The 57350-nt window shown below is 55.4% G+C and carries 53 protein-coding genes and 1 tRNA gene (1 of these 54 running past the window's edge); 37 read left to right on the top strand and 17 right to left on the bottom strand.

From position 1 onward, the window contains the following. Positions 1-51: 51 nt before the first annotated feature. Positions 52-348: an HTH-type transcriptional regulator gene (locus tag PMI17_RS22870; protein ID WP_007893362.1), complete on the bottom strand. Its 297-nt coding sequence runs from the start codon at positions 346-348 to the stop codon at positions 52-54. Positions 349-843: 495 nt separating this feature from the next. On the opposite strand from PMI17_RS22870, the gene PMI17_RS22875 reads away from it, so the two are divergent. From PMI17_RS22875 to PMI17_RS22900, 6 genes are all read left to right on the top strand, one after another. Beyond that, entirely contained in the window at positions 844-2442 is a 1599-nt protein-coding gene (locus tag PMI17_RS22875; protein ID WP_007893364.1) for a gamma-glutamyltransferase family protein, read from the top strand. Positions 2443-2581: 139 nt separating this feature from the next. Then, positions 2582-3295 (top strand): DUF3053 domain-containing protein, encoded by a 714-nt coding sequence (locus PMI17_RS22880; RefSeq protein WP_007893367.1) that lies wholly within the window; start codon positions 2582-2584, stop codon positions 3293-3295. A gap of 484 nt (positions 3296-3779) precedes the next feature. Beyond that, a complete protein-coding gene (locus tag PMI17_RS22885; protein ID WP_007893370.1) occupies positions 3780-5714 on the top strand; it encodes a PTS mannitol transporter subunit IICBA in 1935 nt (644 codons plus the stop codon). A gap of 93 nt (positions 5715-5807) precedes the next feature. Continuing rightward, positions 5808-6956, top strand: a complete 1149-nt coding sequence (gene mtlD, locus PMI17_RS22890; protein ID WP_007893372.1) for a mannitol-1-phosphate 5-dehydrogenase — start codon at positions 5808-5810, stop codon at positions 6954-6956. Between the two features lie 60 nt (positions 6957-7016). Then, positions 7017-7562, top strand: coding sequence for a mannitol operon repressor MtlR (gene mtlR, locus PMI17_RS22895; protein WP_180822790.1), 546 nt, complete (start codon positions 7017-7019; stop codon positions 7560-7562). Between the two features lie 138 nt (positions 7563-7700). Further along, entirely contained in the window at positions 7701-8063 is a 363-nt protein-coding gene (locus PMI17_RS22900) for a YibL family ribosome-associated protein (protein ID WP_007893377.1), read from the top strand. A gap of 6 nt (positions 8064-8069) precedes the next feature. Here PMI17_RS22900 and PMI17_RS22905 read toward each other — a convergent pair whose 3' ends face one another. From PMI17_RS22905 to PMI17_RS22915, 3 genes are all read right to left on the bottom strand, one after another. Beyond that, the gene (locus tag PMI17_RS22905) at positions 8070-9032 is read right to left on the bottom strand and encodes a VirK/YbjX family protein (protein WP_007893379.1); all 963 of its coding nucleotides are present in this window, start codon (positions 9030-9032) and stop codon (positions 8070-8072) included. Between the two features lie 189 nt (positions 9033-9221). Beyond that, positions 9222-9839: a superoxide dismutase [Mn] gene (sodA, locus tag PMI17_RS22910; RefSeq protein ID WP_007893384.1), complete on the bottom strand. Its 618-nt coding sequence runs from the start codon at positions 9837-9839 to the stop codon at positions 9222-9224. 159 nt (positions 9840-9998) lie between these two features. Beyond that, on the bottom strand, positions 9999-11024 hold the full coding sequence (locus PMI17_RS22915) for a LacI family DNA-binding transcriptional regulator (RefSeq protein WP_007893387.1): 1026 nt from the start codon (positions 11022-11024) through the stop codon (positions 9999-10001). 359 nt (positions 11025-11383) lie between these two features. Here PMI17_RS22915 and PMI17_RS22920 point away from each other — a divergent pair, with 359 nt between their 5' ends. The 4 genes from PMI17_RS22920 to alsE all read left to right on the top strand — a co-directional run bounded on the left by PMI17_RS22920 (position 11384) and on the right by alsE (position 14237). Continuing rightward, entirely contained in the window at positions 11384-11824 is a 441-nt protein-coding gene (locus PMI17_RS22920) for a PTS sugar transporter subunit IIA (protein ID WP_007893389.1), read from the top strand. An 18-nt stretch (positions 11825-11842) separates the two neighbouring features. Then, complete coding sequence (locus PMI17_RS22925) at positions 11843-12109, top strand: PTS sugar transporter subunit IIB (protein ID WP_007893392.1); 267 nt, start codon at positions 11843-11845, stop codon at positions 12107-12109. Positions 12110-12251: 142 nt separating this feature from the next. Further along, entirely contained in the window at positions 12252-13511 is a 1260-nt protein-coding gene (locus PMI17_RS22930; protein WP_007893395.1) for a PTS ascorbate transporter subunit IIC, read from the top strand. 48 nt (positions 13512-13559) lie between these two features. Next, entirely contained in the window at positions 13560-14237 is a 678-nt protein-coding gene (gene alsE / locus PMI17_RS22935; protein ID WP_007893398.1) for a D-allulose 6-phosphate 3-epimerase, read from the top strand. A gap of 80 nt (positions 14238-14317) precedes the next feature. Here alsE and PMI17_RS22940 read toward each other — a convergent pair whose 3' ends face one another. Next, the gene (locus PMI17_RS22940) at positions 14318-15658 is read right to left on the bottom strand and encodes an aspartate aminotransferase family protein (RefSeq protein ID WP_007893400.1); all 1341 of its coding nucleotides are present in this window, start codon (positions 15656-15658) and stop codon (positions 14318-14320) included. A gap of 174 nt (positions 15659-15832) precedes the next feature. Between PMI17_RS22940 and PMI17_RS22945 the strand changes: the two genes are divergently transcribed. Further along, positions 15833-16609 (top strand): DeoR/GlpR family DNA-binding transcription regulator, encoded by a 777-nt coding sequence (locus PMI17_RS22945; protein ID WP_007893403.1) that lies wholly within the window; start codon positions 15833-15835, stop codon positions 16607-16609. Here the strand turns inward: PMI17_RS22945 and fdhD are convergent. Then, positions 16606-17430 (bottom strand): formate dehydrogenase accessory sulfurtransferase FdhD, encoded by an 825-nt coding sequence (fdhD, locus tag PMI17_RS22950; RefSeq protein WP_036622157.1) that lies wholly within the window; start codon positions 17428-17430, stop codon positions 16606-16608. The two genes, PMI17_RS22945 and fdhD, sit on opposite strands and share 4 nt — an antisense overlap. Positions 17431-17550: 120 nt before the next feature. Here fdhD and fdnG point away from each other — a divergent pair, with 120 nt between their 5' ends. The 9 genes from fdnG (at position 17551) to PMI17_RS23000 (ending at position 27665) form a co-directional block, all read left to right on the top strand. Next, positions 17551-20598, top strand: a complete 3048-nt coding sequence (fdnG, locus tag PMI17_RS22960; protein WP_152929137.1) for a formate dehydrogenase-N subunit alpha — start codon at positions 17551-17553, stop codon at positions 20596-20598. An 11-nt stretch (positions 20599-20609) separates the two neighbouring features. After that, positions 20610-21509, top strand: coding sequence for a formate dehydrogenase subunit beta (gene fdxH, locus PMI17_RS22965; RefSeq protein WP_007893414.1), 900 nt, complete (start codon positions 20610-20612; stop codon positions 21507-21509). Continuing rightward, positions 21509-22150 carry a formate dehydrogenase cytochrome b556 subunit gene (gene fdoI, locus PMI17_RS22970; RefSeq protein WP_007893417.1) on the top strand — a complete coding sequence of 214 codons (642 nt, stop codon included), beginning with the start codon at positions 21509-21511 and terminating at the stop codon, positions 22148-22150. Before fdxH ends, fdoI begins: the two co-directional genes overlap by 1 nt. After that, a complete protein-coding gene (gene fdhE, locus PMI17_RS22975; protein WP_007893419.1) occupies positions 22150-23076 on the top strand; it encodes a formate dehydrogenase accessory protein FdhE in 927 nt (308 codons plus the stop codon). The genes fdoI and fdhE overlap by 1 nt, the downstream gene beginning before the upstream one ends. A gap of 69 nt (positions 23077-23145) precedes the next feature. Beyond that, a complete protein-coding gene (locus PMI17_RS22980; RefSeq protein WP_007893420.1) occupies positions 23146-23757 on the top strand; it encodes a glutathione S-transferase in 612 nt (203 codons plus the stop codon). Between the two features lie 8 nt (positions 23758-23765). After that, entirely contained in the window at positions 23766-25145 is a 1380-nt protein-coding gene (selA, locus tag PMI17_RS22985; RefSeq protein ID WP_007893421.1) for an L-seryl-tRNA(Sec) selenium transferase, read from the top strand. Next, the gene (gene selB / locus PMI17_RS22990) at positions 25142-26995 is read left to right on the top strand and encodes a selenocysteine-specific translation elongation factor (RefSeq protein WP_007893422.1); all 1854 of its coding nucleotides are present in this window, start codon (positions 25142-25144) and stop codon (positions 26993-26995) included. Before selA ends, selB begins: the two co-directional genes overlap by 4 nt. Before the next feature lie 111 nt (positions 26996-27106). Then, the gene (locus PMI17_RS22995; protein ID WP_007893423.1) at positions 27107-27391 is read left to right on the top strand and encodes a type II toxin-antitoxin system ParD family antitoxin; all 285 of its coding nucleotides are present in this window, start codon (positions 27107-27109) and stop codon (positions 27389-27391) included. Next, on the top strand, positions 27378-27665 hold the full coding sequence (locus PMI17_RS23000; protein WP_235440742.1) for a type II toxin-antitoxin system RelE/ParE family toxin: 288 nt from the start codon (positions 27378-27380) through the stop codon (positions 27663-27665). Before PMI17_RS22995 ends, PMI17_RS23000 begins: the two co-directional genes overlap by 14 nt. A gap of 85 nt (positions 27666-27750) precedes the next feature. Here the strand turns inward: PMI17_RS23000 and glyS are convergent, their stop codons facing one another. Both glyS and glyQ read right to left on the bottom strand, forming a co-directional pair. After that, entirely contained in the window at positions 27751-29820 is a 2070-nt protein-coding gene (glyS, locus tag PMI17_RS23005) for a glycine--tRNA ligase subunit beta (protein WP_007893428.1), read from the bottom strand. A 9-nt stretch (positions 29821-29829) separates the two neighbouring features. Further along, positions 29830-30741, bottom strand: coding sequence for a glycine--tRNA ligase subunit alpha (gene glyQ, locus PMI17_RS23010; RefSeq protein ID WP_007893431.1), 912 nt, complete (start codon positions 30739-30741; stop codon positions 29830-29832). Positions 30742-31078: 337 nt separating this feature from the next. Here glyQ and PMI17_RS23015 point away from each other — a divergent pair, with 337 nt between their 5' ends. The 10 genes from PMI17_RS23015 (at position 31079) to PMI17_RS23060 (ending at position 41581) form a co-directional block, all read left to right on the top strand. Further along, positions 31079-31471, top strand: a complete 393-nt coding sequence (locus PMI17_RS23015) for a RidA family protein (RefSeq protein ID WP_007893433.1) — start codon at positions 31079-31081, stop codon at positions 31469-31471. Next, positions 31471-32442: a D-2-hydroxyacid dehydrogenase gene (locus PMI17_RS23020; RefSeq protein ID WP_007893436.1), complete on the top strand. Its 972-nt coding sequence runs from the start codon at positions 31471-31473 to the stop codon at positions 32440-32442. The genes PMI17_RS23015 and PMI17_RS23020 overlap by 1 nt, the downstream gene beginning before the upstream one ends. Positions 32443-32644: 202 nt before the next feature. Continuing rightward, positions 32645-33541: a transporter substrate-binding domain-containing protein gene (locus PMI17_RS23025; protein WP_007893438.1), complete on the top strand. Its 897-nt coding sequence runs from the start codon at positions 32645-32647 to the stop codon at positions 33539-33541. Positions 33542-33605: 64 nt separating this feature from the next. Beyond that, positions 33606-35132: an amino acid ABC transporter permease/ATP-binding protein gene (locus PMI17_RS23030; RefSeq protein WP_007893440.1), complete on the top strand. Its 1527-nt coding sequence runs from the start codon at positions 33606-33608 to the stop codon at positions 35130-35132. Further along, the gene (locus PMI17_RS23035; RefSeq protein ID WP_007893442.1) at positions 35119-36171 is read left to right on the top strand and encodes an alpha-hydroxy acid oxidase; all 1053 of its coding nucleotides are present in this window, start codon (positions 35119-35121) and stop codon (positions 36169-36171) included. The genes PMI17_RS23030 and PMI17_RS23035 overlap by 14 nt, the downstream gene beginning before the upstream one ends. Next, positions 36171-37097 (top strand): ABC transporter substrate-binding protein, encoded by a 927-nt coding sequence (locus PMI17_RS23040; protein WP_007893444.1) that lies wholly within the window; start codon positions 36171-36173, stop codon positions 37095-37097. The genes PMI17_RS23035 and PMI17_RS23040 overlap by 1 nt, the downstream gene beginning before the upstream one ends. Beyond that, on the top strand, positions 37094-38482 hold the full coding sequence (locus tag PMI17_RS23045; RefSeq protein WP_007893445.1) for a dihydroorotase family protein: 1389 nt from the start codon (positions 37094-37096) through the stop codon (positions 38480-38482). Before PMI17_RS23040 ends, PMI17_RS23045 begins: the two co-directional genes overlap by 4 nt. 1 nt (position 38483) lies before the next feature. Further along, entirely contained in the window at positions 38484-39245 is a 762-nt protein-coding gene (locus tag PMI17_RS23050) for a GntR family transcriptional regulator (RefSeq protein WP_007893447.1), read from the top strand. 32 nt (positions 39246-39277) lie between these two features. Further along, entirely contained in the window at positions 39278-40393 is a 1116-nt protein-coding gene (locus PMI17_RS23055) for a mandelate racemase/muconate lactonizing enzyme family protein (RefSeq protein WP_007893449.1), read from the top strand. A gap of 192 nt (positions 40394-40585) precedes the next feature. Beyond that, positions 40586-41581: an acyltransferase gene (locus tag PMI17_RS23060; RefSeq protein ID WP_007893451.1), complete on the top strand. Its 996-nt coding sequence runs from the start codon at positions 40586-40588 to the stop codon at positions 41579-41581. On the opposite strand, the gene PMI17_RS23065 is transcribed toward PMI17_RS23060, so the two are convergent. Together PMI17_RS23065 and xylB are read right to left on the bottom strand one after the other, a co-directional pair. Next, positions 41566-42498 (bottom strand): GlxA family transcriptional regulator, encoded by a 933-nt coding sequence (locus PMI17_RS23065; RefSeq protein ID WP_007893454.1) that lies wholly within the window; start codon positions 42496-42498, stop codon positions 41566-41568. The two genes, PMI17_RS23060 and PMI17_RS23065, sit on opposite strands and share 16 nt — an antisense overlap. Before the next feature lie 163 nt (positions 42499-42661). After that, the gene (gene xylB / locus PMI17_RS23070; RefSeq protein ID WP_007893456.1) at positions 42662-44104 is read right to left on the bottom strand and encodes a xylulokinase; all 1443 of its coding nucleotides are present in this window, start codon (positions 44102-44104) and stop codon (positions 42662-42664) included. A gap of 167 nt (positions 44105-44271) precedes the next feature. On the opposite strand from xylB, the gene PMI17_RS23075 reads away from it, so the two are divergent. The 3 genes from PMI17_RS23075 (at position 44272) to PMI17_RS23085 (ending at position 46313) form a co-directional block, all read left to right on the top strand. Then, a tRNA-Sec gene (locus tag PMI17_RS23075) sits at positions 44272-44366 on the top strand. A 124-nt stretch (positions 44367-44490) separates the two neighbouring features. Beyond that, positions 44491-45513 carry a virulence RhuM family protein gene (locus tag PMI17_RS23080; protein ID WP_007893458.1) on the top strand — a complete coding sequence of 341 codons (1023 nt, stop codon included), beginning with the start codon at positions 44491-44493 and terminating at the stop codon, positions 45511-45513. A gap of 359 nt (positions 45514-45872) precedes the next feature. After that, positions 45873-46313 (top strand): GNAT family N-acetyltransferase, encoded by a 441-nt coding sequence (locus PMI17_RS23085; protein WP_007893459.1) that lies wholly within the window; start codon positions 45873-45875, stop codon positions 46311-46313. A 3-nt stretch (positions 46314-46316) separates the two neighbouring features. Here the strand turns inward: PMI17_RS23085 and PMI17_RS23090 are convergent, their stop codons facing one another. After that, positions 46317-47285 (bottom strand): alpha/beta hydrolase, encoded by a 969-nt coding sequence (locus PMI17_RS23090; RefSeq protein WP_238541565.1) that lies wholly within the window; start codon positions 47283-47285, stop codon positions 46317-46319. 209 nt (positions 47286-47494) lie between these two features. Between PMI17_RS23090 and PMI17_RS23095 the strand changes: the two genes are divergently transcribed. Both PMI17_RS23095 and PMI17_RS23100 read left to right on the top strand, forming a co-directional pair. Next, positions 47495-48628 (top strand): EpsG family protein, encoded by a 1134-nt coding sequence (locus PMI17_RS23095; protein WP_007893462.1) that lies wholly within the window; start codon positions 47495-47497, stop codon positions 48626-48628. 239 nt (positions 48629-48867) lie between these two features. Then, positions 48868-49905, top strand: coding sequence for an acyltransferase (locus tag PMI17_RS23100; RefSeq protein WP_007893464.1), 1038 nt, complete (start codon positions 48868-48870; stop codon positions 49903-49905). Positions 49906-49963: 58 nt separating this feature from the next. Here the strand turns inward: PMI17_RS23100 and PMI17_RS23105 are convergent, their stop codons facing one another. Further along, the gene (locus PMI17_RS23105) at positions 49964-50956 is read right to left on the bottom strand and encodes a LacI family DNA-binding transcriptional regulator (protein ID WP_007893465.1); all 993 of its coding nucleotides are present in this window, start codon (positions 50954-50956) and stop codon (positions 49964-49966) included. A 401-nt stretch (positions 50957-51357) separates the two neighbouring features. On the opposite strand from PMI17_RS23105, the gene PMI17_RS23110 reads away from it, so the two are divergent. Then, positions 51358-52821 (top strand): sugar porter family MFS transporter, encoded by a 1464-nt coding sequence (locus PMI17_RS23110; protein ID WP_007893467.1) that lies wholly within the window; start codon positions 51358-51360, stop codon positions 52819-52821. 52 nt (positions 52822-52873) lie between these two features. Here PMI17_RS23110 and PMI17_RS23115 read toward each other — a convergent pair whose 3' ends face one another. From PMI17_RS23115 to PMI17_RS23135, 5 genes are all read right to left on the bottom strand, one after another. After that, complete coding sequence (locus tag PMI17_RS23115) at positions 52874-54004, bottom strand: ROK family protein (protein WP_007893469.1); 1131 nt, start codon at positions 54002-54004, stop codon at positions 52874-52876. Positions 54005-54012: 8 nt separating this feature from the next. Next, a complete protein-coding gene (gene dnaC, locus PMI17_RS23120) occupies positions 54013-54753 on the bottom strand; it encodes a DNA replication protein DnaC (protein WP_007893471.1) in 741 nt (246 codons plus the stop codon). After that, the gene (dnaT, locus tag PMI17_RS23125; protein WP_007893473.1) at positions 54753-55289 is read right to left on the bottom strand and encodes a primosomal protein DnaT; all 537 of its coding nucleotides are present in this window, start codon (positions 55287-55289) and stop codon (positions 54753-54755) included. Before dnaT ends, dnaC begins: the two co-directional genes overlap by 1 nt. A 111-nt stretch (positions 55290-55400) precedes the next feature. Further along, positions 55401-56078 carry a hypothetical protein gene (locus PMI17_RS23130; RefSeq protein ID WP_007893476.1) on the bottom strand — a complete coding sequence of 226 codons (678 nt, stop codon included), beginning with the start codon at positions 56076-56078 and terminating at the stop codon, positions 55401-55403. Positions 56079-56151: 73 nt separating this feature from the next. Next, on the bottom strand, positions 56152-56847 hold the full coding sequence (locus PMI17_RS23135) for a hypothetical protein (protein ID WP_007893478.1): 696 nt from the start codon (positions 56845-56847) through the stop codon (positions 56152-56154). 141 nt (positions 56848-56988) lie between these two features. On the opposite strand from PMI17_RS23135, the gene PMI17_RS23140 reads away from it, so the two are divergent. Next, positions 56989-57350, top strand: the 5' portion of a protein-coding gene (locus tag PMI17_RS23140; RefSeq protein ID WP_007893480.1) for a DNA-3-methyladenine glycosylase I. It continues 199 nt past the right edge of the window; the window shows 362 of its 561 coding nt (coding positions 1-362); its start codon is at positions 56989-56991; its stop codon lies off the right edge, out of view.

Here is a 57350-nt window from a genome sequence, read left to right on the forward strand (position 1 = left end):
AAAACCCCCGCCATAGAGGCGGGTTGGAGTACCCAAATCAAAAAATGGGTATCACTCCAGCAGTTGACGCCCTAAATAGGGGTTGGCCTGCAACAGCTTCATCAGTTTGCGCGCCGTAGCGGAAGGACGTGTACGTTGCGCCTCCCAACTTTTCACTGACGAGACGCTCACCCCCATCACGCGGGCGAATTCATCCACCTGCATGCCGGTCATCTCGCGTAAACGCTGCGGCTCGGGAACTGAAGCCTGATTGAGTGTAATTTCTGATACGGAAGGCTGAGCATCACGTGTCAAAACAATCTGCTCAAGGCTGCTGAGCAACTCGACCATTGGATCTTTAAATTCCATAGAGAACTCCTTAAAAACTCACTATGAAGCACGTGAAAGTAGAGAGGTAAGCGCCACCAGGCGCTGAAACCGGACGATCAGGCTGTATCCCGAAGCGGTTTAGCATAGTTATTATCAAACCGATGCGGGACACAGCCTGTTGTGCACTGCAAAAGATGTCCGTGCGATGCAACAATAGTTCGGGTTTCTAAGTATGGGTCAGATCCCCGACTTTGCTGCCTGATTCCTAATTATTTTTTATTCTTACTTATGCCGTAAAAAGATCGATTACTCTAAGCAATTGACCCGCCTGCACTTGCTGCCCAGCCTGACGAAAAAGACGATGAATCACTCTGTCGACGCGTCTGGGTTGACTATTCTCTATTCAAAAAAAGTGCCAATTCGTTATCAGTATGAAATATCTGGCTTAATATTAAATTCTTCCCTTCAGCAACGCGGATACTGCCCAATGCAGCAGCACTCACGCACCAGCATGACGCAAAGAGAGAAACAGTAATGAGCGATTTGGATTTCACGGTCAGCTATGCCTCGCACCGCGTCCCGATGATGGGACGTAATGCCATCGCCACTTCACAGCCGCTGGCAGCGCAAGCGGGAATGCGCATGTTGCAACAAGGTGGCAATGCGGTAGATGCCGCGATTGCCAGCGCAATGGCGCTCACGGTAATGGAGCCGACGGGCAATGGGCTGGGCAGTGATGCCTTCGCCATTGTCTGGGATGGCAAGCAGCTGCACGGATTGAATGCTTCAGGACGTTCGCCTGCCGCATGGAGTCTGGATCGCTTTGCCGGGCACAGTGCGATGCCGGAAATCGGCTGGGAAGCGGTCACCGTGCCGGGCGCGGTATCAGCGTGGGTGACGCTGGCCGAGCGCTTTGCCACCCTGCCGCTCACCACGCTGGCACAACCGGCGATTGAGTATGCACGTGATGGTTTCCCGGTTTCACCGCTGATTGGTCATCTATGGCAGCGCGGCTATAACAAGCTGAAACAGCAACCGGGGTTCGTCGAGTGCTTTGCGCCCAATGGCCGACCGCCGCGTGCCGGTGAGCTGTTCCGCAACCCGGCGCAGGCCGCTACCTTGCAAAAAATCGCAGAAACGCGCGGTGAAGCCTTCTATCGTGGTGAGCTTGCCGAAAAGATGGTGGCGTTTGCCGAACAGCATGGCGCCGCGCTCAGTATGGCGGATCTCAACAACCATCGCGCTGATTGGGTTGATCTGCTGTCGTGCCCGTTTGCGGGCGGATCGGTGCAGGAGCTACCGCCGAACGGCCAGGGTATCGCCACCTTGATTGCGCTGGGGATTCTGGAGCGGTGGGACATTGGTCGCTACACGCCGGATTCGGTGCCGTGGCTGCATCTTTCGATTGAAGCGATGAAGCTAGCGCTGGTCGATCTGGATCGCTACGTCAGCGATTACGATCACCTCGAATTCCCAGCAGAGCTGTTGTTGAGCGATAGTTATCTTAACCAACGTGCACAGTTAATCGATGCCGATAAAGCCGGCGATTTTACCTTTGGCGCACCGCAGCAAAGTGGCACGGTATATCTCTCCACCGCCGATGCCAGCGGCATGATGGTTTCCTTTATACAGTCCAATTTTATGGGCTTCGGTTCTGGCGTCGTGGTGCCCGAAACGGGTATCAGCCTGCAAAACCGCGGCTGCGGATTCTCACTCGACCCGCAACACCCCAACGTGGTGGCGGGCGGCAAACGGCCCTTTCACACTATTATCCCGGCATTTGCCCTCGACGGCGTCGGCCAGCCGCTGATGTCGTTCGGCGTGATGGGCGGCCCGATGCAGGCACAAGGTCATTTGCAACTGGCGCTGCGCATCATGCAGCACAAACAAAACCCGCAGGCAGCGATCGATGCGCCGCGCTGGCGCGTTGAACAAGGCCGTGCGGTGGTGGTTGAGCCGGGCATCGATCGGAATGTGCTGGCGAAACTGCGCGAGATGGGGCATCAGATTACGCTTGAGGATCCGCTGCTCGGCTATAACTTCGGCGGTGCGCAGGCGATTGTGCGCGATCCGCAGGGTTTCTACATCGCCGCAACCGAAAGCCGCAAAGATGGGCAGGCGCTGGTGTTTTAATTTGCCCGGTGCGCCCGTTGTACACGCCAGACCATTGCACTATTCTTTAGGACCATTTTCGCAAAAATTTTTATCCCGAATATTTCGAGCAGTGGCCTGGAATAGGCTGGGAGAGAGCCATTATCACAGGAGTTGAATTATGGCGTCAGGATTATCCCGCATCTGGATGCGTACCGGCATGCTGATGGTCAGCGCATTGGTTGTGATGCAACTTACGGCCTGTGGCGACAAAGAAGGCGATCAGCGTAAAGCGTTCACCGATTTTCTTCAGAACACCGTGATGCGTAGCGGCGAACATCTGCCTAGCCTGAGTGAAAACCAGAAGCAGACATTCGGCAACTATGCCAGCGACTACGCCATTCTTTACGGCTTCTCGCAGCAGACTAATCAGGCGATTGAGCAAGGCATGCGTCCTGTGGTTGATGAGCTGGCGGCGATTCGTGTCCCGCAGGATTATCTGACCCGCCGCGACAGCTTGCGTCAGGCCAGCGGCAATCTGAGTGTGCTGACGCAGCAAATCCAGAGCGCCAAAATGCAAGCGGATAGCAGCAAAGCCACCCTGAAGCAGCCGGACGATCTGAAGAAAGTCTACGATGCTGCCTTTACCAAAGTGGTCACGCAGCCAGCCAGTACGCTGATTCCGTTGCTGCCGCAACTGCAGGCGTTGAGCCAGGCCGCGGTACAAACCGGTGATTATCTGCAATCACAAGGCGCACGCGTGAGCTTTAATGATAACGGCGTGCAGTTCCCCACTCAGGAACAGGCAACACAGTACAATACGCTGATGAGCAATCTTTCCAGTAACGCGCAGGCGCTGACGCAAGCGCAAAATGCGGTGCAAGGCGGCTTGTAATACAACTGAGTCATTTGCTAGTGGTCGCCATCAAGGCGACCCTACTATACCGCCCTTCTTAGCGTCCTCTTCCGTTCATCCTCTTTTCAGAATTTCGTCACTTCCTTACAGCTGAGCTTTCTGCTGCAGCATTGTGTGATCTGGCGCATTTTTGACCATAAATAGTTTGTGATCTTCATCACACTTACACAACAAAGCGCTCACGCTAAAAGGTGATTTGAGTCACATTCAACCGCTTGTTTTGTCTAAAATTTCATCAGCGTTGTTTTCTTACAACCCTTTTTTGTGATCAGGGTCACCTTATTGCCCCCCTAACCCCCCAAGTAAGCGTGATCTGAATCACACTTAGTGGGTGCTCTACGCAGCGTAATAAACTAGTGCTAGAGTCCGCGTGCATACAGTAATGCCACGGCCCCCGCCGTAACGTTCAAACAAAAACAAACGCGCTCTCTTATTGCAGCGCGTCTCAATAAGGGGTGGGTTTATGTCCTCATCAGTAAAGGTCAAGGTTCAGAGCTTTGGTCGCTTTCTGAGTAATATGGTGATGCCTAACATCGGTGCGTTTATCGCCTGGGGTATCATCACTGCGCTGTTCATCCCAACCGGATGGATTCCAAACGAAACGCTGGCGAAACTCGTCGGCCCAATGATCACTTACCTGCTGCCGCTGCTGATTGGTTTCACCGGTGGACGCCTGGTAGGCGGCGATCGCGGTGGCGTGGTGGGTGCAATCACCACCATGGGCGTGATCGTCGGTGCTGATATGCCGATGTTCCTCGGCTCAATGATTGCCGGTCCGCTGGGCGGCTGGGCGATCAAATCCTTTGACCGCGTGGTAGACGGCAAGATCAAAAGCGGCTTCGAGATGCTGGTTAACAACTTCTCTGCCGGTATCATCGGTATGCTGTTGGCGCTGCTGGCGTTCCTGGCGATCGGTCCACTGGTTGAAGGTTTGTCACACATTCTCGCCGCTGGCGTGAATCTGATGGTGCAGAACAACCTGCTGCCGCTGACCTCCATCTTTGTTGAACCGGCGAAAATCCTGTTCCTCAATAACGCCATCAACCACGGTATCTTCTCACCGCTGGGCATTCAGCAGGCGAGCGAGGCTGGCAAGTCAATCTTCTTCCTGATTGAAGCTAACCCAGGTCCGGGTATGGGCGTGCTGGTTGCCTATATGATTTTTGGTCGCGGTAGCGCCAAACAATCTGCAGGCGGTGCAGCGATCATCCACTTCCTTGGTGGTATCCACGAAATCTACTTCCCATATGTGCTGATGGCGCCGCGTCTGCTGCTGGCGGTCATTCTTGGTGGTATGACTGGCGTGTTCACCCTGACGCTGCTGAACGGCGGTCTGGTTTCGCCTGCTTCTCCAGGTTCCATCCTGGCAGTGCTGGCGATGACGCCAAAAGGTGCCTACTTCGCTAACATCGCGGCAATCATCGCGGCATTTGCGGTCTCCTTCGTGGTCTCTTCAATTCTGCTGAAAACCAGCAAAGTAAAAGAAGATGACGATATCGAAGCCGCAACCCAGCGCATGAAAGATATGAAAGCGCAGTCAAAAGGTCAGGCCGTTGCCGGTTCACCGGTGGCTGGCGATGCAATGAGCGTTGATCTGAACCACGTGCGTAAAATCATCGTTGCCTGTGACGCCGGTATGGGTTCAAGCGCAATGGGTGCTGGCGTGCTGCGTAAGAAAGTGCAGGACGCAGGTCTGAGCAATATCTCCGTCACCAACAGCGCGATTAACTCGCTGCCGGGCGATGTCGATTTGGTGATTACCCACCGCGATCTGACGGAACGTGCCATGCGCCAGGCACCGCAGGCACAGCATATTTCGCTGAACAACTTCCTCGATAGCGCGCTGTACAGCAACCTGACGGAACGCCTGGTCGCCGCCAATCGCAGTGAAGCACATCGTGAAACTGTGCAGACCACGCTGGCGGACAGCTACGATGAAGGCAACGCGCACCTGTTCAAACTGGGCGCAGATAACGTGTTCCTCGGCCTGAGCGCCACGCACAAAGAGCAGGCGATTCGTTTTGCCGGTGAGCAGTTAGTGAAAGGCGGCTACGTCCAGCCGGAATATGTTGAAGCGATGCTGGAACGCGAGAAGCTGACCCCAACTTACCTGGGTGAATCGATCGCTGTGCCGCACGGTACCGTGGAAGCGAAAGACCGCGTGCTGAAAACCGGCGTGGTGTTCTGTCAGTATCCGGCAGGCGTGCAGTTTGGTGATGAGCCAGAAGATGTAGCGCGTCTGGTGATCGGTATCGCCGCTCGTAACAATGAGCACATTCAGGTGATTACCAGCCTGACCAACGCACTGGACGATGACAGCGTGATTGAGAAGTTGGCAAACACCACCAGCGTGCAGGACGTGTTGGATCTGCTTTCCGGCAGTACCGTCAAAGCGTAATACAGGTTTTACCTTCCCTGGGGCGGGTAAGCCCGTCCCACACTTCCGGGGCGGACTTGCCCGCCCTTTCGTCATTTGATATGGGTCAAATTTATGAAAGCGTTACATTTTGGAGCAGGTAACATCGGTCGCGGTTTTATCGGTAAGTTACTGGCGGATGCCGGCATCGAGCTGGTGTTTGCTGACGTCAATCAGGTGGTACTTGATGCCCTTAACGCCCGTCATGAGTATCCGGTTCATGTAGTTGGCGAGCAGGCGAAAGTTGAAATCGTAACAGGCGTAAGTGCCGTTAACAGCACCAGCGATGACATCGTTACGCTGATCGCTGAGGTGGATATCGTGACTACCGCGGTAGGCCCGCAAATTCTGGAGCGCATCGCGGGTGGCGTGGCTAAAGGCCTGGCCAAACGCAGCGACAGTGGTAATGTTCGTCCACTGAATATCATCGCCTGTGAAAATATGGTGCGCGGCACCAGCCAACTGAAGCAGCATGTACTTAACGCGCTGCCTGAGCAATATCACGCGTGGGTTGAAGCACACGTTGGTTTCGTCGATTCTGCGGTAGACCGCATCGTACCGCCATCAGAAGCCGGCACTACCGATCCGCTGGAAGTCACCGTTGAAACGTTCAGCGAGTGGATTGTCGATAAAACCCAGTTCAAAGGCGAATTGCCGAATATCCCAGGCATGGAGCTGACCGACAACCTAATGGCTTTTGTTGAGCGCAAGCTGTTTACCCTTAACACCGGCCACGCGATCACCGCTTATCTTGGCCAACTCGCCGGTCACGCGACCATTCGTGACGCGATTCTGGATGAGAACGTCCGTGCTGTCGTGCAAGGCGCCATGCAGGAGAGCGGCGCAGTGCTGATCAAGCGCTATGGTTTTGAAGCCGATAAACATGCGGCTTATATCCAGAAGATCCTTAGCCGTTTCGAAAACCCATACCTGAAAGATGATGTCGAGCGCGTTGGCCGTCAGCCGCTGCGTAAGCTGAGCGCGGGCGATCGCCTGATCAAACCTACGCTGGGCACGCTGGAATATCAGCTGCCTCACGACAATCTGGTACAGGGCATTGCCGCCGCGATGCACTATCGCAGCGAAGCCGATCCGCAAGCGCAGGAGCTGGTTACTTTACTGGCAGAAAAAGGTCCGCAGGCGACACTGGCCGAGATTTCCGGTCTGGATGCCAATAGCGAAGTGGTCACCTCAGTGGTGAGCGCTTACAACGCTATGGCATAATGCGCGCCCTTTAGTGGTTAACTCGGGCACGCTTTTGTGCCCGTTGGCGGTAGCTGAACGATGCAGGCAATAATGGAAGAGAAGCAGGCTTTTGAAAACCGGGTGCTTGAGCGCCTGAACGCCGGTCGTTCGGTGAGAAGCTTCCTGATCGCCGCCGTTGAATTGCTGACCGAAGCGGTTAACCTGCTGGTGCTGCAAGTGTTTCGCAAGGACGATTACGCGGTCAAATACGCGGTCGAACCGCTGCTGCTTGGTGATGGCCCGCTGGGCGAACTCTCCGTACGCCTCAAGCTGATTTACGGCCTTGGCGTCATTAATCGGCACGAGTATGAAGATTGTGAACTGCTACTGGCGCTACGCGAGGAGCTGAATCATGACGTCAGCGACTATCGTTTTACCGACGATGAAATTCTCGGGCCTTTTGGCGAACTGCACTGTGTGGTTGCCTGGCCGCCGCAGCCAGATTTCAACCGCGATGACGAACAACTCAGATCAATGCAGCAGCAGCGTTATCTGCAGATGGTGCGCTCAACCATGGTGCTGTCACTCACCGAACTGATTTCCCGCATTGCGCACAAGCAGGTGTTTAAAAAACCGGCGGTGTAGTTTCTCCGTCCTGGTAGCCAGGTGCGCATCAATGCGCACCCTACGATTGCCTAAGCGGGTTTTGTTGGACGCGCTACGCTGCAAAACGGCGTAGATTTGTGTATCCTTTGCCTGTTTTCCTTAACGAGTTTTCCCCCAATGAAAGAACAAGAAAAAGCCGAGATTAAACTTCTCAGCGATCAGCTGGATGCACTCAACCGCAAAGAAGCGCCGTTATTAGCGTCTGGCGATGCCGAAAAGCTCGGTGAACTGCTGCGTGAAAAAGAGAAGCTGGAGCTGGAAATTGAGCGCCTGCGCGGTGTGCGCACCGAAAAGCTGAGCAAAGAAGCGCAACAGTTACAAAAGCTGGGCTTTAGCCGCGAAATTACCAAGAAAGAGCAGGCCAACATGGGCGCATTCAAGAAAAGCGTGCGCGGCCTGGTTGTGGTGCACCCAATGACCGCACTCGGACGTGAGATGGGACTGAAAGTGATGACCGGCTACGCGAAGCAGCCGTTCTGATCCTGGTTACGCGGCGTGTGAGACGTCGCGTATGATGCCCGCCGCCTGATGAACTTGTTCATTCAGACTGTCCAGCAAGGCATAGCGACGGCGATATTCGGCGCGCTTCTTGCTGGCAATCTCTTCCAAATCTTTACGCTCCGCGCGTAACGGCAACGCAAACAGCTCATCAGCACGCGCCATGCCCCCTAACGACAACCAGAATTCGCTGTAGCTGGCAAAGAACTTGTCACTTTTGCTGTGACGATAGCGCAGGCTGCGGAATACGTGCGTGGTATCGCCAACGGCGGTTATCGCCTCCACGCCACACAGTTGCGCCAGATTAAATACCGCTTCCATTAACAGACGTTTCGGGAATATGCCGTGTGCGGCTTTCGTGGCATCGCGAATCACATCGTTGGAAATATGTTTACGCGGCCCCTGCAATCCACCAATTAATAACGTGCGTTTCTGCTGTTCCTGAATAATCGAAAAGGAAAGTGAAGCAATTAACTGCGCTTCATAATGAAATTCCAGAGTAATTTCGCCTTCACGGTCAAAACGGCCTGGACAGCAGTGAATGACAAAAGACTCATCATTTTTGCCGCTCAAAATAGCCAGCAGATTATCGCCCGGACTCTGCAATAAGTGGCGCAAAGCCGCACTATCCAGCCGGTCCATCAAGGTGTAGTGATCGATGATCGCCTGCGCGCGCTGTGCCACGCTGAAGCCTGCACGCAGGTAGGGCCGATGCGGTTTTGCTGGCAGCAAACCCTGAATGGTTAACAGCTGCGGCAGCGCAGACAATTGCGCTAACTGCTGCAGATAATTAAAGGTTGTAACCGGAAATACCAGCGACCTTAAGGCAAATTTCGCGCGAAATCTCCCGCTATTCCATAACTTATTTGGCCTGAACTTTCCGCTTATTAATGGCAAAAACAGTGGCGCAGACGAATCATTATTCGTCACAGAAGTCGTGATAGTAGACATGGTTATTTAGGCTATGCGAGACAAATTAGCGCTACTATATGCCCCAAATTATCAACGGAAAGTTAATAGCTTTCGCTGCGTAATCATCATGCCTAAAAATATTCTGGTCGTTTAGCCAGGGTTTATAAAGGCGAAAAAAAACCGGTGAGCAAGTCACCGGTTAGCCAGGTTGTGGACTTTTGCCTGAGCTTACTTAGCAGAAGCGAAACGCGCTGCTGCTTCGTCCCAGTTCACCACGTTCCAGAAAGCTTTGATGTAATCAGGGCGTTTGTTCTGATACTTCAGGTAGTAAGCGTGTTCCCAAACGTCCAGACCGATAATCGGGAAGCCTGAAACGCCTGCAACAGCTTCACCCATCAGCGGGCTGTCCTGGTTTGCGGTTGAAACCACAGCCAGTTTGTCGCCTTTTTTCACCAGCCACGCCCAGCCTGAGCCGAAACGAGTGGTGGCAGCTTTCTCAAACTCAGCCTGGAAAGCTTCAACGCTACCGAAATCTTTTTCGATGGCGGCTTTCAGGTCGCCCTGCAGCGAGGTGCCCAGCTTCAGGCCTTTCCAGAAGAAGCTGTGGTTGGCGTGGCCGCCTGCGTTGTTACGCAGTGGACCTTTTTTGTCTGCTGGCAGCTGATCCAGTTTGGTGATCAGCTCTTCTACCGGCAGGTTTGCGAATTCGGTACCTTCCAGCGCGGCGTTAGCGTTGTTAACGTAGGTCTGGTGGTGTTTAGTGTGATGGATTTCCATCGTCTGCTTGTCGAAGTGCGGTTCCAGTGCGTCGTATGCATACGGCAGGGATGGCAGTGAATAACTCATGTTCATCTTCTCCATTTAGTGTTTTGCAGCACCACCTCACTGGGTGTGCCGCGTAAGCAGTTGGATCATTATAGTTAAAAACATGATCCGTAAAAGGGTTATCAATGCCTTAGAATTGATAAGGATTTGATGAATCTGGGAAAAGGTGCGCACATCGCGCTACACCTTGTGGGTGCTGGCGCGCAGTTTGAGCTGCACCGGTAGCTCATTGATGGCCGGCGGTTCATCACCCCTGAGCGCAGCCAGCAGACGTTTGCCCGCCATGCGCCCCATCTCTTCATACGGCAGCACAATGCTGGTCAGCGGCGGTGAACACACTGCGGCTAATGGGCCGCCACCGATGCTGGCAATCGCCAACTGGCTAGGAATGGCGATCCCCGCCGCATGGCACGCCATGATCGCGCCGCAGGCCACTTCATCGCTGGTGCAAATCAGCACATCCAGTTCCGGCCAGGTCAGGCGAATCTCCGCCAGCAGATTATGCCCTGCGGCAAAAGTCGGCATCCTCGGTGACGTCACCACGCGGTGCGGCGCCTGATTCATTGCCAACATGCCGCTGTGCCAACCATTCAGCAGCTGACGAAAGATGGTGTTGTTACTTTGGGTGCACAGCAAACCAGGATTACGATAGCCGCGCTCTACCAGGCTTTGCACCAGCTGGCGGATCGCTTTGGCGTAATCGACTCCAATGCTAATGCCTGCCGAATCCTGATGTACGCCGCCAATATCCATCACCGGCAGGCCGGAATTGCTCAGCAGACGATGCGCTTCCGCCGCGTTATCGAAATTGAAATGCACCATCGCCGCCGGATTATAAGAAAGCAGCATTTCGATCAGCTGGCTCTCTTCGGCGGCCGAATGATTGGCTTCCGCCAGCATCATGTTGTAACCCTGCGGTCGCAGTACCTCTTGCAGCGCCTCCGACACAATCGCACTGCCCGGCGTGGCAAATGAAGGCACCACCATGGTGATCAGGCGTGATGTCGCCGACGCCAGATTACTGGCCTGCACGTTTGGCACATACGACAACTCAATAACCGCAGCATCAATTTTGGCGCGAATTTCAGGCGAAACCTTCTCCGGCATGCGCAGCGCGCGCGACGCGGTCATGGTGCTGACGCCCACCAAACGGGCAACATCGGCCAGGGTACTTTTGCCGGTACTGCGCCGTCGCTTCTCTGCCATTCCTGCTCCTATGTCTGCCCTTCATCATTCAAACTGCAGGTGCGTTGGCTGCGTCTCGAAGTATGAACGGCATTATTTATTACTTATGCTTTTTGCCAGGACGCAGCTTAAAACCAAATCTGTTAACGCGCCATGTGTAAAACCACAGATTCGGGCATCCCTTACCCATAGATCTTTTCAGAATGGTTGAGCATGTCAGTTGCTTGCAACCAAGACAAACGCACAGCAAGGAAATGTTAGCGATAACACGTTTTTTAACAATAACCGTGTTAGCGCTAACTTTTGCGACAATCATCACAGAATACGGGCGATAAAATAACCTACATTGCACTCCATCGACGTATAAACAGGAATTTCTGATGCTCACCCAATGGCTAACCCCACAACATATTCGTGTAGTCGAGCAAGTCAGTGACTGGCAGGAAGCAGTGCGTTTATCGGCAGAGCCCTTGCTGGCCGAAGGGGCGATTGGCCCGGCTTACCTCGATGCCATCTTCACCTCGCACGCAGAGCTTGGTCCTTATTACGTGCTGGCACCGGGTCTGGCAATGCCGCATGCCCGCCCGGAGCAGGGTGCGCGCAAAAACGGCCTGTCGCTGCTGCACGTTAAAAATGGCGTGAGTTTTCAGGCTGATGAAAACGACCCGGTTTATGTCGTCATCATGCTGTGTGCGGTATCTGGCGACGATCATATTCAGATGATCACCGCATTAGCGGACGTATTCAGTGACGAATCCCGCCTGCAGCAACTGCTGTCGGCTTCTACCCTGCCAGCGATTGAAGCTGTCATTCAAAGTTAATCACCAGAGAACCCTACGATGAAAAAAGTCCTGATTGTGTGTGGCAATGGTTTAGGTAGCAGCTTCATTGTTGAAATGAATGTGAAGAAGATTGTGGCGGAATTAGGTAAAGAAGCTGAAGTTGGCCATACTGATTTAACCTCAGCTAAATCTGAACATGCTGATTTAATTATTGCCGCGAAAGATATTGCCGATCAATTATCCGGGCACAGTGCGAAAGTGGTTGGCCTGACTAATTTGCTGGATAACGCAAAAATCAAAGAAATTCTGGCTGACAATATTTAAAACCCAAAGTCATTCGAGGCGCAGAAAGTGGCAAGGCTGTAAATCCTCGGGAGCTTACTTAAGTAAGTGACTGAGGTGAAAATATGCAGCCAACGCATCTGTAGCTGGAAGTATCAAGGGTATGCTCACCATGGAGTAAGTTATGCTGCAATTTATAATTAAGGATGTTCTTGGAACACCCGCTATACTTGTCGGCCTTTTTTCCCTGTTTGGTTTATTACTGCAAAAGAAACCGGTCTCTGATGTTATTTCCGGCACGCTTAAAACCATCATGGGTTTTGTTATTCTCATCGCCGGGGCCAATTTAATTGCGGCCACGCTGACCATCTTCAGCCAGCTGTTTGAGCACTCGTTTAATATTCAGGGTGTCGTGCCCAATACCGATGCGATGGCGGCGCTGGCGCAGAAAAGCTACGGCACCGAAACTGCGATGATCATGGTGTTCGGCATGCTGGTGAATATTCTGCTGGCGCGTATCACGCCGCTGAAATACATCTTCCTCACCGGCCACCACACGCTGTATATGTCGGCAATGCTGGCGGTGATTCTGTCGGTAGGCGGCGTGCACGGCTTCTGGCTGGTGGTAATCGGTTCACTGATTCTCGGCACCATGATGGTGGTGTGCCCGGCGATTCTGCAGCCGTTCACCCGCAAAATCACCAACTCTGACGATCTGGCGCTTGGCCACTTCGGCTCCACCGGTTATCTGCTCTCCGCGCTGGTGGGTAAAGTGGTCGGTAAAGGCAGCCCGTCGATTGAAGAGCTGAAGGTGCCGAAAACCCTCAACTTCCTGCGCGACTCCTCGGTAGCGATTTCGCTGACCATGATGATTCTGTTCATCGCGCTGGTGTTGGTGGCGGGTAAAGCGTTTACCGAAAGCATCAGTGGCGGCCAGAACTACATTGTATTCGCCATTATCCAGTCAATTACCTTTGCGGCGGGCGTTTACATTATCCTGGCCGGTGTACGCATGGTGATTGCGGAAATCGTGCCGGCCTTTAAAGGCATCGCCGATAAGCTGGTGCCCAACGCCAAACCGGCGCTGGATTGCCCAACCGTGTTCCCGTTCGCACCGAACGCGGTGATCATCGGATTCCTGTCGAGCTTCTCTGCCGGTTTGATCAGCATGTTCCTGTGCCCGCTGTTTGGTCTGAGCGTGATCGTTCCCGGCCTGGTGCCGCACTTCTTCTGCGGTGCTACCGCTGGCGTCTACGGCAACATTACCGGCGGACGTCGTGGTGCGGTGATCGGCGCCTTTGTGCAAGGCCTGCTGATCTCCTTCCTGCCAGCGATTCTGCTGCCGCTGATGGGCGACCTCGGCTTCGCCTCTACCACCTTCGGTGATGCGGACTTCGGCATTGTCGGTATCGTGCTCGGCCACATTATTTCGTTCTTCCATTGATGTCATCAACAGCGCCTGCGGGCGCTGTTTTTGTAATGAGGAAAAGTTATGAGAGCAAAGTTTTCGCCGTCATTAATGTGTATGGATCTCACCCGCTTCCGCGAACAGGTTGAAGCGATGAATAGCACCGCTGCGTTTTATCATGTCGATATTATGGATGGCAGCTACGTCAAGAATATTACCCTGTCGCCCTTCTTCATTGAGAACCTGCGTAAAATTACCGATGTGCCGATTGACGTACATTTAATGGTGAATCATCCGGAAGATATTATTCCGATGTGCATTGAGGCGGGCGCAGACATTATCAGCTTCCACCCAGAAACCGCCAACAATAAAATATTTCGCCTGCTAACGCAGATTAAAGAAGCCGGTCGTCGCTGCGGCGTAGTTTTAAATCCGGCCACGCCGGCGGAAAGTATTCGTGAATATGCCCATCTGCTGGATAAAGTGACGGTGATGTCGGTGGACCCCGGATTTGCCGGGCAGAAATTTATTCCAGAAACCTTAAATAAGATTCGCCAGCTGATCGCGATGCGTGCAGAGCATGGTTATCACTATCTGACCGAAATTGATGGTTCATGCAATGCGCGCACCTTCAGGCAGATTGCGGCATCAGGCGTAGATGTGTTTATCGTGGGAACATCTGGATTATTTAATCTGGATGACGATGTCGCGCAGGCATGGCAGAAGATGGAGAGCATTTTCGCCGCAGAAACCGCTGCTTAAATACAAGCACATAACGTAGCGGCGCAATTTATTGCGCGATAAATCGCGCCGCTACAAAAATGTGCGCAATCTATGCTCAGCTATCGCCCCAGCTCACTCAGCGACTTATCCAGCGCACCCACCAGCCAATCGATATCGGCTTCCTGGAACGCCAATGGCGGACGCAGCTTCAGCACGTTGCCGTAAGGGCCTGCAACTGACGTCAGCACGCGGTGCTCACGCAGTTTCTCAATCAAATCCAGCGCCAGCGCTTTATCCGGCGTTTTGCTGGCGCGGTCTTGCACCAGTTCGAAACCAATAAACAGCCCGGCGCCGCGCACGTCGCCAATTGATTCATGACGATCCATCAGTTTCTGCAATTCGCTCAGCAACTTAGCCCCGACTACGCGGCTGTGCTCCTGCAAGCCCTCTTCTTTAATCACCGTTAACACCGCCTGCGCTGCGGCCATCGCTACCGGATTACCGCCAAAGGTGTTGAAGTAAGGAATTTCATCGCTAAACGCGGCCAGCACATTACTTTTCGCCAGCAGGCCCGACACCGGAATGCCGTTGCCCATTGGTTTGCCGGTGGTGATCACATCGGGCACCACGCCGTGACGCGCAAAGCCCCAGAACGCATCGCCAGTACGACCAAAACCGGGCTGCACTTCATCGGCGATGAAAATCCCGCCATTGGCATGTACCACATCGACGGCTTTCTGCAGGAAACCGCGCGGATTCGGCAGCACGCCATCGGAAGAGAAGATGGAATCTGCGAGGAAGCCGGCAAACTTGATGCCGTGCGCTTTCATATCGTCGATCTGCTGCTGGATTTCATTGGCAAACCATTCGCCGAGATCCGGTGCATTAACGCGATAAGCATCCGGCGGCGACACCAGGCGCGTGGTCGCAGCTAATGGCTGTCCGCTGCCCAGCGCGGGCGAAACGCCCGACGTGAGATCGCTGGTGCCGTGATAAGCCTCTTGCGACACAATAATGCCGGTACCGCCGCTGAAGGCGCGCGCCACGCGGATCGCCAAATCGTTGGCTTCCGAACCGGTACACATGTACATCGCGCGGTCGATAGCCTCTGGCGTGGTGGCCAGCAGCTCTTCGGAGTAATCGAGAATGCGTTCGTGCAGATAGCGCGTATGGGTATTCAGCATCTTCATCTGCTGATTCACCGCCTCAATCACCGCCGGATGGCAGTGACCAATGCTGGCCACGTTGTTGTACACATCAAGGTATTTGTCGCCCGCGGCATCCCACAGATATTGCCCTTCGCCACGCACTAAATGCACCGGCTTGCGATAAAACAGGCGATACGACTCGCCCAACACTTTACTGCGCTTATCGGTTAGCTTGCGGGTCGCCGCATCCAGACCGTCGGCGTGCTCAGCACGAAAACTGTTGGTGTCCATGATGGTAGAACGTGTAGCCATGGTAACTCCCGTTGCGAAGGTGAAAGGGGTGCATGCGAAATCGCCGTTTGGCCCTATCATGCCTGCTTTAATAACAAATGCAACCAAATACACAAATACAACCAAATACACATGACGGCGTAATGACACTCAGGTAAGCTTAGGCCCAGGTTGAACACGCCACAGGGAAAAGTCATGCTGCAGGAAACTCGCTTACACCGCATTCGCGCGCTGCTGACCACGCAACATCAGGTCAGTACTGAACGCATCATCAAAGAGCTCGGTATTTCGCGAGAAACCGCACGGCGCGACATGATTGAACTGGAAGCGCAAGGATTTGCCCGCCGTGTGCATGGCGGTTTGGTGGCGGTCGATAGCCAGCCTGAGCCACCGCTGCAGGTACGTCGCAACGCGCAGGCGAAAGAGAAACGCGCGATTGCCGCCGCCGCGGCGCAACATCTGCAACCGGGCCAAACGCTGTTCCTGGATGCCGGCACCACTACCACCATGCTGGCGGAAGCACTGCGTAGCATGTCGGGTTTAACCATCATCACCAACAGCCTGCAGGCTGCACTGGCGCTCAGCGCAGCTGATGAGCATGAAACGTTGAATAATCAGGTTATTTTGCTGGGTGGCATGATGACGGCGGGCGCACAGCAAACGCGCGGAGAAATGACCATCGGCGAGATTTATCGCTATCGCGCCGATATAGCGCTGCTTTCGCCGGTCGGCATCGATGCCAAAAACGGTGCCAGTAGTTTTCATCCCCATGAAGCAGCGATTGCCCGCGCCATGGTGCATCAGGCGAACCGCACCTTTTTACTGGCGGATCACAGCAAGCTCGGTGTGATTAGCCGTTCGGTGTACGCACCGGTTGCAGAGGTCGATCTGCTGATTTGCGACGGCGGCCCGGCAAAACCCGGCGCGCTGGCAGCGCTGCAACAGGTATTGCCGCAGGTGCAGGTGGTTTAACGCAGACGCTGCGGATGGCTATACACCGTGGCGCGTCCCGGTTTACTGAAGCCAACCAAGGTTAAATTGCAACGCTCAGCCACCTCAACGGCGAGCTGGGTCGCAGCCGAAACCGCAAACAGAATCTCCACGCCGCACATGGCGGATTTCTGCACCATCTCATAGCTAGCGCGGCTGGAAACCAGCACCGCGCCCTGCTGCCACGGCTGTTGGCTACGATTGCCGAGCAGTTTATCCAGCGCCACGTGGCGGCCAACATCTTCGTAGCCGCCCTGCAGCTCACCCTGCAGCGACATCCACGCCGCCGCGTGCGTACAGCCGGTGAGGTTGCCGATCGGTTGATAGTCGCGCAGCTGCGCCAGGCCCTTATCAAGATTGCCCAAATCAAAAGTTTGCGTGAACGGCAGCGGCTGCAGCGGCTTGCCGATTTGATCGAGTTGCTCCACGCCACACACGCCGCAGCCGGTACGACCGGCCATCGCACGGCGCTGCTCTTTCAGCGCCATAAAGCGGCGGCTGGAGAGCTCAATCTGCACTTCAATGCCATCGCAACCTGGCACCACATCCATGCCGAAAATCTCGTTGGGCTTATCGATTATCCCTTCAGATAAAGAAAACCCCAGCGCAAACGCTTCGAGATCGTTGGGCGTCGCCATCATCACCACGTGCGAGATACCGTTATACACCAGCGCGATCGGCACTTCCTGCGCCAGCCAGTCACTTTCCGCGTCGTCGATAGTACGGCGTTGCCACACCTGCGATTGCACCGCACCTGAGATCTTATTCACACTCTCGTTACATTCTGGCTGATTAGCTTTCACTTTTTTCGTCTCGCGCAACAACCACATTAAAGCTGTGGTAATATTTGGCCGCTATTGTCACAAGTTTAGTCGGGTCATTCTTGCCCCATACATCGCAAGAATATAGAGGGATGATAATCCATGAATGTCAGCCGAAGAAAATTCTTCAAAGTATGTGCTGGCGGTATGGCAGGGACAACGGCAGCACTGCTCGGCTTTGCGCCGGAAGTGGCATTGGCGGAAACACGACAGTACAAACTGCTGCGTGCCCGCGAAACCCGTAATACCTGCACTTACTGTTCAGTCGGCTGTGGCTTGTTAATGTACAGCCTTGGTGACGGCGCGAAAAACGCCAAAGAGACCATTTTCCATATTGAAGGGGATCCGGACCATCCGGTGAGTCGCGGCGCATTGTGCCCAAAAGGCGCTGGCCTGCTCGACTTTGTCCACAGCGACAGCCGTCTGCAATTCCCGGAATATCGCGCGCCAGGCTCAAATAAATGGCAGCGCATTAGCTGGGACGATGCGTTTGATCGCATCGCAAAACTGATGAAAGCCGACCGCGATGCAAACTTTGTCGCGCAGAACGCCGCAGGCGTGACGGTAAACCGTTGGCTCTCAACCGGTATGTTGTGTGCTTCGGCATCCAGCAATGAAACCGGCTATTTAACCCAGAAATTTACCCGATCGCTCGGCATGTTAGCGGTCGACAACCAGGCACGCGTTTGACACGGACCAACGGTAGCAAGTCTTGCTCCAACATTTGGTCGCGGTGCGATGACCAATCACTGGGTCGACATCCGTAATGCCAATCTGATCGTTGTGATGGGCGGGAACGCGGCTGAAGCGCATCCTGTCGGTTTCCGCTGGGCAATGGAAGCCAAGATTCACAACAAAGCCAAACTGATCGTTATCGATCCGCGCTTTACGCGTACGGCATCGGTCGCTGATTTCTATACCCCGATTCGCTCGGGCACCGACATCACCTTCCTGTCGGGCGTACTGCTTTGGCTGCTGCAAAATGACAAAATCCAGCATGAATATGTGCAGGCGTACACTAATGCCAGCCTGATCGTGCGTGAGGATTATCATTTTGAAGATGGCTTGTTCAGCGGCTACGACGAAGAGAATCGCAAATACGACAAAACCAGCTGGAACTACGAGTTGGGCGATGACGGCTTCGCTAAGCGCGATACCACGCTCACCCATCCACGCTGCGTGTGGAACCTGCTCAAGCAGCATGTCAGCCGCTATACGCCGGAGATCGTCGAACGTATCTGCGGTACGCCAAAAGCCGACTTCCTGCACGTTTGCGAACTGATTGGCGAAACCAGCGCGCGCGACCGCACCACCTCGTTCCTGTATGCGCTCGGCTGGACGCAACACTCGGTAGGTGCGCAGAACATCCGCACCATGGCGATGATTCAGCTGCTGCTCGGCAACATGGGCATGATTGGCGGCGGCATCAATGCGCTGCGCGGCCACTCCAACATTCAGGGACTGACCGATCTTGGCCTGCTGTCGCAAAGCCTGCCGGGTTATATGACCTTGCCGTCGGAGAAACAAGCCGACCTACAAACCTATCTGGCTGCCAATACGCCAAAAGCGCTGCTGCCGGATCAGGTGAACTACTGGAGCAACTACCCGAAATTCTTTGTCAGCCAGATGAAAGCCTTCTTCGGCGATAAAGCCCAGGCGGAAAACAGCTGGGGCTTTGACTGGTTGCCGAAGTGGGATAAAGGTTACGACGTGCTGCAGTACTTCGAGATGATGTCGCAAGGCAAGGTCAACGGCTATCTGTGTCAGGGCTTTAACCCGGTGGCGTCGTTCCCGAACAAGCGTAAAGTGATCGCTTCGCTATCGAAGCTGAAGTTCCTGGTCACCATCGACCCGCTCAACACCGAAACCGCCACCTTCTGGGAGAATCACGACGAGTTCAACGATGTCGATCCGTCGCAGATTCAAACTGAAGTGTTCCGCCTGCCGTCCACCTGCTTCGCCGAAGAGAACGGGTCGATCGTTAACTCCGGCCGCTGGTTGCAGTGGCACTGGAAAGGCCAGGATGCGCCGGGCGAAGCGCTGAATGATGGCGAAATCCTCTCGGGGATCTACCTGCGTCTGCGTGAAATGTATGCGCGCGAAGGCGGTGCGCTGCCAGAGCAGGTGCTGAACATGAGCTGGAACTACAAAACGCCGGACAATCCTGCGCCGGAAGAAGTGGCGATGGAGAACAACGGTAAAGCGCTGGCCGACGTGTTCGATGACAAAGGCACGCTGCTGGTGAAGAAGGGCCAACAGCTCAGCACCTTTGCCCATCTGAAAGATGACGGCAGCACCAGCAGTGGCTGCTGGATTTTCGCCGGTAGCTGGACGCCGGATGGCAACCAAATGGCGCGCCGTGACAACACTGACCCAACCGGACTTGGCAATACGCTGAACTGGAGCTGGGCGTGGCCGCTCAACCGCCGCATCCTCTACAACCGCGCCTCGGCGGACCCGCAAGGCAATCCGTGGGATGCGAAACGCCAGATCCTGAAGTGGGATGGCAGCAAATGGGGCGGCATGGATGTGCCGGATTACAGCGCCGCCGCGCCGGGCAGCGATGTCGGGCCGTTCATCATGCAGCCGGAAGGTCTCGGCCGCCTGTTTGCGCTCGACAAAATGGCCGAAGGTCCGTTCCCAGAGCACTACGAGCCGTTTGAAACGCCGATTGGCACCAACCCGCTGCACCCGAACGTGGTGTCCAATCCAGCGGCGCGCGTGTTCAAGGACGATTTGGCGTCGATGGGCCAGGCGGAGCAGTTCCCGTATGTCGGCACCACCTATCGTCTCACCGAGCATTTCCATTACTGGACCAAACACGCGCGGCTCAACGCCATCGCGCAGCCGGAACAGTTTATTGAGATCGGCGAGAAGCTGGCCAACAAGCTCGGCATCGCGCAGGGCGATACGGTGAAAGTGAGCTCCAATCGCGGCTATATCAAAGCCAAAGCGGTGGTCACCAAACGCATCCGTCCACTGAACGTTGACGGCAAAATCGTCGATACCATCGGCATTCCGATTCACTGGGGTTATCAGGGCGTGGCGAAAAAAGGCTTTATCGCCAACACCCTGACGCCATTTGTCGGTGATGCCAACACGCAAACGCCAGAATTTAAGGCGTTCCTGGTCAACGTCGAGAAGGTGTAAGGAGAACGAATATGGCTTATCAATCTCAAGACATTATCCGCCGCTCCGCGACCAATGGACTCACGCCTGCCCCGCAGGCGCGTAACCATCAGCAGGAAGTGGCGAAACTGATCGACGTGACCACCTGCATCGGCTGCAAGGCCTGTCAGGTGGCGTGTTCGGAGTGGAATGACATCCGCGATGAGGTGGGACATAACGTTGGGGTGTACGACAACCCCGCCGATTTAACCGCCAAATCCTGGACGGTGATGCGCTTCTCAGAAGTGGAGGAGAACGGCAAGTTAGAGTGGCTGATCCGCAAGGATGGCTGCATGCACTGCGCCGATCCCGGCTGCCTGAAAGCCTGTCCATCTGAAGGTGCGATCATTCAGTACGCCAACGGCATCGTCGATTTTCAGTCGGAACAGTGCATTGGCTGCGGCTACTGCATTGCTGGCTGTCCATTCGACGTGCCACGTATGAATAAAGACGACAACCGCGTGTATAAATGCACGCTGTGCGTCGATCGCGTCAATGTGGGCCAGGAACCGGCATGCGTGAAAACCTGCCCGACCGGTGCGATTCACTTCGGCAGTAAAAGTGATATGCAGGCGCTGGCGGGAGAACGCGTAGCCGAACTTAATACGCGCGGTTATGCCAATGCGGGCTTGTACGATCCAGCAGGCGTGGGTGGCACGCACGTGATGTACGTGCTGCACCATGCCGATAAACCGCAGCTCTATCACGGTTTGCCGGAGAACCCGAGCATCAGCCCAGCGGTGACTTTCTGGAAAGGTATCTGGAAACCGCTGGCAGCCATCGGCTTCGCCGCCACTTTCGCTGCCTCGGTGTTCCACTACGTCGGCGTAGGTCCAAACCGCGTGGAAGAGGATGAAGACGAGAACCTGCACGAAAAAGAGGAGCGCGAATAATGAAAAAACGCGATCGTCTGGTGCGCTACAGCGCACCGGAACGCATCAATCACTGGATTGTGGCGTTCTGTTTTGTCTTCGCCGCATTAAGCGGACTGGGTTTCTTCTTCCCTTCGTTTAACTGGCTGATGCACGTCCTCGGCACGCCGCAGCTGGCGCGCATCCTGCATCCGTTTGTCGGTGTGGTGATGTTTGCCGCCTTTATCATCATGTTCTTACGTTATTGGAAACATAATCTGATTAATCGTGAAGACCTGGTGTGGGCGAAAAACATTCACAAAATCGTACAAAACGAAGAGGTCGGCGATACCGGCAAATACAACTTCGGGCAGAAGTGTGTGTTCTGGGCTGCTATCATCAGCTTAGTCTTGCTGCTGGTGAGCGGAATTGTTATCTGGCGCCCGTACTTTGCCGGGGCCTTTGCCATTCCGCTGATTCGCATCGCGCTAGTGGTGCATTCGGTCTCAGCTGTGGCGCTGATCATGGTGATTATGGTGCACATCTACGCTGCGTTGTGGGTGAAAGGCACCATTACCGCCATGGTTGAGGGCTGGGTTCCGGCCGCGTGGGCGAAGAAACATCATCCACGCTGGTATCGCGAGCAGCGCCAACGCCAAACACAACAGGAAAAACGTCCCTGATGAGTATTCGCATCATCCCGCAGGACCAGCTGGAGAAAGGCGAAAAGCACACGGCGGAGCAGGTTCCGCCGTTACTTTTCCCCCGGCTGAAAAATCTGTATAGCCGCCGAGCGGCGCGTTTGCGCGATTTGGCCGCGAAGAATCCGCTGGGTGATTACCTGCGCTTTGCCGCGGTGATCGCCGAAGCGCAGGAGATCGTGCTGTATGACCATCCGCTGCAGCTTGATCTGCAGCAGCGGCTGGTGCAGAGCGCCGAACAGGGCAAACCGCCACTCGATATTCACACCTATCCGCGCGATGCGCACTGGCAACGTCTGCTGCATTCACTGATTGCCGAGCTAAAGCCTGAAATGAGCGGCCAGGCGCTGGCGGTGCTAGAGAATCTGGAGAAAGCCTCCACCAGCGAACTGGAAAGTCTGGCGCACGCGCTGCTGGAGGGCGATTTTGCGCAGGTCAGCAGCGACAAATCGCCGTTTATCTGGGCGGCATTATCGATTTACTGGGCGCAGATGGCGGCGTTGATTCCCGGCAAAGCGCGTGCGGAGTATGGCGAGCATCGCCAGTTCTGCCCGGTGTGCGCCAGCGTACCGGTCACCAGCGTGGTGCACATGAGCGTGGGCCAGCAGGGCTTGCGCTACTTGCACTGCAATCTGTGTGAAAGCGAATGGTATGTGGTGCGCAGCAAGTGCTCCAACTGCGAACAAACAGGCGATCTGCATTACTGGTCGCTGGACAGTGAAAAAGCGGCGGTGAAAGCAGAAAGCTGCGGCGACTGCGGCACCTACCTGAAGATGCTGTATCAGGAGAAGGATCCCGCCGTGGAGCCGGTCGCTGATGATTTGGCGTCGCTGGTGCTGGATGCCCGCATGGAGCAGGAAGGATTCGCACGCAGCAGTTTGAATCCGTTTATGTTTCCCGGCGATTAAACGTTCCGTTTGTAGGGTCGTTATTCATGGCGACCTTCTTCATGAATTCATTCAACACGGAGGCGAACGATGAAACTGATTGGCAGCTACACCAGCCCTTTTGTGCGCAAAATTTCAGTGATTTTGCTGGAAAAAGGCCTGGTCTTCGAATTCATCAACCAGTCACCGTGGACCGATGACAGTCACGTGCCGCAATACAATCCGCTGGGTAAAGTCCCGGCGTTGATTGATGACAATCAGCTCACCTGGTTCGACTCCTCCATCATTGCGCAGGTGATTGAACTGCGTGGCGATGCGCCAGCGTTACTGCCCACTGATGCCTTGCGCGCCTTACAAATCCGTCAGCTGGAAAAATTGGCCGACGGCATCAATGACGCAGCGGTGATGATCGTGCGCGAGCAAATGCGTCCTGGCGATCAGCAATCGGAAGAGGTGCTGCTACGCAATCGTGACAAAATCCAGCGCGGCCTTGATGCGCTGGAAACCGCCGCCGCACAGGGCGAACTGCTGAATAGCGGTACGTTAAATCTGGCGGATATCGCCACCGGCTGCATGATTGGCTACCTCAACTTCCGCCGCGTGCTGCCAAACTGGTGCGTGAATCGCCCGGCGCTGGTGAAGCTGGCGCAAACCCTGTTTGAACGGGAGAGTTTTGCCCGCACCGTTCCGCCCACTCGCTAAGTCACTTGATGAAAAACCTTTATAGTCAATTACCTGCTATTGATAGCCTGCTGCGCGATCCCGCACTGCAGCCGCTGGTTGCCGATCTCGGTACTGCCTTTGCCACCCGTCAACTGCGTGCAATGCAGCAGGAAGCGCGTGATCACATTCAGCAGCAGCAAACGTTACCCGCCTGGCACGCCAGCTGGCCGGACGAAGCATTGCGGCGCTCTCAGCACCAGCAGCAAAGTGCGCTGCGTCCGGTGTTCAATCTCACTGGCACCGTGCTGCACACCAATCTCGGCCGGGCGCAACTCAGCGATCGCGCCATCGACGCGGTGGTTAACTGCTTGCGCCAGCCGGTGACGCTGGAATATGCGCTGGATGACGCCGCTCGCGGCCATCGCGATCGTGCAGTCAGCGCGTTACTGTGCGAGTTAACCGGCGCGGAAGCGGCATGCATCGTCAATAACAACGCGGCGGCGGTTTTATTGATGCTGGCGGCCTTAGCGCCGGGCCGTGAAGTGATTGTCTCGCGCGGCGAACTCGTTGAGATTGGTGGCGCCTTCCGTATTCCTGACGTGATGCGCCAGGCAGGCTGCAAATTAGTCGAAGTGGGCACCACCAATCGCACCCATCTGAAGGATTATCGCGCCGCGATCGGCGAAAATAGTGGCCTGTTGATGAAGGTGCATACTAGCAACTATCTAATTCAGGGCTTTACTCATGCGGTAACAGAAGCGGAGTTGGCTGAACTGGGAGATGCGTATCAATTGCCGGTGATCACCGATCTTGGCAGCGGTTCGCTGATAGATATGACCGAATTTGGCCTGCCAGCAGAGCCAATGCCGCAGCAACTGATTGCTGCCGGTGTAAGTTTGGTGAGTTTTTCCGGCGATAAGCTGCTGGGTGGTCCACAGGCCGGGATTATCGTCGGCAAACAGGCGCTGATTGACCAGCTGCAGTCGCATCCGCTGAAACGTGCGCTGCGCGTCGACAAAATGACGCTCGCTGCGCTGGAAGCCACATTACAGCTCTATCGCCAGCCGGAAACCTTGCGTGAAGCGTTACCCACGCTGCGTCTGCTGACGCGTTCTGCGCACGATATTCTGCAGCAGGCCGAGCGCCTGATGCCAGCACTGGAACATGCTTATAACCAGCAGTTTTCACTGGCGATAGCGCCCTGTTCATCACAAATTGGTAGCGGATCGCTGCCGGTTGAGCGCCTCTCCAGTTTCGCCATCACCTTTACGCCACGCGAGGGACGCGGCAGCCAACTCACTAATTTGTCACAACGCTGGCGCAGCCTGCCACGCCCGGTGATTGGTCGTATTCAGGAAGGCAAACTGTGGCTCGATTTGCGTTGCCTCGATGATGAAGCCGCCCTGATTCAGGCCTTAGTACCATGATTATTGCCACCGCTGGACATGTCGATCATGGCAAAACCGCGCTCTTGCAGGCGTTAACCGGCGTTGATGCCGATCGTCTGCCAGAAGAGAAACGGCGTGGTATGACCATCGATCTCGGCTACGCCTATTGGCCGCAGCCGGATGGGCGCGTGCTCGGCTTTATTGATGTGCCGGGCCATGAAAAATTCCTCGCCAATATGCTGGCGGGCATCGGCGGCATTCATCACGCGCTATTAGTGGTGGCCTGCGACGATGGCGTGATGCCGCAAACCCGTGAACACCTGCAACTGCTCAGCCTGGCCGGACAGCCGCCGCTGAGCGTGGCGCTGACCAAAGCGGATCGCGTGGATCAGGCGCGCATCGCCGAAGTGCAGCGGCAGGTGGCGCAGCTCACGCAACAGCTTGGCTGGCTCGCGGTGCCGCAGTTTGTCACCAGCAGCCACACGCAACAGGGCATCGACGCGTTGCGCCAGCATCTCAGCACGCTGGCTGAACCTGTGTTCGACGACCGCTACCGTTTTCGCCTCGCTATCGATCGCGCCTTCACATTAAAAGGCACCGGTTTAGTGGTGACCGGCACCGCGCTGTCGGGGGAAGTCAACGTCGGTGACACGCTGTGGCTTAGCAGCCTGAATCTGCCGCTGCGCGTGCGCGCGCTGCATGCGCAGAACCAATCGGTGACGCGGGCGCAGGCCGGTGAACGCATCGCGTTGAATATCGTCGGTGACGTCGAGAAAGCGCAGATTGCGCGCGGTGACTGGCTGCTGGCGCAACAACCACCGCCAGGCTCCACGCGATTAACCGTGGCGCTGCGCTTGCTACAGCCATTGAAAAACACCTCGCAGCCGATTCATCTCCATCACGCCGCCAGCCATGTCACCGGACGCGTCACGCTGCTGGCCGATGACATAGCGGAAGTGGTGCTGAATGAGCCGCTGTGGCTGGCGGAGAACGATCGGTTGATTATCCGCGACAGCAACGCGCAGCAAACCCTGGGCGGCGCGCGCGTGGTGCTGCTTAACAGCAAAAAGCGCGGCAAACGTCAGGCGGATTACCTTGCCTGGCTGCAACAACTGGCCGCAACGGAAGATGATGGCACCAGCTTGCGCGCGCATCTGGCGTATCAACCGACCGAATCGGCTGAGCTGGGCTGGGCACGCCAGCTCACCACTCCCGCGCTGAACGCATTAATCGCAAAGATTGCACCAGTGCAGCTCGGCAACGCGCTCATGAGTGTCGAACAGGCTGCAGCGTGGCAGCAGACGCTGCTGGCGTCGCTGGCGCATTTTCATCAGCAGCATCCGGAAGTGCCGGGCATCGGGCACGATCGCCTGCGCCGCGTGGCACTGCCGCACCAGCCTGCTGAATGGGTGCTAGCGCTGATTGATCAGCTGCTGACACAAGGAGACCTGCAACAGCGCCAGGGTTGGCTGCATCTGCCCGATTTCGAACCGCGCTTTAATCCGCAGGAAGAAATAGTGTGGCAGCAGGTTGGCCCGCTGTTTAGCGACCAGCCGTTGTGGGTGCGCGATATCGCGCTGACGTTACAGCAGGATGAACAGGTAATCCGCTCGCTGCTGTTGACCGCAGCCCGCCTCGGGCACATTACGGCGATCGTGCGCGATCGCTACTATCGCAGCGACCAGATCCAGATCTTTGCCGATCTGATTCGTCAGCGTGCCACGCAAGGTGGCAGCACCAGCGCCGCCGATTTCCGCAACCAGCTCGGTACCGGGCGTAAAGTGGCGGTACAAATTCTTGAATTCTTTGACCGCAGCGGCTTCACCCGGCGTCGTGGCAACGATCATCTGCTGCGCGACGCGCGCCTGTTCCCCGCCTCTTCTGCTTAAAATCTCTCGCGTTGCCTCGCAGTTCTCGCTGTAACTGCGCTGCAACGCGCATTCCCAGTTGTGCAAAAAAGTGCCAGAATGTAAGAAATACTCTTACATTGGATAACGATGATGGCACGTACCATGACGATCGATTTAGGCGATGAACTGCGCGAGTTTGTTGAATCTCTGGTTGAGTCCGGCGACTACCGTACGCAAAGCGAAGTGGTGCGCGACTCGCTGCGCTTGCTACGAGAGAAGCAGGCGGAATCGAAACTGGAGAATTTGAAAAAACTGATTCAACAAGGATTGGATAGCGGGGTGGCAGAAGATTGGGATGGAGAAACTTTTCTTAAAAAAATGAGAGCCAGGGTAGGCATCGATGAAGAGAACGATACAGGTAATGCAGGAAGCTGATGCAGATTTAAAGTCGATTTGGTTTTACGGATATTGGAATTTTGGCATCAACAAAGCCGAAGATTATGCAAGGAAGCTATATCAACGGTTTTATCATCTGGAAGAAAATGAGTTAGGTCGTAAACGCGTAGATTTGGGCAACGCAATATTCTCCATGCCACATCGTGAGCATGTAATTTATTATCTTGTAGAGTCTGAAAACGTATTTATTATGCGCGTCCTCCATCATTCACAGGATGCATTATCACAGATATCGATTCCTATATGGTTCTGAATAAAAAAAGGGACGATTTATCGTCCCTTTTGATTTATCCGGCCCGCCTACAACGTAGGGTCGCCATTCATGGCGACCGGGCCAATTACTGCAGCAGCGAAATGTCCGCTACCTGCAGGAACAGCTGACGCAGCTGTGCCAGCAGCGTCAGACGGTTAATACGCACCGCCTGATCGTCAGCGTTAACCATCACTTTATCGAAGAAGTTGTCCACCGCTTCACGCAGTTGCGCCAGTTCCACCAGCGCATCCTGATAACGACCTTCTGCAAAATACGGCTGCAGCTTATCGCCCAGCGCGGTCACGAAGGTCGCCAGTTGGATCTCTTCGTTCTCTTTCAGCAGGGAAGCCTGCACGCTGTCATTCAGGGTTTCGGTCGATTTCGCCAGGATATTCGACACGCGTTTGTTAGCAGCGGCCAGTGTGGCTGCGGCTTCGAGCGTACGGAAGTGCGAAACCGCCTTCATGCGCGCATCAAAGTCTGCCGGACGAGTTGGACGACGCGCCAACACCGCCTGAATGGTGTCAACGCTGTGGCCCTCTTCCTGATACCAGGTACGGAAACGGCCCAGCATAAAGTCGATCACTTCATCGACCACTTTAGCGTTGCTCAGCTTGCTACCGTACAGACGCACCGCTTCTTCGGTCAGCGTTTGCAGATCGAGCGACAGGTTTTTCTCAACGATGATGCGCAGCACGCCCAGCGCCGCGCGACGCAGTGCGAACGGGTCTTTATCGCCTTTCGGATGCTGACCGATACCGAAGATGCCCGCGAGGGTGTCCATCTTGTCGGCAATCGCCACGGCACAGGCCACAGGGTTAGACGGCAGATCGTCACCGGCAAAGCGCGGCTGATACTGCTCGTTCAGCGCAACGGCCACATCTTCCGCTTCGCCATCGTGGCGCGCGTAGTGCATGCCCATCACGCCCTGCGTGTCGGTGAACTCGAAGACCATGTTGGTCATCAGGTCACATTTCGACAGCAAGCCAGCGCGGGTCGCGTGATTCACATCGGCGCCAATCTGCGCCGCAATCCAGCCGGCCAGTGCCTGAATACGATCCGTTTTGTCACGCAGCGTACCCAGCTCTTTCTGGAACAGTACGGTTTCCAGACGCGGCAGATTATCTTCCAGACGCTTTTTGCGGTCAGAGTTAAAGAAGAACTCCGCATCCGCCAGACGCGGGCGCACGACCTTCTCGTTACCGGAGATGATCTGCTGAGGATCTTTGGATTCGATGTTGGTGACGAAGATGAAATTCGGCAGCAGCTTGCCCGCCGCGTCGTACACCGGGAAGTACTTCTGGTCACCTTTCATGGTGTAAACCAGCGCTTCAGCTGGCACCGCGAGGAACTTCTCTTCGAATTTCGCCGTCAGCACCACCGGGAATTCCACCAGCGAGGTCACTTCTTCCAGCAGGCTTTCGCTCAGATCGGCGATGCCGCCAATCTTCTGTGCCGCTGCTTCCGCATCCGCTTTGATTTTGGCTTTACGCGCGGCGTAATCCGCCACCACTTTGCCGCGCTCCAGCAACAGCTGCGGATACTGATCGGCGTTGTCGATGGTGAACTCTGGCTCGCCCATAAAGCGATGACCGCGAATCACGCGATCGGATTCAATACCGAGAATCTTCGCGGGAATCAGCTCGTCACCCAGCAGCAGCGTAACGGTGTGCACCGGACGCACAAACTGCACGTCGCTTGCGCCCCAGCGCATCAGCTTAGGAATCGGCAGCTTGCTCAGCGCAGTCGCGACCATCGCGGGCAGAAGCGCCTGCGCGCTTTCGCCGGTGATCGCGGCACGATGCACCAGCCATTCGCCTTTATCGGTGCTCAGACGTTCAGCCTGAGCAACGGTGATGCCGTTGCCACGCGCCCAGCCTTCGGCCGCTTTAGTCGCATTGCCGTCGGCATCAAACGCAGCGGCAATCGCCGGGCCACGTTTTTCAACTTCGCGATCCGGCTGCGCAGCTGCCAGGGTAGCCACTTTCAGCGCCAGACGGCGCGGAGCAGCAAACCAGCTGACTTCGCCATGCGTCAAACCGGCGCTATCGAGTTCAGCGGTGAAGTGCGCAGCAAAGGCTTCTGCCAGGCTGCGCAGCGCTTTCGGAGGCAACTCTTCGGTGCCAATTTCCACCAGGAAAGTTTTATCGGTCATGGCTGCCTCTTACTTGTTTTTATTGCACAACGGGAAGCCAAGCGCCTCACGGGACGCATAATAGGCTTCCGCCACGGCTTTCGTCAGGGTGCGGATACGCAGGATATAGCGCTGGCGTTCGGTAACCGAAATCGCCTTGCGTGCGTCCAGCAGGTTAAAGCTGTGCGCCGCTTTCAAAATGCGCTCATAAGCCGGCAGCGGCAGCGGTTTTTCCAGCGCCAGCAGCTGCTGTGCTTCTTTCTCATACTGCTCGAAGCAGGTGAAAAGGAAGTCGACGTCAGCGTATTCGAAGTTGTAGGTCGACTGTTCCACTTCGTTCTGATGGAACACTTCGCCATAGGTGGTTTTACCAAACGGACCGTCGCTCCACACCAGATCGTAAACGCTGTCTACGCCCTGGATGTACATCGCCAGGCGCTCTAAGCCGTAAGTGATCTCGCCGGTCACCGGCTTACACTCAAGGCCGCCCACCTGCTGGAAGTAAGTGAACTGCGTCACTTCCATGCCGTTTAGCCACACTTCCCAACCGAGTCCCCATGCGCCAAGCGTAGGGTTTTCCCAGTTGTCTTCGACAAAGCGAATGTCGTGGATGGTGGGATCCATACCCAGCTCTTTCAGCGACCCAAGGTACAGCTCCTGAAGATTGTCCGGGTTGGGCTTAATCACCACCTGGAACTGGTAATAGTGCTGCAAACGGTTCGGGTTTTCACCGTAACGTCCGTCAGTCGGACGACGAGATGGCTGCACATAGGCGGTCGCCATCGGCTCTGGGCCTAAGGCGCGCAGGCAAGTCATCGGGTGAGAGGTGCCGGCGCCCACTTCCATGTCCAACGGTTGGACAATGGTGCAGCCTTGACGCGCCCAGTAATCCTGCAAGGTCAGGATCAGGCCCTGAAAGGTCTTGGTATCAAACTTTTGCATGTTGAATTCGCACGCGATACGGATCGGTTAAAAAAAGAGTGCGCCAGTATACCCTTTGACCGCGGATTGTGCAGCCGGAAATCCTGGCCAGCGATGAGGCGTTAACGACAGGTTAAAACAGAGCAATAAGAAAATCGTATACGATTCATTCACCCCCTCAACTCTCGCCATCATAAATTCAATAAAATCATTAAATTCAATGCTTTGATCGATATATCAGCAAATCTTATTACGTGACGCACATCACCTTTTTGACCCAATGGTTAAAAATCGCACATTGACACTTGTATAATCGTATACGAAATTGCGGTGAAACAGTTTTACCTGAGATTTCACCATGAAGATTGTGCTTAGTTACCCCGGAATGAACGCCAGCGACCGCCCAATGGGGCCCGCGCCGCTCTCCGCCGCCGTGCTGCATGAACCGATGCTGTTTATTTCCGGCCAGGTGGCGATAGATCCCTACAGCGGCGAGATTGTTGGCCATGACATCGCCAGTCAGACGCGCCAGGTGCTGAAAAACGTCGGCGACCTGCTGAGCGAAGCGCAAATGACCATCGACAACGTGGTACGCGTAACGATCTACCTCACTGACCTCAGCACCTTCAGCGAGATGAATGCTGCTTACAGTGAATTCTTTCAGTTCCCCTTCCCGGCACGCGCCACCGTGGGTATTCAGCTCAACCATCCTGACCTGCTGGTCGAGATGGAAGTGACGGCGATGCGCTGATGCATATCCATATCGAGAACGACGCCAGCGCCCCGCACGCGCTCCATCTTTCGCTCGAGCAGTTGCAACAGCAGCTGAATGCGCATGCGCAACTGCGTAATCACTTCACGTTGAGCGAAAACAGCGATGCGGCGCAGACCGCCAGCTTCCTTGCCCGCTGCGACATTCTGTGGAGCGGCCGCAAGCTGGCGCTCGATGAGTTCAGCACGCCACGCCTCGGCTGGGTGCAGGTGATGTCCGCTGGCGTTGAGCAGTGGCTGGCGCACTGGCCGCAAGGCGTAACGCTCACTAACGCCTCCGGCGTGCACGGCAATAAAGGGGCCGAGTTCATTTTGATGGCGGCGCTGATGTTTAACTTCGGCATTCCCGGTTTTCTGCAGGATCAGGCGCAGCGTCTGTGGCGTCCGACGTTTGGCGGCTGCGCACGCGGAAAAACCGTGCTGCTGCTGGGCGTGGGCGGGATTGGTGCGGCCGCAGCGAATCTGCTGAGCGCGCAAGGTTACCGCGTGATTGGCGTGACGCGCAGCGGCCAGTGCGATGCCAACGTGGCGCGCTGCATCCGCATTGATGCCGTAGATGAAGTGCTGCCGCAGGTTGATGTAGTGGTTTCCACCCTGCCGCTGACGCCACAAACGCACAACCTGTTCGATCGTCAGCGTCTGGACCGGCTGCCCACACGCGCCGGTATCGTGATTGTCGGTCGCGCCGATGTGTTCGATTACTCCGCGCTGCGCGAAAAACTGCAGGCAGGTGAACTGGCGGGCGCGGTGCTGGATGTGTATCCGCAAGAGCCGTTACCGGCCGACGACCCGCTGTGGCACACGCCCGGCGTGGTGATGACGCCGCACTGCAGTCTCGACGATCACAGCGCTTACCTCGCCGGTTGTCTTGAGGTGTTTCTCGATAATCTGGCGCGTTACCGCCACGGACAACCGCTGCGCAACCAGGTTGATGCGGCAAGAGGTTATTAAGGGTGCGCTTTTCCCCTCACCCTAACCCTCTCCCATAAATGGGAGAGGGGATAAACAGATTTCCAGCCCGCACTATCGGCCCCCTCTCCCGCTTGCGGGAGAGGGCTGGGGTGAGGGACAAGCAGCACCCACACACACCAAAGACGTTCATAAATCACAAGGTCATCGCTTTTTCATTTACCAGCATCAGGGGAACCTTCTTATGAAATTTGCACGCACTGCTTTGTTAATCTCTGGTCTCACCGGCAGCTTACTGGCGGGCATCTCCAGCGCTCACGCCGCCAGCACCGATCCCATCACGCCCACCGCCAGCGACTTCGCCGCCATGGCGCAGTGTAAAGCGCTGCAAACCAAGTATCCCGCGCTGAAAGGCAAAGATCTGGTGGTCGGCCTCGGCGGCTACACCAAAGGCTTTGAAGCGCCCTCGGAAAAAGATCCCAGCATCATTGAAGGTCTCGATCCCTCCCTGTTCGAGCGCATCAGCAGCTGCCTCGGTGCCAAACACAGTTATCAAAGCGGCTCCTTCAACGTGCTGCTCACCTCGATCGCCAGTGGACGCGCCGACATCGGCCCGATGCTGTACGTCACTGAAGAGCGCATGAAACAGATCGCTTTCGTGGCTTCCATGCAGGTGCAGGACGGTTCGATTCTGGCCCAGGGCAACCCGAAGAAAATCAACAGTGTTGATGACCTGTGCGGCAAAACCGTCGCCGCTGCTGCGGGTTCCTACGAAGCCAACAAGCTGGTGCCAGAGCAGAGCGCCAAATGCAGCGCCGCCGGTAAACCGGAAGTGAGCATGCTGATGGTGCAGAACACCGACAACAGCATTCAGGCGGTGAAAAGCGGTCGCGCCGATGTGTATCTAACCGAAGCCGGTTCAGCCATCGCCATCGCTAAAGCGGACAAAACGCTGCAGAGCGGCTTCACCGTGGACCTGCCAATCATGGTCGGCTTCCCGATTGCCAAAGATAACGCCACGCTGCGCGCTGCCGTGCTGGACGCGATGAAGGTGATTCAGGAGAGCGGCGCACAGAAAAAACTGCTGGATTACTGGGGCCAGGGCAGCGCTGCCGAACGCCCAGTGGTTGCGCGTGGTTAATGCATAAACTCAGCTGCCTCGTTTGGGTAAACCCCTCAAACGAGGCGTTGAGGAGGATAACGCCTTGGAAGATTTTCTTAAGTACCTGACTTTCCCCTACCTCTGGGAAGGTGCCGTAATTGCCGTGCAGCTGTTGGTTGGTGCGCTGGCGGGCGGCATTTTGATTGGCTTTTTCCTGGCGTTAGCCAGCAGCTCAAAACACTGGTTTATCCGCGTGCCGGTGAAAATCTACATCTATACGCTGCGCGGCACGCCGGTGTTGCTGCAGCTGATTCTGCTGTACAACGTGCTGCCGGAATTCGGCCTGCGTTTAAGCCCGTTCACCAGCGCGCTGGTCGCCCTGATGATCAACGAAACCGCCTTCTGCGCTGAAATTATTCGCGGTGGCATTATGGCGACCGATCGCGATCAGAGCATGGCGGCGCAGGCGTTCGGTTATTCGCGCAGCAAAGAGATGATCCACGTGGTGATTCCGCAAGCGTTGCGCGCCATTCTGCCCACCATGGGTAATGAAACCGTTGGGCTGCTGAAATCCACTTCGCTGGCGTCGGTGGTGGGCGTCAATGAGTTGACGATGCGCGGCCAGGCAATTGTGTCGCAAAACTTCCTGTTTATTCCGGTGCTGGTCGCGTCAGGCGGCATCTACCTGATTCTTTCCACCTTGCTGGCGGGCGGCCAATGGTGGCTGGAGAAGTTCTACAACCTGGATGAACGTGCACGTCGGGCACGCGCACGCCTGGCGAAACTGCCGCCGGAAGCAGACGTGATGCCGATGCAACTACCGAAACGGCGCTGGGATACCCAAACCGCCGCGCCGGTGCTGGAAGTGGATCAGCTGTGCGTCGAGTATGCCGGCAAAGCGGTGCTGAAATCGCTGTCGTTGACCGTGCGCCGTGGCGAAGTGGTGGTGCTGCTCGGTCGCTCCGGTTCGGGCAAAAGTACGCTGCTGAAATCCATTCTGGCGCTGACGCCACGCAGCAGCGGCACCATTCAAACCGAAGGCCATTTCATGGGCAGCGACGAAAAAGGTCGCGCGCTAGCGCAGCGACATCTGCCGGTGAACCGTGCTAAATCAGGCATCGGCATCGTATTTCAGCACTTCGCGTTATTCGATCACCTCACCGCGCTGGAAAATGTGATGAGCATTCTGCTGCGCGTGCAAGGTGCACAGCCGGAAATCGCCCGAGCCAAAGCGATGCGCGCGCTGAAGATGGTAGGACTCGGTGATTTTGCCGCCTCGCTGCCGCATGAGCTCTCCGGCGGACAGAAACAGCGCGTTGGCATTGCGCGTGCGCTGGCGGCAGAGCCGCAAATTCTGCTGTTTGATGAACCGACCTCGGCGCTCGATCCTGAACTGGTGCGCGAAGTGAACCAAACCATGCGCAGCCTGGCGCAAACCGGCATCACCATGATCATCAGCACCCATGACATCGCCTTTGCGGCGGGCGTTGCCGATCGCGTGGTGTTTCTGCAAAACGGCGCGCTGATTGAAGAAGGCCCACCAGAAATTCTGCAAAATCCGCAAACGCCGGCTTTCGCCACCTTCCTTGAACATGAAAATGCCGCGGAGGTGCAGCATGCCAACGCCTGAACTGCCGTTTGAACTGACCGCGCGCGAGCGCCTCGGCGATGCGTTGTTCCGCTATATGCAAGGCCAGCCTGCCGATGCGCGCGGTAACGAAGCGGATGCCAATCAGCAGGCTTTGCGCCGCTATCGTCTGCTGCCGCGCGTGCTGCAAGGCAATGACAGCATCGACACGCAGATTTCGCTGCATGAACAACGCTGGGCCGCACCGATTGGCGTCGGCGCCTTTGCCGGTGACCGCATTTTCCACCAAGAGGGTGTGCTGCCGATTGCCCGCGCCTGCAAACGCCTGCAGCTGCCGCTGGTGATCTCCGAGGAGACCGTCACGCCGCTGGAGCAGATTGGCGCGGAGTACCATCGCTGCTGGCTGCAACTGCGTGCAGCAGGCGATGTCGGCCGCATCAAAGCGTTAATCGATCAAGCGGCGCAGGCCGGATTTCAAAACATCGTGCTTACGGTGCTGGCACCGGTGCATCCGGTGGCCGGATTACAGCCCGGCGGCTTCTCGATTGGCGACGCTTTAAAACAGCGCGGCTGGCACACCATCGGCGGCACGCAGCCGGGTGTTGAGCCGCTGCCAGCATTTCCGGTGTGGCGCTGGCAGGAGATTGACGAGGTGGCGGCGCACTGCGCCAATCATCACTTGCCGCTGTGGCTGAAAGGCGTTCTGCATCATGACGACGCTGCGCAGGCGGCACAACACGGCGTCAGCGGCCTGATTGCTTCGAATATCGGTCTGCGCCAGAGCGCGCGCTGGGCCACGCCGGTCGATCAGTTGCCCGATTTGCAGGCGGTGACGCGGCTGCCGCTGTTGCTGGATGGCGGCGTACGCTGCGGCAGCGATGCGGTGGTAGCGCGCTGTCTCGGCGCGTCGCTGTCTCTCAGCGTGCGACCGATCATCAGTGCCTTAGTCGCCGGTGGCGAGAGCGCAGTATTCGAGCTGCTCTCCGGTTGGATCAATGAGATTACCGCCATCAGCCACTGGTGCGGCGTCAGCGACATGGCGGCACTTAACGGCAGTTTTCTCACCGAGGTACGCAGCTGATGCAGACGTTAATTTTCAATCAGGGCGATGCCAGCGAATCACGCATCTATTACTGCGCCCACTATCTGGCGCACAGCCTCGGCCTGTTCGCCGCACAGCAGCTGCAGGTGCATTTCACTACCAGCGAATCGGGCGGACACACCGTGCAGGGCGGACAAGTGCCGGCAGTATTAAGCCGCGATGCCGATCTGACGCTCGGCGGTCCGATGGTGGTGATGAAGCATTTCCAGCAGCACGGCGCGGAGCTGCAGTGTTTCTGCGCCTCGGTGGCCGCCAATCCGTGGTTTCTCGCCGCCGCACAGCCGCAGCCGGATTTTCAGCTCAGCGACCTGCGCGGCAAGCGCGTGCTGGATGTCGGCAATGTCGGCACCGCCACGCTGACCTTCCGCTGGTTACTGGCGCGCCACGGTTTGCAGGATGATGTTGAGTTGATCGCGGGCAGCGGCGATCAAGCGCGCGATTTCGCAGCGGTGGCGCGCGGAGAGGTCGATTATGCGCTGCACGCCATGCACATGCTGGCGCCCGCCATCGTCGCCGGACAGCTCTGCAGCATCAGCAGCCTCGCCAGCTTATGTGGTCACGTGCCGTGGAGTGCTTACATTGCGCGCGCCGATGTGTTGCGCGAGAAAGCACCCGCCTTCGCCGCCTTTTCCCGGGCGATAACCCAGGCGCTGGCGTGGATGGCTACGCATGATGCCGCCGAACTGGCAGAAAAAGTGCAGCCGTTTTATGCCGATTATCCGCGTGATGCGCTGGAACGCGGCCTCGCCGCCTATCAACACGCCAATGTATTTGCACCAGACAGCGTGATTCCACGCGCTGAGTTTGAACATTTCAGCCAGCTATTGGGCGCTATCGGTTGGCTCGATCCTTCACAACCGGTGCCCTATGCGGCGCTGGTGACGCAGGCAGGAGCAGAGCAATGAAACAGTTAATTATTAACGGATTGGTGGTGAGCGAACACGTTACCGCACTCGCCGATCTGTTAATCGAAGACGGCAAAATCAGCGGGTTATTAACGCCTGGTGCGATGACGGACGGCGTTGACGCGGTGATCGATGCACGTGGCCTGATCATCGTGCCTGGCGCCATCGATGTGCATACCCACTTCACCGGTTCGCACGACTTTCCCGAGCAGGAGCTGCGCGAAGGCACGCGCGGCGCGGCGGCGCACGGCGTCACCACCATTGTTGAGATGCCGCACTCGCTGCCGCCCGCGACATCTTTGGCTAACTTCAGCGCCAAAAAAAGCTGGCTGGCCGACAACTGTTCGGTGGATTACGCCATGTGGGCCGGCCTTGATGGCCGCAACGTGCACGAACTGGCGGCGCTGGATCAGGCCGGTGCGCTGGCGTTCAAAGCTTTCCTGTGCAGCGGCGCACCCGGCGGTGAAGCCACCGACGAGAAAGGTTTGCCGCGTCTCGACGACGATGGCCTGCTGCGCGCTATGCGCGAGCTGGCAACCTTCGACGGGCTGATTGGCGTGCACGCCGAGAACCACGAGATTCTCATCGGGGCCGGCAACGAACTGCGCCGCGCCGGACGCAAAGATACGCGCGCCCATGCGCAGGCCGGTCCGGAAATTGCGGAGATTGAAGCGGTGGGCCGCGTCTTGGCCATCGCCGAAGAGACCGGCGCGCGCTGCCATATCGTGCACGTCAGCTCGGCGCGCGCCGCAGAAACCATCGTTGCCGCCAAAGGCCGCGTACGCGCCAGCTTCGAAACCTGTCCGCACTATTTACTGCTCGACGAAGATGATTTGGTGCGCATCGGCCCCAATGCGCGCTGCGGCCCGCCGATCCGCCCGCGTCCGGTGGTGGATGCGCTGTGGCAGGTGCTGCTGCGCGGCGACGTCGACATGATCGCCTCCGACCATTGCCCGTATACACCCGCGCAAAAACAGGCCGGTGAAGCCAGCATCTGGGAGGCGGGTATGGGCTTGACCGGCGTGGAAACGCTCAGCCCGATGTTCTTCAGCGCGGCACATGGCGATCGCGGCGTAGCGCTCAGCGAGTTCGCGCGTATGACCGCCAGCGGACCGGCCAAAGCCTTCCAGCTGTGGGGTAAGAAAGGGGCGATCGCACCCGGGTTTGACGCTGATTTGGTGTTCTACGACGCCAGCCAGAGCTGGACGGTAAAAGGGGCGAACTTCCAGGGACTCGGCAAGTGGAGCGCATTTGAAGGGATGCGCTGTCAGGGTAAAGTGGTGCGCACCATGATTCGTGGCGTCACGGTATTCGAGGATGACCAGATGCAGGTTGAGCCTGGCTTCGGTCAGTTCGTGACCCGACAGGTTGAAACAGGAAAATAACATGGCAGGAAAACCGTCTACCGCTAGTCGTAAAAATAGCGCCCCGCTGGCGCAGGAAGCGGCAACCGATAACAGCTGGAGTGCGGCGCGTCCGCGCACGCTGGTCGATCACGCCGTGGATGCGATTCTCAGCGCCGCCTCGCGCGGCCTGATTTTGCCCGGCGACCGCATCGCCGAACCGGAACTGGTGGCCAAGCTGGGCATGAGCCGCGTGCCGATTCGTGAAGCGCTGCGCATTCTCGAGAGCCAGGGCATCGTCACCAGCGAGCCGTACAAAGGCATCCGCCTGATGGAGATTTCGCATCAGCGGCTGGAGCAGATTATTGATGTGCGCATCCCGCTGGAGACGCTGGCCTGTCGCCGCGCCATTGAGGCTGGACGCAACAGCGCCGAGCAGCTTAACCAGCTTTATCAGGGCGTGGCGCAGATGCAGGCGATGATGCAAAACGATGACGTTTACGGTTTTGCCTCGGCCGATACCGATTTCCACCGCACGCTGTGCAGCTTTGCGCACAACCCGGTGCTGAGCAACTTGTGGGAGTCAATTGCCCGTCAGCTGACGGTGATTTTCGGTCTCTCCACCATGGGCAAATCGATGAGCGACATCATTGAGGAGCACCAACGACTGATCAATGTCTTTGCCGATGGCGACATCGCCAAAATGACCGACGAGGTTGAGAACCACATCCGCATTCAGGCGCTGGACGTGGATTACGAAACCCTGATAACACAGCGCCGACAGCACCGTTCCGCTCTCGGCTAATTTTGAAGTGCCTTTACACCAGGGAAAACACCATGAAAATCATTAACGTTGAGGCGTTTTACCTGCGCCTGCCGGTGATTGAGCAGCGTACCGACAGTTCTCAGGATGCGCTGCTGATCAAAATTACCACCGACGCCGGCATCACCGGCTGGGGCGAAGTGGATGGCAGCCCGTATGTCACCAAAGCCATCATCGAAGCGCCCTATTCGCACACCATGGTAACTGGCCTGAAATCGCTGCTGATTGGCGAAAACCCACTGGAAACTGGCCGTTTGTGGAAGAAAATGCACCGCGCCACCATCTACTACGGACGCAGCGGCGCGGTGTTGCAGGCGATGGCCGGCATCGACATCGCGTTGTGGGACATCAAAGGTAAAGCGCTCGGTAAGCCGATCGTCGAACTGCTGGGCGGCGCGCTGCGCGACAAGATGCGCGTTTACTCCTCCAACATGTTCCAGTTCAGCGTGGAAGAGACCGTGGCCCGCGCCCAGCACGCCATTGATACCGGCCATAGCGGCGTGAAGTTTGGCTGGGAGCCGTTCGGCACCGACGAAGCACTGGACCTGCGCTATCTCGACGCGCTGCGTAATGCGATGGGCGATAACGTGGATCTGATGCTGGATGTCGGTCACGTGTGGGATGCCAAAACCACTATCCGTCGCAGCCAGCGCTACGAGCATCTCAATCTGTTTTGGATCGAGGAGCCGCTGCATCCGGATAACTACGCCGGTTACGGCCAGGTTTCCACCGCCTGCCAGCAGCATATCGCCGCCGGTGAGCAAGAGTGTTCCGTCGTCGGTTTCCAGCGCCTGATTGATGAAGGCGGCATCGATATCGTGCAGATCGATCTGACGCGCACCGGTTTCACCCAGGCGATGGAGATCGCCAGCTACGCGCACAGCCGAGGCCGCAAAGTGTGTAATCACAATTTCACCACCGACATCAATACCGCCGCCTCACTGCATTTCCTCTGTGCGATTGAGAATGCGCTGGTGATGGAGTACTGCGTTGAACCGGGCGAAATCAGCCGCTCGCTGGCGAAAAACCCGGTGCGCATCGCCGATGGCTACGCGTGGCTGCCAAGCGAGCCTGGCCTTGGCGTTGAACCCGATGAAGCGGTGATCGAGAAGTTCCTCGTGCGCGATTAAAGTCTGTTACCGCATAACACCGATGCACACATCGTAGCGGCGCAATTTATTGCGCGATAAATCGCGCCACTACGGCATGTGCGGTAATTGAATTCTGTACCAAACATCAGAGCGATCTGAATTACATCGCAAAAGGTTGTTGGCGCGCGGCTCACTGGCTACCCTTCTTCGCAGTGAATGCAAGAGGACGCCATGCAGCAAAAAATCTACTGGATCGACAACTTACGCGCGGTTGCCTGCCTGATGGTGATCGTCATCCACACCACCACCTGGTACATCACCGGACCGATGGCGGTAACCGGCACAACCTGGGATGTGGCGAATCTGCTCAACTCGGCGTCACGCGTCTGCGTTCCGCTGTTCTTTATGATCTCGGGCTATCTGTTTTTCGGTGAACGTAGCGCGCAGGGGCGACATCTGCTGCGCATCGTGCTGTGCCTGCTGTTTTACAGTGCGGTGGCGCTGGCGTATATCACCTGGCTAACGCCGATTAGCGAAGGGCGATCGCTGCTTAAGCTGCTGCAAAAACCGGTGTTCTATCACCTGTGGTTCTTCTTCGCCATCATCGGCATCTATCTGTTGTCACCGCTGATTCAGGTGAAAAGCGTGGCGCCGCGCTATGTGGCAATGTTGGTGATTGTGCTGGCGGTGCTGGCTAATCCGAATACCGTGAGTCAGTCGCTGGGGCCGTTCCACTGGCTGCCGGTGAATCTTTATGTCAGCGGCGACAGCATTTACTACCTGCTGTATGCGCTGCTCGGACGCGCGATTGGCTGCATGGAAACGGATAAACGTAGCGTGAGCTGGCTGGCAGGATTGGGCTTCATCGCCTGCGTGATTGGCATTGCGCTTGGCACCAAACAGATGCTGAAAATCAACGGCGCGTTCAACGATACCTGGTATCTCTACTGCGGCCCGCTGGTGTTTATTGCCGCCATTAGCCTGTTAATACTGTTCAAAAACACGCTGAATCAGCGCGCGCTGCCGGGACTCGCCACCATTTCGCGCTATTCGCTGCCAATTTATGGCTTTCACGCGCTGTTTATCCACTTTCTGCGCACCCATCACTACGACGACATGTCGCGGCCATGGCTCGATTTGCCGTGGGTGATCGGCGTTACATTAATAGGCAGTCTGCTGCTGGCGATGGGGTTAAAACGCGTGGATAAACGTCATCTGGTGAGCTGATCGTCCCAGCGTTGATGCGCGCGACGCAGCTGGCGCGCCGAGGAGAATCCGGCCGCCAGCGCCGCTTTTTCCGCCGCTTCGCCCTGCTGCTGACGCTGACGAGCAATCACTAAACGCAGCTGTTCATGATATTCGCGCACGCTAATGCCCAGATGCTGGCGAAACAGCCGCGTAAGATGACGTTCGCTAACGTGTGCCCGCTCGGCTAACGCGCTAAGCGACCAATCATATTCGGGATGGGCAATCATCACATCCTGCGCGCGGTGAATTGCCGGATGCATATGGTTGCGATAGCGCAGCCACGGCGACAGCTGGGGATCGTCACCAGAACGGCGGAACCACACCACCATTTCACGCGCCACTTTCAGTGCCTGCGGCGCCCCGCACAGCCGATTGATTAAATGCAGCGCCAAGTCGATGCCGGCGGTAATGCCTGCACTGGTCCAGATGCCGCTATCTTCGACAAACACGCGGTTATCTTTCACTAAAGCTGCCGGCGCCGCCGCTTTCAGGCGCGCTAACACGTCGTGGTGCGTGGTGCACTGCACGCCATCCAGCAATCCCGCCTGCGCGCAGAGCAGTGCTCCGGAACAGATGCACACCAGCGTGATGCGCTGGGCATCAATCGCCGCCTGCTGCTGGCGCAGCCAGTCACGCGCTAATGCTGCCGGTTCGGTGTCAAAACAGACGCGCGAATCGTAGACGCCAGGCACCACCAGCAGGCTGTTGTCGGGCAGCTGCGCGGGCAACGGCGCGATATCGGCGATGGTCATGCCGGTGGAGCACAGCGCGCTGGGCTGAGGACCGATGTAGTGCAGCGCGAAGTGGCCATCAGCCAGCTGCAGAGTTTCCGCCGGGCCGGTGAGATCCAGCGCCATCACGCCGGGAAGGACAAGGAAGAAGACGTGTTGTGGCATGGTGGGCTCCGTGGGATGGGTGCGTCGTTCGGCCAGGGCGGCATGAATGCCACCCCTACAGTAGGGTCGCCATGAATGGCGACCAAATCAGGCCAAACTATCTGACATGACTCGCATATCATACCTGACAAAAAACCTCACATCCTGCCAAATCCAGCCATCATCAAGACATCAACGGCTTTAGCTGCTGATACAAGCGCGCAAACTTGTCACGCTGCGGCTGATACGTCTGATGTCGTGCCGCATCCGGCTGATGCCGCTGCGCCAATTCCAGCGCGGGCCAACGACTATCTGCATCAATCGCCAGCTGCGCTAATCGCGCCGCACCCAGCGCCGGGCCAACTTCACCGCCGTGACAATAATCCAGCGTCAGCCCGCTAATATCCGCCAGCATTTGACGCCAGTAGGCACTCCGCGCGCCGCCGCCAATCAGCATCACCGTTTTCGGCTGCACGCCGCACTCATGCACCGCATCCATACCTTCGGCCAGCGCAAATCCGACACCTTCCAGCACCGCGCGCGCCAGTTCAGCTCGGCCATGCTGATGCGTTAAACCAAAAAACGCACCCTGCGCCTGCGGATTGTTGTGTGGCGTGCGCTCCCCGGAGAGATACGGCAGGAACCATACCGGCGGCACATCGTTGCGCGCTTTTTCCGCTTCACTCAGCAACTGCGGCACATCCTCGCAGCCAGTCAATGCCGCCGCCCAATCCAGACAGGAAGCCGCGCTCAAAATCACCGACATTAAATGCCAGCGCTGCGGCAGGGCATGACAGAAGCTGTGTACCGCCCGCTGCGGATTGCTGAGATAACCATCGCTCACCAGGAAATAGACGCCCGAGGTACCGAGCGACAACATGCCTTGTCCCGGCTCAACCATGCCGACGCCCACCGCGCCCGCCGCGTTATCGCCACCGCCTGCCACCAGCGGCACCGTTTTCATCCCCCAACGTGCGGCAACGTCCGGCAACAAAGTGCCGGTCATTTGATTGCCCTCAAACAGCTGTGGCATCTGGCTGCGCTGCAAATCGCAGGCGTTAAGCATCACATCACTCCAGTCGCGCTGCGCCACGTCCAGCCACATCGTTCCGGCCGCATCCGACATATCACTGGCGAAATCGCCGCTCATGCGCCAGCGCAGATAATCTTTCGGCAGCAGGACTTTCGCGATTTGCGCAAACAGCTGCGGCTCATGCTGTTTCACCCACAACAGCTTGGGCGCGGTAAAGCCGGGCATCATCAGATTGCCGGTGATGTGCCGCGCATCCGGCACGCGCTGCTCAAGCTCGCGGCACTGCTCGCCGCTGCGTCCGTCATTCCATAAAATCGCCGGACGCAGCACCTGATTATCGCGATCCAGCAAGGTGGCACCGTGCATCTGGCCGCTTAGGCCCATCGCCTCTACGCCGCTGAGATCGTGCTGCCGCGCCAGCGCCTGCATAGCGCGATCCGTCGCCTGCCACCAGCTTTCAGGATCCTGCTCGCTCCATAGCGGCTGAGGGCGTGAAACCTCCAGCGGCGCACTCTCCACTGCTATCACCTTGCCGTGCGCATCCAGCAGCGCCACTTTCACGCCGGAAGTGCCCAAATCGATGCCGATCACCATGCTGCGCTCCTGATGAGTTAATAATCTCAGATGACAGAGTTCTAGTCGGTATTTAAGCATCCTGCTAAACCGCATGCGCCAAAGTCTCGGCAGGAACGTGCGTTCAAGCACAGGTGAGATCAAGATTTTGCTGTGGATTGCCGCTATACTCCTGCGGCATCTTCAAAGGAAGATCGTCGTCTCCGGTGAGGCGGCCGGATTTCAAATCCGGTTGGGGCCGCCAGCGGTCCCGGGCAGGTTCGACTCCTGTGATCTTCCGCCACTTCAGTTTTAGCCCGCACATTTTCTCGTTTGAGTGATCACCAATCCACTAATGAGCCTAACCTTCAGTCTCTGGCATATTACGCAATGAAGATCGATTTCAGTCCTATCAACGCGGAGGCGATATGTCAGAAGAGCACCCAACATCACCGGCTGGCGAGTTTGTCATGTTCGCCAGCGCAGATGGCAAAGTACGCGTTGAATGTCGCTTTGAAAATGAAACCTTGTGGCTTTCTCAGGCAATGTTGTGCGAACTCTATGACAAAGCCAAAGCAACCATCAGCGGACACATCAAGAACATATTTGAAGAGGATGAGTTGGTCGAAAGTTCAGTTGTTCGGTTTTACCGAACAACTGCCAATGACGGGAAAAACTACCAAGTCCAGTACTTTAGCCTGCCCATGGTTCATGCTATCGGTTATCGCGTCCGTTCGGTGCGCGGTACTCAGTTCCGCCAGTGGGCAACGCAAACCCTGCAAGAGTATTTGATCAAAGGTTTCGTGATGGATGACGAGCGGTTGAAAAATTCGTCCGTGGGTTCATCTGCTGTACCTGACTATTTCGATGAAATGCTGGAGCGTATTCGCGCCAATGAGCGTCGGATGTATTTACGCGTTCGCGAAATGTTTGCCTTAGCCGCTGACTATCAACCTTCTCTCAAAGAGACCACGCTATTTTTCCAAACTATCCAGAATAAATTGCACTTTGCTTGCACCGGCTATACCGCAGCCGAGCTGATTCATATGCGCGCAAACGCCAGCCAATCTCATATGGGTTTGACGAGTTTCCAAGGTGAAGAGGTGCGCAGATGCGATGTGACCGAGGCTAAAAATTCTCTGGTTAAGGATGAAGTGAGTGAACTCAATCGCGTGGTCACGATGTGCCTGGATTTTGCCGAAGACCAGGCGCGCCGTCGCCAGCACGTTTTCCTCCGCGATTGGCAGAGCAAACTTGATCAATTTCTGCAGTTTAACGATCGTGATGTGCTGCAAGGTGCGCGTTCAATCAGTAAGAAAATGGCCGATGAAAAAGCCCAGGCTGAATACGGTGAATTCGCTGAACAACAGCGTCGTTTGAAAGAGTCAGAAGGAGAAAAGAACATTGCCAGCCTGCTGCAATGGCAACCAAACACTAAAAAATCAAAATGATCACCGCGTTTAACCGAGTGGCTTGATCCGCATGCAGCCGTTGCGCTGCTCAACTCTACGCGCCAACGCTTTACTTCCCCACCCCTCTCCGTCACCTTGCTTCTTCTGCGAATAGTGGAGCCAGCCATGCTAATCCATCCAACCGATACCGTGACTTTTCGGGTAATCCGCGATAAAAAGCGCTGCACTCTTCAAACAGCGGGATCGTGAAAGTTTCACGCATCGCCACGCCGCCTGACAACTCTACAGCCAGTACAAGGTTTGATGACGGTGAAAGCGCCTTCTGGCATCTTCGCCACTTTAACGTTGTCGCTTGAGCATCTGAGTGCAAAGCCTATGAAAACAAAAGGGAGAAAAAGATGACAGGAATTTATCAGGCACAAGAGTGTGATTTTGAGGCGATAACTGCGGTGTGGGAGGCATCGGTGCTGGCAACGCATGATTTCTTACAGGAAGCCGATATTCGCGCGCTGCGGCCGCAGGTGCGCATGCACTATTTACCGATGGTCGAGCTGCGGGTTTACCGCGATGAACAGCACACCATTGTCGGCTTTCTCGGCGTAGCGGAAAACCGACTGGAGATGCTGTTTGTCGCGCCGCAGGCGTTTGGGCAGGGCATTGGGACGCAGTTGTTGCGTTATGCCACCCAACACCTTGGCGTCAACGAACTGGATGTGAATGAGCAAAACCCGCAGGCGTTAGGATTTTATCAGCGTCAGGGATTTGTCATTACGGGTCGCTCACCTCTTGATGGCCAGGGAAATCCCTTTCCCCTGCTGCACCTGCGTTACCAGCCGTGATCGCTATGGCTTGACCAGGCTTGCCTGCCAGTCGCTAAACAGCGTCGGCCAGTTTTTGGCGGGGATGTTCTGTTTCTGGCCAGTGCCGAAACCATGCCCGCCCTGCTGGAAGAGATGCATCTCCACATTCACTTTGTTTTTGCGCAGCGCTTCAAACATGCGTAGCGAGTTTTGTGGTGAGGCGGTGCCATCGTTTAGCGCCTGGGCGAGGAAAGTCGGCGGCGTACGGGAGGTGACGCGATCTTCCTGTGAGTTTTGCTCAATCACTTCAGGCGTGACATCTTTGCCGTACATCGCCGCGCGCGTCCCCACGTGGGTGACTCCCTCCTTGAGCGACACCACCGGATAGATCAGCGCGGTGAAATCCGGACGCGCTGAAACCTGGTCCTGCGCATTAGCCGCGGGATAGTTAGCTGCATCCGGATTATTACTGACGTTGGCCGCGAGGAAAGCTCCGGCAGAAAAGCCCATCACGCCAATTTGATTAGGCGCAATGCGATAATTAGCGGCATTACTACGAATCAGCCGCATTGCTCGCTGTACATCAGCAAAAGCGTTATTGCGATTAACCTCAGAACCGCCGTGCGGCATACGGTAAATAAGCACAAAAGAGGAATATCCCTTCTGGCTCAATATTTTTGCCACATCCAAACCTTCAAGATCTTTCATAATATAAGAAAAACCGCCACCGGGAATGATTAGCACCGCCGAATGATTATTCTTTCCGGTGGGGGGAACATAAATCATTTCTGGAGATTCGACATTTGTGACAGCGCGATTATTACTGGCTGGGTTTTTACTAAAATTAATAAATTTATTATTCCCTGACATTTCCTTTGGCCAGATAGGAATTTCCTTATTGGCAAACGATGCGGGAAGATAAAGCATAAAAAGCAGAACTGATAATCGTGGAAAATTCATTGCGCTGGCTCCAAATCCTGAGTAAAAACAGTGACAAAAAACAGTTCGCAACCACGGGCCGCGCACTTTGTTACATAACACTTACCCATGAGATATCGAAAATAAAACCGGGAGAAAAGATTTATCCTGGAACGTTAGCAAATAATATTACTTCGTGGCACCAATATAATACCGGACCAGTAAAAATTAGACTTTTCTCATGTTTACGTTACCAAGGCCATATGTTATAAGTAAATTTTAAACTATAAGAATATGTGACCATGGGAATTTACTGGATCATAAGTCTTAGCCTGAGTTTCGTCGCTATTGTCGAAACCATGTTAAGTAAAAATGAAAACACAGCACAAATCAGGACCTATCTTTATTTTGTCGCCGTTGTAGTACTTTTTACTTTCGGCGGTATTCGTGGCCTGGGAACCGGCCTGGATGACTTCCAGTATCGTGACTTCTTTGTTCAGTTTGTTGATAAAATTGTTATCGAAGGCTTTTGGCGCACCGTAGAGGAGTTCCGCTACGAACCCGCTATCTACGCCATTGCGGGCATCACCCGTCTGTTTACGGCGAATCCCGATATCTTCATCTTTGTCTTTGCCGTGATTTCGGTTGGCGTTAACGCCCACTATTTCCGCAAGCTCACACCGCTGCCGCTGGTAGCGCTGGCCGTGTATTCCGCACACTTATTTATCAACAAAGACATGAACCAGATTCGCTTCGGTTTATGTTCAGCCTTCCTGATGGGCTTTGTTTATCACATGTCCCGCCGCAGTAAATCCGGGATGTTTACCACTTTTATTCTTTCCTTTATTAGCCATGCGACCGCGATTGTTGCCATCCTTATTCCGCTGGCGATGATTGTTCGAAAAAATAAATACATTCCTATTTTTATCGTGCTGGCCAGCCTACCGCTTGCCTTTATGGGCAGTTCGGCGCTGATTGCCTTGCTCTCCAGCCATCTTGGCGGTTTAGGCGACAGGGCAATGGGCTATGCCAACCAGGATTCCACCCAGGATCAGGGGATTCTTACCCTCTCCAACCTGAAAAACATCGGCTTTGTGTTTATTTTTAGTTTTGTTCTGCTGAGCGACAAAATTAAGAACGTTGATGCTGAGAAGTTTAACACCTACTACATTCTGGTGATTACTTTCGCTATTGGTAGTGGTCTGAGGATGGCGCTGCAGGATTACGCTTCTGGTGGGCGTTTGGCAAACTATCTATTACAAGTTGAACCGGTACTGATCTCCCTGTGTATTTGGGAATGTAAAAAGTTAAAGAAAATCGCTGCCGTGGCAATTACGATATTAATGGTGTTGTATTACCTTTATTACAATACCGTTTCCAGCAAGCAGTCGATTACCGGTTATCAGGTTTCACAAAGCTTCAAAATTTTCCGCTAGATCCCGAAAACGCTAACTGATGACAGTTAGCGTTTCCACATTTATAAGATAAGACTTATAGACGCATGGCGAAATTCTGAATATTTTGCCTCTTTCTGGCATCAGTTGCATTTTGCTTTGTTTGAATCTCTAATAGGTAACATCTGTGCCAGCAGAGGTCGGAATATTCCTAACTATCTATTCACGCGAAGTCTTAATGACTTCACTGGCGCTTCGTCACTCAATGTAAGAATGCAGACATGAACGAAAAAAACAACTTTGACATAGTACGATTCTCTCTCGCCTTTATCGTCATGCTGGTGCATGCCGCCGAGGTGACACGGAATACTGACATTCGTTTTCTTGCTCATTTTCTAAATAGTGACTTTGCAGTAAAAGGGTTTTTCGCAATAAGTGGCTTTCTTATTGCGAAAAGTTACTTAAGAAGTAAATCGCTCAAATCCTATTTTATTAAACGCGCGCAACGAATTTTACCGGCGTATATATTCGTTATTATTCTGTGTTTTGTCATCGGTATGTGCCTGACCACGCTGCCACTGATGGATTTCCTGAAGAACAAAGAGACCATCAAGTATCTGATCGCTAACTTATCGTTCCTGAACTTCATTCAGGCTTCGTTACCGGGCGTGTTCACCAGTAATCCCAACCAGCCGATGGATGGCTCGCTGTGGACCATTAAGGCCGAACTGACGCTGTATGTGCTGCTGCCGTTTATCGTGCCGCTGATGAAGAAAAATCCGCTGAAAGTGTGGGGCGTGATTTTTGTTATCTCTTGCGCCTGGTTCTTCTACTTCACTTCGGTGTATACCGGCGCGAAAGCCGATACGCTGGCTAAACAATTTATCTCGCTGTCGTCTTATTTCTTCTTTGGCAGCCTGCTGGCGGTCCACCAACCTATTTTTGAGCGCCTGAAAGAGATTACGATTGTTTCGCTGGTGCTGTTCCTGCTGTTTAAGAGCACCGATTATGCGTTCATCATTGAGCCGGTGGCGTTCTCATCGGTGGTAATCCTGTTCTGCACCAATCTGTGCAAAGAGGTGAAGATCAGCCAATACGGTGATTTGTCATACGGTATGTATCTCTATCACTGGCCGATTATTCAGGTGCTGCAGCACTTTGGCGTGTACGATTCCAACGCCTTTGTCGGATTGTTGCTAACCATTGTGATTACGCTGGCGCTGGCTTACACCTCGTGGAATGTGCTGGAGAGTCGCTTCCTGAAGCGCGCGCATCATACGCCGCCACCGATTGTTCCAACCACCACAGCGCGCGACTGAGTTCGTCAGGCTGTAAAAAAACCCGCTTCCGGTGCAGCCTGAAGCGGGTTTTGTTTTTTCAGATGGTCGCGCCCATTGAGAGCCGATAGTGCAAATTCACCTGCTCAATAGTCGGCTGCTGATTAATCTTTTTCAGGATGATTTCCGTCGCCACCTTGCCCATCTCAAAACGTGGTGTGATCACGCTGGCTAGTCGGGGCGTCGTCGCCTGACCAATATCCAGCCCGTGGAAACCGGCAATCGCCATCGTCTGCGGCACGGCAATTCCTACTGCCTGACACTCCTGCAGCACGCCAACGGCCAAATCATCATTAGTGCACAAAATCGCGTCCATCTCTGGATAGAGCTGGCGCGCCAGCGTCATCATGCCGGTACCAATCGATACCGAAGAGACCTTATTCGGCACAATACGGCCGGCAGGCAAACCGGCCGCTTCCACCGCGTCGCGATAGCCGGCATAGCGCTGCTCGTCGCGACGATCGGACATTGAGCCAAAATAGATAACGCGCTGTTTGCCGCTGGCCAGCAGCATCGCCGTCATATCGTAGCCGGCGCGATAGTTATCGAAGCCAACGTTGATGCGGCCATTCGCTTCCGTTATTCCCATCACCTCAGCTACCGGAATATTCGCGGCATTAAGATACTTTTCCGCCCGCACGGTGTGTACCGATTCGGTCAGAATTAACCCTTTGATATTAAAAGCCAGCACCGTGGCGATCTGCTCCTCTTCACGCTGCGCATTGTAGTCGTAATTGACCACCAGCGTTTGATAGCCGTGCGCGCTGGTAACCGATTCGATTCCGGCCAGCAGATCGGCAAAGATTTGATTATTAAATGAAGGGATTAACACGCCGATACGCGGCGGATTTTGTTTGGTCGCTGCCACATTGTCGGTATCGGCGACGTAGCCGATCTCAGCGATTACGCTCGCGATTTTCTCCGCCGTTTCCGTTTTGACCTTTTCTGGCGTGCGTAAATAACGGCTTACCGTCATTTTGGTGACGCCCGCCAGAGTAGCAATATCGTCCAGAGTGATGCGCTGCGTTTTCATTACGGCGTCCGCAAAGAGGGGCTGAGAATCAACGTATTATGCCCGTTGATGGCTAAAAAATGAAACGCACCAATGCGGTCAGCCGGGTGAGATAAAAAGGAAAATTTTCGCACTCAACAGAATGAAAATTCTATTCTATCGCAAGTTTTGCAATCTCCTTACAAAGTGAGTTGATGAAAAACCTATCAATTCATTGAGCTATATAACTTCCCCTGACCAGTTAATCAGCATTTTTCGCAACCCCCTTCACACTTTTCGGAAAAAATGATCCAAAAACCATCATTTAGAACATATATTCCATAGCGAAGACCTTGCGTGCATAAAAGTTGAACATCGAAACCTACATAACACCTCTTTCTGAACACGTAATGTTCAGGCCGTAGAGACAAGGGGCTATAACAATGGATACCAGGCAAAAACGCTACAACATGAAGTATGTCATTCTCTGCTGTACCGTCGCGGCATTTGGCGGTCTGCTAATGGGTTATGACTCTTCCATTATCTCCGGGGCAATCGAACCCTTAAGTGAATATTTCCAGCTAACGCCTGCCGAAACAGGCTGGGCGGTTTCCAACATTCTGCTCGGCAGTTTGGTCGGCTGCTTTATGGCACCGCGCCTCAGCGACAAGCTGGGACGCAAAAAATCCCTCGCCATCACCGCTCTGCTGTTTACCCTTTCGGTGGTCGGCACGGCAATCGCCCATAACTTCACCGTCTTCGTCATCTTCCGCATGATCGGCGGCCTGGCGATTGGCCTGGCGTCGGTGATTTCGCCGATCTATCTGGCTGAGCTGTCGCCTTCTAAGTTTCGTGGCCGTACCACCGCGCTGTATGCCGTGTGCTGCGTCGGCGGTCAATCGGTGGTGTTGCTGACTAACTACTTCATCACCAAATCCACCTTGCCGGATGTGATGATCAACATGGGCTGGCGCTACATCCTCGCGACGGCGCTGGTGCCGTGTGCGCTGTTTATGTTGTTCATCGCCTTTATCCCAGAGTCACCGCGCTGGAACGTGCTGAAAGGCAAATATGATGAAGCGCTGGATACGCTGACCAAGATCTCAAACCGCGAGCATGCCGAGAGCGTGTTCAATGAAATCAAACATTCGTTTTCTGATAAAACCGCGCAGCAACACAAATCGCGTTTGCGTCTGGATAAGACCACCATTCCATTGCTGATTGTCGGTATCGGTTTAGCGGTAGGTAACCAGATTAGCGGCATCAACGTAATTCAGTACTTTGGGCCAACCTTGCTGAAAAACGTCGCGGGCAGCACCGATTCAGCGCTGCTGCAAACTTTCTGGCTGTCGATTTGTCAGTTTATCGGCGTACTGGTGGGCATGATGCTGATCGATAAAGTGGGTCGTCGTAAGCTACTGCTGCTGGGCGCCATCACCTCTTGCGTGTGCCTGACCTACTCCTTCATCGCCTTCTATTACCATTTACCGGGCATGCTGGCGGTGGTGGGCTTGTTCGCCTATATGATTTTCTTCGGTATGACGTGGGGCCAGATTGTGTGGACGGTGTTGGGCGAAGTGTTCCCGACTGAGATTCGTTCAATTTGCGTCGGGATTTCCATCTGTGCGATGTCGATGGCCAACTTTGTTATCAGCAGCACCTTCCCGATCATGAACAGCAGCCCGATGCTGCTGGATATGTTCCACGGTGGCTTCCCGCTGCTGCTGTTCGCCATCTTCTCGCTAGGAATGTACTTCTTTACCTTCCGCTATTTGCCAGAAACGGCGGGCGTGTCACTCGAGAAGATCCACGCTTTGGTACTGCGCAAATTTAACGTCGAAGCGGACCTGCCTGAGAGCACCGCAACCGGCAAGCCGAGCGAGTCGTTTGATATTCCAAGACATTAATTGTTAAGCATGCGGCAACAGACCTGAAGGGGCGCCATTTATGGCGCCCTTTTTAACTCAGGCGTTCGTACTGCTCAATCACCGCCAGCGCTAAGCCGTTAGCGGGATCGATACGCATTGGCAGGAAATGCAGCGCGGTGTGGGCGAAGGTAAAGGCCAGCGTTCCGGACTGCGCCGCCTGCTGCACCGCCTGCACAAATGCCGGCTGCGCATTCCACGGCCCATCAATAATAATGCTGGCCGGATTGACCAGCTGCATCACCTGGCTCAGCGCGGTGCCCAAATAGGTGCCCGCCTGCGTCATCACTTCCTGCAAAATTTCCGGCTCACTTTCACCGTTCTGCCAGCGCAGGCCGGGTTTGCGCTTAGCCAGCTGCTGCTGAATCGCCGGCTTGCTGACCAGCGTTTCCAGACAACCGAGACGTCCACAGCTGCAGCGCTCGCCGTTGGGCTGCACTGTAAGATGGCCGATTTCGCCCGCCGTCCAGCTGCTGCCGGTAAACACTTCACCCTGCTCCACCAGCGCACCGCCCAGCCCTTCTGAGATACGCAAATAGAAATGGCTTTGCGACTTGTCCAGTTCGAGCTGCTGTACCGAGAGCAGCGCTGCCGCTTTCACATTGTTCATAATGCGCAGCGGCAGCGGAATTTCGCGGCGCAGCAGGGTGATGACATCAACATCCTGCCAACCGAGATGGGCGGAGAAATGCACCCAGCCGCGCAGCGGATCGATGATACCGGGGAAGCCAATCGCGACGCCCAGTAATTCAGGATGCGCGGCGTGCAGGGTTTGACACACTTCCACCAGCTCATGCAGCAGATGTTCGGGATCGCGGGTTTCCGTACGCCAGGTTTGTTCGGCAATCACCTGCGAGAAATAGTCGCAGACGCGCCAGTGAATCGCCTGGCGCTCCACCATAATGCCCGCGCTTTTCAACTTTACTGCGCGCAGCGAAATTTCGATTTTGGGTCGACCGGCGGTGGCGACGCTCACCGGGCCAAGCTCATTGATCAGCCCCTGCTCGAGCAAATCATCGACAATCAACGAAACGGTGTTTTTGCTCAGTTCGAGCGCTAATGCCAGATCCTGGCGGGAGGTGATGCGGGTGGTACGCAGTTGCGTCATCACCCGCTTCAGGTTATTCAGGCGAAGTAATGCTGGACCTTTACCGGCTGCTTTCATAGCACCCCTCAATACTCGTCACCGCGCACACGGCTGCGATAACTTTCCCAGTCAAAGCGCACCCATAAACTGTTGCCGAGGCGCATACGGTCCATCACACGTTCACCCAGCAGCGAATTCATCCCGGCGGGATCGAGGTTCGATAACATGCCGGTTGGGCGTTTCGACGATGAGCGGCGATCGACAATCTGATTAATGATCACTTTTTCATAGCGCGATTCACTCTGCATGCCGATCTCATCGATCACCAGCAGATCGACATGGCTAAGATCGTGCAGCAGACGCTCTTCGGTTAAATCGCTGCCGCCGCTGAACGTGCCTTTCATGCTCGACATCAAATCCGCCACGGTAACAATCAGCACGCTTTTGCCGCGAATAATCAGATCGTTACCAATCGCCGCCGCCAGGTGGTTTTTTCCGGTGCCGGGACGACCGGAAAAAACAAAGCTGGAGATGCTATTTTCAAATCCGGCGGCATATTCGCGCGCCATAGCCAGCGCTTTGCGCTGCCCATCATTTTCCACGCGATAGTTGTCGAACGAGCAGTTCATGTGCAGCTCACGAATGCCAGAGCGCCCCATAATGCGCTGCATTTTCATCGCGCGGTTTTCACGCACAATCGCCTCCGAGCGCAAGCGGCCCTGCTCCTGATTCCAGGCCAGCAGCTCCGCGCCGTTTTTGAATTTCGGCTGCACTTCGGACGGCATCATTTTTTTCAGGCGGCTAAAGAGATCGTTCGGCGTTTTCATTACTCACCTCGGAATCCATCGGGAATATCATAATCAGTATTACTGATTTGCGTGAGATCGCGCTTTGGCTGTCCACCATTGGCGGCGCGATTCATCTGCACGCTGCGTGCTAACTTCTGCTGCCACTGCACGTGATGGAACAAACGGCCTTCCGCCTGCCAGTAAGCGATAAACGTCGCCAGCTCAGCAGCGGTAACAGGTTCACTCAGCGCCACACCCCAGATGGCTGCCTGACGCTGAAAATCGCTATCCGGTTGCCAGCCTTCATACATCGCGAACTTGCCAACCGGCGTGGCGATGGGCGCGCTATCCGTTTGAAACAGACTTTCATCCAGCGTGACATCATTAGGCTGCTGCGCGGCGGATTCCAGCGCCAGCAGCTGCGCCAGACGTTGTGGCGTCAGCGCATAAAACGCCGGTGCATTGTTATGCAGCACCGCCAGCGTGCCGTTATCGGCCTGCTGCAGCACCGCGAGCGGGTCATGGCAAAAGCCATCCAGCCCCACCAACGTTGAAGATAAGATTTTGACTGACATGAAGAAACCTGACGTTAACCAGCATGATGCGTCGGGCGGCATATTCAGCCCGACGTTATGCGGTAAGTGTACCTGTTTTAGGGCAAGGGATCGCCAAAAAGGTCGCAGGTATTAGCGTGATGCAGACAGCGGTTCAGCGTGTTTCACATGGCGTGAAACCTGCTGTGCCTGAACCGAGACAGGCTGTGGTCGGGTTTGCCACAAATAGCGTGCAGAGGCGATCAGGCACAGGCTGTAGCCGAACATCTCGCTGCCCTCTTCCGCCATGTTTTTCACCACGCGGTTATAACCGTCCATCATCAGATGTTCCCACAGCTGATGCATGCCAAATAAGCGCGAAAACACCAGCACAGCCAGTAATCCTGCGGCCATCATCTGCCAGCTGCGATGCTGAACCAGCGATGCCAGACCGGGCAGAATCTGACGCGGCTGGCGCAATGCCATGGCCAGACTGGCAGCCGTTGTCGCCAGCGCAAACCACAGCCAGGATCCGTGTCTGATGAAATCGAACAGGAAGTCCATCTCGCGAATCAGCATACAGCTATAAAAACCGCCGACCAGGATCAGCACGCTGCGCTGCTGCGGCCGTTGCCAGGCGCAGAGGAAATAGCAGGACGCGATCAGCAGCAGCATTACCTCCTGCGTGATTTCGGTGAAAGAGGTTTCGTGCAGTGCATCGTTCATCCAGTTGACGTCGATATAGACCATCGCCATACAGAAAACCAGCACCAATCCACTGATGATAAATGCCGTAATTTCACGGCTAATAAGAATAATATTGTTGCGCATATTGTGACCAAAGTAATGATTAGCGCGCTTAGTATATTGACCTCACTTTTTAACACTTCTCTTTTTATGCCGATTAGAAGCTGGCGCTGACGCCAAGGCTATAAATAAACTGCTCGCCGTTACTGACCGCACCGGTTTGCGCGAACGACGCGAAGGCGGCCATATTTTGCCCCAGCGGCAGATTGGCACCGACGCTGACATCCACCCAATTGTTGTCACGACCGTTGATATCCTCTGCACGCTCGCGGCTGGGTGATGGGAATTCTTCATTCACCAGATGGCTATAACTCACCTGCGCCCACGGCGATATCCAGCCCAGGCTGGAATCCACGCGCCAGCCTAATGACGCAATATGCTCGGCATTATTGCTATCAACCCGTTCACATTTAGGACAGCTCAACGTTGAATCATCCACCGCGAACTGTGCCACTGGCCCGGTGCTTACCGCTGCACTCATCGGCATCGACCAACCGGCCGAGTAGCGATTTACAAACGGCGCGGCCCCAACGCTGGCGCTTTCGCTGTGCATCACTATGGCATTATCGTTGGGCGAATTAAGGGCCGCATCAAACAAATTGGCATCCGCGTTTTCTGTCAACATCAGATGATTACTGGAAATCTTTTCGGCAAGTATCGCATTGTAATCTGGCGCACTATTCTGGCCTGACTGATCAAAGGCATAGGCATTCCCGGCCAGAAAAAATAGCCACAAACCGCCAAAAGCCAGCGCAATTTTGTGCTGGCCTGTCCGCTGACTTTTCTGCAACATGAAAGACTCCTGACGAGCCGGGAAGAGATTGGGCGTTATCTTTTTATGAGATCTTTATCGACACTATTTGTTTAACTATTAATCGATTTTGTAAAACGTCAAGGGAACTACCACTTTTTCATCTGCTAAGGGAGTGAAGCAATGCAACGTTGTGGCTGGGTAACTCAGGATCCGCTCTACCTCGCGTACCACGATAAAGAGTGGGGCGTACCGCAAACCGATAAGCGAGTCTTATTCGAAATGGTCTGCCTCGAAGGCCAGCAGGCTGGGCTTTCATGGATTACGGTGCTTAAAAAGCGCGAAAATTACCGCCGCGCTTTCCATGAATTTGATGCGAATGCTGTGGCCCTGATGGATGAAGACGATATGGCGCGCCTGATGCAGGATGCCGGCCTGATCCGCCATCGTGGCAAGCTGGAAGCCATCATCAACAATGCGCGCGCATTATTAGCACTGGAAGCGAGCGGAGAGGACTTTTCCCGCTTTATCTGGTCATTTGTCGA

The sequence above is a fragment of the Pantoea sp. GM01 genome (assembly GCF_000282675.1).
GTDB classification, from domain to species: Bacteria; Pseudomonadota; Gammaproteobacteria; order Enterobacterales; family Enterobacteriaceae; genus Pantoea; species Pantoea nemavictus.

What these genes read in the sequence shown, in the direction of transcription:
- PMI17_RS23100 (WP_007893464.1), top strand. Translation starts at nt 48,868, where the DNA reads ATGAACGAAAAAAACAACTTTGACATAGTACGATTCTCTCTCGCCTTT.
- PMI17_RS22930 (WP_007893395.1), top strand. Translation starts at nt 12,252, where the DNA reads ATGCTGCAATTTATAATTAAGGATGTTCTTGGAACACCCGCTATACTT.
- dnaC (WP_007893471.1), bottom strand. Translation starts at nt 54,753, where the DNA reads ATGAAAACGCCGAACGATCTCTTTAGCCGCCTGAAAAAAATGATGCCG.
- PMI17_RS22980 (WP_007893420.1), top strand. Translation starts at nt 23,146, where the DNA reads ATGAAACTGATTGGCAGCTACACCAGCCCTTTTGTGCGCAAAATTTCA.
- mtlR (WP_180822790.1), top strand. Translation starts at nt 7,017, where the DNA reads ATGCAGGCAATAATGGAAGAGAAGCAGGCTTTTGAAAACCGGGTGCTT.
- selB (WP_007893422.1), top strand. Translation starts at nt 25,142, where the DNA reads ATGATTATTGCCACCGCTGGACATGTCGATCATGGCAAAACCGCGCTC.
- PMI17_RS23110 (WP_007893467.1), top strand. Translation starts at nt 51,358, where the DNA reads ATGGATACCAGGCAAAAACGCTACAACATGAAGTATGTCATTCTCTGC.
- PMI17_RS22995 (WP_007893423.1), top strand. Translation starts at nt 27,107, where the DNA reads ATGGCACGTACCATGACGATCGATTTAGGCGATGAACTGCGCGAGTTT.
- PMI17_RS22875 (WP_007893364.1), top strand. Translation starts at nt 844, where the DNA reads ATGAGCGATTTGGATTTCACGGTCAGCTATGCCTCGCACCGCGTCCCG.
- PMI17_RS22945 (WP_007893403.1), top strand. Translation starts at nt 15,833, where the DNA reads ATGCTGCAGGAAACTCGCTTACACCGCATTCGCGCGCTGCTGACCACG.
- PMI17_RS23085 (WP_007893459.1), top strand. Translation starts at nt 45,873, where the DNA reads ATGACAGGAATTTATCAGGCACAAGAGTGTGATTTTGAGGCGATAACT.
- PMI17_RS23050 (WP_007893447.1), top strand. Translation starts at nt 38,484, where the DNA reads ATGGCAGGAAAACCGTCTACCGCTAGTCGTAAAAATAGCGCCCCGCTG.
- PMI17_RS22900 (WP_007893377.1), top strand. Translation starts at nt 7,701, where the DNA reads ATGAAAGAACAAGAAAAAGCCGAGATTAAACTTCTCAGCGATCAGCTG.
- PMI17_RS23115 (WP_007893469.1), bottom strand. Translation starts at nt 54,004, where the DNA reads ATGAAAGCAGCCGGTAAAGGTCCAGCATTACTTCGCCTGAATAACCTG.
- PMI17_RS22925 (WP_007893392.1), top strand. Translation starts at nt 11,843, where the DNA reads ATGAAAAAAGTCCTGATTGTGTGTGGCAATGGTTTAGGTAGCAGCTTC.
- PMI17_RS23105 (WP_007893465.1), bottom strand. Translation starts at nt 50,956, where the DNA reads ATGAAAACGCAGCGCATCACTCTGGACGATATTGCTACTCTGGCGGGC.
- selA (WP_007893421.1), top strand. Translation starts at nt 23,766, where the DNA reads ATGAAAAACCTTTATAGTCAATTACCTGCTATTGATAGCCTGCTGCGC.
- PMI17_RS22870 (WP_007893362.1), bottom strand. Translation starts at nt 348, where the DNA reads ATGGAATTTAAAGATCCAATGGTCGAGTTGCTCAGCAGCCTTGAGCAG.
- mtlD (WP_007893372.1), top strand. Translation starts at nt 5,808, where the DNA reads ATGAAAGCGTTACATTTTGGAGCAGGTAACATCGGTCGCGGTTTTATC.
- fdxH (WP_007893414.1), top strand. Translation starts at nt 20,610, where the DNA reads ATGGCTTATCAATCTCAAGACATTATCCGCCGCTCCGCGACCAATGGA.
- PMI17_RS22880 (WP_007893367.1), top strand. Translation starts at nt 2,582, where the DNA reads ATGGCGTCAGGATTATCCCGCATCTGGATGCGTACCGGCATGCTGATG.
- PMI17_RS22905 (WP_007893379.1), bottom strand. Translation starts at nt 9,032, where the DNA reads ATGTCTACTATCACGACTTCTGTGACGAATAATGATTCGTCTGCGCCA.
- fdoI (WP_007893417.1), top strand. Translation starts at nt 21,509, where the DNA reads ATGAAAAAACGCGATCGTCTGGTGCGCTACAGCGCACCGGAACGCATC.
- PMI17_RS23130 (WP_007893476.1), bottom strand. Translation starts at nt 56,078, where the DNA reads ATGCGCAACAATATTATTCTTATTAGCCGTGAAATTACGGCATTTATC.
- dnaT (WP_007893473.1), bottom strand. Translation starts at nt 55,289, where the DNA reads ATGTCAGTCAAAATCTTATCTTCAACGTTGGTGGGGCTGGATGGCTTT.
- fdhE (WP_007893419.1), top strand. Translation starts at nt 22,150, where the DNA reads ATGAGTATTCGCATCATCCCGCAGGACCAGCTGGAGAAAGGCGAAAAG.
- PMI17_RS22915 (WP_007893387.1), bottom strand. Translation starts at nt 11,024, where the DNA reads ATGGCAGAGAAGCGACGGCGCAGTACCGGCAAAAGTACCCTGGCCGAT.
- xylB (WP_007893456.1), bottom strand. Translation starts at nt 44,104, where the DNA reads ATGGTGATCGGCATCGATTTGGGCACTTCCGGCGTGAAAGTGGCGCTG.
- PMI17_RS22920 (WP_007893389.1), top strand. Translation starts at nt 11,384, where the DNA reads ATGCTCACCCAATGGCTAACCCCACAACATATTCGTGTAGTCGAGCAA.
- PMI17_RS23060 (WP_007893451.1), top strand. Translation starts at nt 40,586, where the DNA reads ATGCAGCAAAAAATCTACTGGATCGACAACTTACGCGCGGTTGCCTGC.
- PMI17_RS22940 (WP_007893400.1), bottom strand. Translation starts at nt 15,658, where the DNA reads ATGGCTACACGTTCTACCATCATGGACACCAACAGTTTTCGTGCTGAG.
- alsE (WP_007893398.1), top strand. Translation starts at nt 13,560, where the DNA reads ATGAGAGCAAAGTTTTCGCCGTCATTAATGTGTATGGATCTCACCCGC.
- PMI17_RS23000 (WP_235440742.1), top strand. Translation starts at nt 27,378, where the DNA reads ATGCAGGAAGCTGATGCAGATTTAAAGTCGATTTGGTTTTACGGATAT.
- PMI17_RS23045 (WP_007893445.1), top strand. Translation starts at nt 37,094, where the DNA reads ATGAAACAGTTAATTATTAACGGATTGGTGGTGAGCGAACACGTTACC.
- PMI17_RS23065 (WP_007893454.1), bottom strand. Translation starts at nt 42,498, where the DNA reads ATGCCACAACACGTCTTCTTCCTTGTCCTTCCCGGCGTGATGGCGCTG.
- PMI17_RS23055 (WP_007893449.1), top strand. Translation starts at nt 39,278, where the DNA reads ATGAAAATCATTAACGTTGAGGCGTTTTACCTGCGCCTGCCGGTGATT.
- glyS (WP_007893428.1), bottom strand. Translation starts at nt 29,820, where the DNA reads ATGACCGATAAAACTTTCCTGGTGGAAATTGGCACCGAAGAGTTGCCT.
- glyQ (WP_007893431.1), bottom strand. Translation starts at nt 30,741, where the DNA reads ATGCAAAAGTTTGATACCAAGACCTTTCAGGGCCTGATCCTGACCTTG.
- PMI17_RS23080 (WP_007893458.1), top strand. Translation starts at nt 44,491, where the DNA reads ATGTCAGAAGAGCACCCAACATCACCGGCTGGCGAGTTTGTCATGTTC.
- PMI17_RS23135 (WP_007893478.1), bottom strand. Translation starts at nt 56,847, where the DNA reads ATGTTGCAGAAAAGTCAGCGGACAGGCCAGCACAAAATTGCGCTGGCT.
- PMI17_RS23015 (WP_007893433.1), top strand. Translation starts at nt 31,079, where the DNA reads ATGAAGATTGTGCTTAGTTACCCCGGAATGAACGCCAGCGACCGCCCA.
- PMI17_RS22885 (WP_007893370.1), top strand. Translation starts at nt 3,780, where the DNA reads ATGTCCTCATCAGTAAAGGTCAAGGTTCAGAGCTTTGGTCGCTTTCTG.
- sodA (WP_007893384.1), bottom strand. Translation starts at nt 9,839, where the DNA reads ATGAGTTATTCACTGCCATCCCTGCCGTATGCATACGACGCACTGGAA.
- PMI17_RS23040 (WP_007893444.1), top strand. Translation starts at nt 36,171, where the DNA reads ATGCAGACGTTAATTTTCAATCAGGGCGATGCCAGCGAATCACGCATC.
- PMI17_RS23095 (WP_007893462.1), top strand. Translation starts at nt 47,495, where the DNA reads ATGGGAATTTACTGGATCATAAGTCTTAGCCTGAGTTTCGTCGCTATT.
- PMI17_RS23035 (WP_007893442.1), top strand. Translation starts at nt 35,119, where the DNA reads ATGCCAACGCCTGAACTGCCGTTTGAACTGACCGCGCGCGAGCGCCTC.
- PMI17_RS23020 (WP_007893436.1), top strand. Translation starts at nt 31,471, where the DNA reads ATGCATATCCATATCGAGAACGACGCCAGCGCCCCGCACGCGCTCCAT.
- PMI17_RS23025 (WP_007893438.1), top strand. Translation starts at nt 32,645, where the DNA reads ATGAAATTTGCACGCACTGCTTTGTTAATCTCTGGTCTCACCGGCAGC.